Source organism: Rhizobium sp. BE258, assembly GCF_031457345.1.
Classification (GTDB): domain Bacteria; phylum Pseudomonadota; class Alphaproteobacteria; order Rhizobiales; family Rhizobiaceae; genus Rhizobium.
Window position 1 is genome coordinate 1 of record NZ_JAVDWL010000006.1, and the last position, 56,882, is coordinate 56,882.

Here is a 56,882-nt window from a genome sequence, read left to right on the forward strand (position 1 = left end):
TTGCGTTCAACTCTATTCCCTAGAAGAACGCCTGGATGCCGGTCTGCGCCCGGCCCAGGATCAAAGCGTGGACGTCGTGCGTGCCCTCGTAGGTGTTGACCGTTTCCAGGTTCTGCGAATGGCGCATGACGTGGAATTCGATCTGGATGCCGTTGCCGCCGTGCATGTCGCGGGCCTGGCGGGCAATATCCAGCGCCTTGCCGCAATTGTTGCGCTTGACGATAGAGATCATCTCCGGCGCCATCTTGTGCTGATCCATGAGCTGGCCGACGCGCAGAGATCCCTGCAGACCAAGGGCGATCTCGGTCTGCATGTCGGCGAGCTTCTTCTGGTAGAGCTGCATGCCGGCGAGCGGCTTGCCGAACTGCTTGCGGTCGAGGCCGTATTGGCGGGCGCGGAACCAGCAGTCTTCGGCCGCACCCATCACACCCCAGGAAATGCCGTAGCGGGCGCGGTTGAGGCAGCCGAAGGGGCCTTTGAGACCCGAGACGCCGGGCAGGATCGCGTCTTCGCCAACTTCGACGCTGTCCAGCACGATCTCGCCGGTGACCGAGGCGCGCAGCGACAGCTTGCCGCCGATTTTTGGCGCTGAGAGGCCCTTCATGCCCTTTTCAAGCACGAAGCCGCGGATCTCATTGTTGTGGGCTTCGGATTTCGCCCAGACGACGAAGACATCGGCGATCGGCGCGTTTGAGATCCACATCTTGGAGCCGCGCAGGCGATAACCGCCCTCGATCTTCTCGGCACGGGTCTTCATGCCGCCCGGATCGGAGCCTGCATCCGGCTCGGTGAGGCCGAAACAGCCGATCAGCTCGCCCGAAACGAGGCCTGGCAGATATTTCTTCCTCTGCTCGTCGGAGCCGTAGGCATAGATCGGGTAAATGACCAGCGAGGACTGGACGCTCATCATCGAGCGGTAGCCGCTATCGATGCGCTCGATCTCCCGGGCGACGAGGCCGTAGGCGACGTAGGAGGCGTTGGCAGCGCCATATTCTTCCGGCAGCGTGACGCCGAGCAGGCCGGTCTGGCCCATCAGCTTGAAGAGGCCCTTGTCGGTTTGCTCGTCGAGATAGGCTTCCTGGACGCGGGGCAGCAGCTCGGCCTTGGCGAAAGCGGCTGCCGAGTCGCGAATCATCCGCTCATCTTCGCTCAGTTGCTCGTCCAGCAGGAAAGGGTCATCCCAAGCGAATGCGCTCGACGATGGTTTGGAAACTGTGTTGGTAGAGTTTGACAAGCGATCCTCACGGCAAAGACATGGGTTTCATCGGGAATTATGCGTCTATCGATTGCCTGATGTCTATGGAAACTGTATTTGCGAATGAGTTGATGCATGCGATGCATAGGTTGACCATGCGCCAGAGACGATTTCTTCCCCATATCAGCCATCTCTCGGCCTTCGAGGCGGTGCTGCGCAGTGGATCCACGGCGGCGGCTGCGCGCGAGCTCAATCTGACGCAAAGCACGGTCAGCCGGCTGATCCAGACGCTGGAACAGCAGCTCGGGCGCCCGCTTTTCGACAGGTACAGGCAGCGGCTGGTGCCGACCGAGGCGGCGCAGGCCTATGGCCGCGACATCAGCCGGGCACTCGATCTGATCCAGCGCAGCAGCATGGAGTTTTCCGCCAATCCCGGCGGCGGCACGCTGACGCTCGCCATCCTGCCGGCCTTTGGCACACGATGGCTTGCGCCGCGGCTCGGAGATTTCCTCAAGGACCATCCCGGGATCAATGTCAGCCTGGCGACCCGCCTGAAGCGCTTCAATTTCGCCGCCGAGGGGTTCGACGCGGCAATCCATTTTGGCGCCGCCGATTGGCGCGACGCCGATCATCTCGAGCTCTTCGAGGAGCGCCTGACGGCTTGCATCTCACCGGCGCTGCTGAGAGACAAGCCTGTCAACGATGCGGGCGACGTGCTGGACCTGCCGCTGCTGCAGCTCGAAACGCGAACGAAGGCCTGGGCAATCTGGTTCGAAGCCCAGGGGATCAAACCGAAAAACGTCACAGGCATGCTTTTCGATCAGTTCGCGACCATGACCCAGGCTGCGATCGCCGGACTGGGCGTGGCGCTGCTGCCCGACTATCTGGCTAGGGACGAAATCCAGCAGGGGCGGCTTCTTTCGCTGCTGAAACCGTCGGTAACCGGCAGCGGAACCTATTGGCTCGCCTGGCCGCAATCGCGCGCAAACTATCCGCCACTGGTCTCCTTTCGCAACTGGCTGGAAAAGCTGGTGGCGGTGAGCCCATGGAGTATGGAGGCAGGCAGCGATCGATAGGCCGCTGCTGTTCAGCCGCCAAGCGATTCGATTGCTGCCGTGACGCCGTCGCGGCCGGGTTTTACGGGCCGGTACTCCATTCCCACGACACCGTCGTAGCCCTCCGCGTAGAGCCAATCGAGGCGATGCTTGAGGTCGATCGTTCCTGTCCCGGGATCATTGCGGCCAGGGTGGTCGGCAATGTGGAGGTGGACGACGCGGGAGACGCGCCCGCCGATGACGTCTTCAGTTTTCTCGTCCATCACTGCGGAATGGTAGATATCGTAGACGATGCCAATTTCCGGCCGGTCGACGTCATCGACGATATCGAGTGCTTCCTTCGTCGAGCCGAGGAAATAGCCGATATGGTCGATGCGCGTGTTGAGCGGCTCGACGCCGAGGCGGACGCCGGTGCCTTTCAGGATATCGGCGGCGGCGCGCAGCGTGTCTGTCAGCGCGGCACGCTGCTCCTCGCGCGATGGGCCCGGCAGGTCGTCTCCGGCTTGCGCGATCAGCACCGGGGCGCCGAGCCGCTTTGCGACCTCGACGGATTGCTTCAGGCCTTCGAGCCAGGCTTCGCGATTAGCGATGTCTGTCAGCGGAATCATCGGTTCGGCTACGAGGCTCGAAACCTTGAGGCCGGTGCTCTTCAGCGTGCGCTCGATGGCGTCGAGATCCTTGTCGGTCCAGCGCCAGAATTCGATGAAATGCAGACCGGCCTCTGCGGCGCTATCGATGCGGCTTGAGAATTCGTCGCCCGGTTCGGCAAACAGCCATTCAATGCAGGCTGAGTAGTTTCGCATACGGCATCCTCCCTGATTTATCCAAGGCATGCGGGAAATGCATCGGCTCGGCAAGGGCCCGATCGCCACGGCACGGCGGCAAGGCCCTGTAGAGCCATAATTTTTGTTCGGTGTACGGGAACTGTGGCGGCGTTTCGCACGTTGAGGCACGCATCGAAAAAGCGTGGGGCACCGGCACAGGATGATGGATTTTCAAGCAGCCGGCGATAGCCGCAAGACGGCAAATGCAATCGATCTGATTGCCGGAGCGGCCCGGCGCACGATGAAGGCTGCGGTAACAGCAGTGCCTGGTGGCATCATTCGCACGGGCCGCAATGCCTGGCGTGCCGGCAAGGCCGAGAGAGTCGCGTTCCTGGTGGATGGATCTGCCTATTTTTCCGCCCTGGATCAGGCGCTCAGGAAAGCGCGGCAGACGATCTGGATCGTCGGCTGGGATTTCAATCCCGATATCCGTCTCCGCCCAAAGCAGAGTTCCGAAACGCTCGGGGAATTGCTGCTGTCGCTTGCCGATGAGCATCCGGGCTTGCAAATCCGGATTCTTGTTTGGGGCATGGGGCCGATCTATTCGGGCAAGTCGCTGCGGCTCTTCCGCGAGAGCGGGTTCTCGTCTCATCCGCAGATCTCCATGCGTTTCGATCTGCGCCATCCGCTGCGCGGTTGCCATCACCAGAAACTGGTTTCGATCGACGACAGCCTGGGTTTCCTGGGCGGCATCGACCTCACGGCCCGGCGCTGGGACGAGCCGGATCACCGGATCGGTAATCCGCTGCGCAGGGCGCCTGACGGCACGCCCTATGAACCAGTTCATGACATGCAGTCGATGGTGTCAGGTGAGGCCGCGGGTCTGATCGGCGATGTCGCGCGCCGCAGGTGGCGGAAGGCGACCGGCGAGCGGATCGAACCTGCCGCTGCAAGTGGTGCCGAATGGCCATTGGCTGTCCCGGCAGAAATGACCAATGCGACGGCGGCGATTGCGTTGACAGAACCCGGATTGATCGGCAAGCGCGGCCATTACGAAGCTTTCCGGCTGACGCGGGATGCGATCCGGGCGGCGCGCAGGCACATCTATATCGAAACCCAATATCTGGCCTCCTTCGGTGTGGCGCGCGAGATCGCCAAGCGGCTGAAGGAGATCGAAGGTCCTGAAATCGCGGTTCTCGTTACCCGCAGCTCGCACGGCTTCATCGAGAAACTGACGATGGGCAACAATCGCGATCGGCTGATCCGCCGGCTAAAGCGTATCGACCGTTATGACCGGCTGCGTGTCATGTATGCCGTGGTGCCTGACGAGAAGGGCGGCGAGCAGGAAATCGTCATCCACTCCAAGCTGATGATCGTCGATGATGCATTTATCCGCATCGGCTCGTCGAACCTGAACAACCGCTCCGAGGGCTTGGATACGGAATGCGATCTGGCGATCGAGGCGGAGACCGATGGTCACCGCCAGGCGATCACCTCGCTTCGCCACCGGCTGATGGCCGAGCATCTCGATGCGCAGCCCGAAGAGGTGCGGCGGATGGAGAGTGAAAAGCGATCGGTGCTAGATACTATAAAGGCGCTGAACCGTGGCCCACGCGGGTTGCGCGAATTCGCCGTTGATATTGCCCATGGTGGGATCAGTCCGTTGCCGGGGACCGGGATCGTCGATCCGCGCAGGCCGTACTGGCCGTTACAGCGGTTGCGCCTGCGCGTCGGCCGTCTGGTCAGCGTGTTTTTCTGAGCTTGCCGTTTTCCGCTTGCGGATGACGATTTCGCTGATGGCGAAGACCGGCAGGCCGATCAGCAGGGGCAGAATGAAATAGATCACCCTGAAGGCCACAAGTGCGCCGATCGATGCGGCGCCCGGAAGAACGTGGCTGACGGTTGCCTCCAGCACGCCCAGCCCGCCCGGAACATGGGTGAGGAGGATGGCGATATTGGCGAGCACGAAGGCGGTTGCCGTCTGCACGAAGCTGGCTTCGCCCTGCGCCGCCAGCATCTGATGCAGACAGGCGGAAACGCAGATGAAGTTCAGCGTTCCGATCACCACCTGCCCGGCGGCCAGCTTAACCTCCGGCATCTGGAACTGCCATTTCCACAGTTTCAGCGGCGCGCGAACGGTGGCAGCCAGAAGAACGTAGACCGCGGGAATGCCCAAGCACGCGAGGCCGAGAAAGAACAGGCCGGACGAGCTGAGGTGCAACAGATTGGCTGCATCGCCGGGATTGACGAGAAGCGCGATACCGGCGAGGGCCGAGAGGCCGATGCCGACGGTGACGCCGCAGAAGAGGATCACCTTGGCGACTTCCTCGGTGTTTAGTCCCCAGCGGGCGTAGTAGCGGTAACGGACGGCGCCGCTGCTCAGGGCGGCGATGCCGAGGTTGTGACCGATCGAAAGGCCGGTAAAGGAGGCGATCGCCGCCTTCAGGTAGCTCAGCGGTTTGCCGGCATAGCGCAGGCCCATCCAGTCGAAGCCGGTGAGGCAGAGATAGGAGAGTGCCGCAAAGCCCGTCCCGGCGGCGAGCCTGGACACCGGGATCGCCGCGATCGACTGCATCACCTCCTCCAGCGAGTAGCGGCTGAAGACCCTGTGGAGAAGGTAGGCGGCCAGCAGCAGGCCGAGAATGAGGGTGGCATTGATGATGAGGCGTTTGCCCGGCATGAGTTTTCCGTCTTGCGTTGCAGTTTCCAGTTTATGGAACGAAACAAGCGGAATGCGGGTTCCCCCAGCATGAGCACATTCTCCGGTATTTCACCTCTGCAGGGCGGCCGATCGATCAGAATCCTGACCTACAACGTGCATAGCTGCGTCGGTACCGACCGGCGGATCGATCCGCACCGGGTCGCCGATGTCATCGCCCAGTCGGGTGCCGATATCATTGCGCTGCAGGAGCTGGACGTTGGCCGCAAGCGAACGGGAGGCGTCGATCAGGCGCATCTCATCGCGGGCCTTCTGAAGATGGAGTCGCATTTCCATCCGGCCTTGCATGTCGAGGAGGAGAAGTATGGTGACGCCATCCTGACCGCGCTACCGACCAGGCTGATGCGGGCAGGGCCGCTGCCTTCTGTCGGCGAGACCCGCGGGGCGATCTGGGTGCAGGTCGATGTCAACGGCCTGACGCTCAACGTTCTCAACACGCATCTTGGCCTGCGGGGTGTAGACAGGGCACGGCAGGTAGCGGCGTTGCTCGGCAAGGACTGGATCGGGTCGTCGGCATTTCAGGCTGCGCCGTCGATCATCTGCGGTGATCTCAACGCCATTCCGCTATCGCCCGCATACCGGACGCTTGCCCGGCAGTTTCGAGACGCCCAGCTTCTGGCCGGTGGTAAGCCGCGGCCGACCTATCCGTCGCGACTTCCGGTGCTGCGGATCGACCACGTCTTCGTCTCGGAAGGGCTTGGTGTCAGGCGGGTGACGGCGATCGCCGATCCGCTGGCGCGGCGCGCGTCCGATCATCTGCCGCTGCTTGCGGAAATCGAGCCGTCGGCAGCGCTCACAAGGGCGGAAACACGATCTGTGGCGTCTGGATGAGCTGGCGGTTGTCCGCTGTTTCCGGGTCGTTGATGCGCTCGATCAGCATCCGGCCGAGCAATTCGCCGGCGGCAACAAGGTCTTCGTAGATCGTCTCGACCTTTGGCTGCAGCTGGGTCAACAGGCGCGAATGCTCCTTGGCGACGATATCGTAGTCCTCGGCCAGTTGAAGCCCGGCGTCGCTCATGCCGGTGATGGTCGCAAGCGCTGACACCTCGCCCGGACAGATAAAGCCATCCGGGGCATCGGGGGCGGCAGCGCGCGTGCGGACATAGTCGCGGATGGCGCTTGCCGGGGAATCGAGCGTGATCTCCTCGGAGATCTCATAGCTGGCGCCCGCCTCGCGGACGGCGGTCATGAAGCCGTGCAGCAGGTGCTGGTAAAATGTCAGCCGCCGTGGTGGCAGCAGAAGGGTGACCTTCTTGCGTCCCTTGGTGATCAAGCGGCGCGTCGCCTCATAGGCAAAGGCATAATTGTCGTAATCGACATAGGGATGCTGTGTCGAAAATTCGGTGCGGCCGTGGCTGACGAATGGAAAGCCGGTCTCGATCAGCATCCGGACGCGGGCATCGAAGGGTTCGGTGCGGGTAAAGATGACGCCATCGGCGAAGCTGTTGCGGACGATGTATTCGGCAGCCTCGAGCTCGGTGGTCGAGAGGAAGTTCGGCGCCACGACCAGATGGTAAGAGGTCTCTTTCAGAGCCTTGGCAATGCCGTACATGATCGAGGTGCCAAAGCCGACGACTTCCTGGTGCGAGTCGAGCAGGATGCTGATGACATTGGTGCGGCCGGTCTTCAGGCGCTGCGCCGCGCGATCCGGGAGATAGCCGATTTCGCGGGCGATCTTGTGCACCCGCTCGCGGGTTTCCAGCGAGATTTGCGGTGCGTCGCTGAGCGCGCGCGATACCGTCGTCACCGCCAAACCGGTCAGGTTGGCGATCGTGCGCAGCGTCGGCTTGCCACGTCTCAGAAGATTGTCTTGGTTTTCGCCGCGGGGCGGCTTCATCGGATCGGTCAACTTGGCCTTCCTGGGCTGCGGCAATCAACATAACGGGCAGATGCATTGCAAGCAATAAAGTTATGAAAACGTTTTAAATTTTTGCGATTTCAGCGCAATGATACGCATTATATAGCAATTTCAGTAGTTTGAGTCATTAATAATCTTTTTTCTCGGAAGTCGAGAAAGACTTGACGCCGCGTAATTTATATCGTTTTAAATTGTCAACCGCAGCCGGAAGGCGGCGGCATGTTTGCTCACTCGGCGAGTGGGAAGCATCAGGGTGGCGGAAAAGGCTTTCGCTGCCGACTTGCAAACGGGAGGAAGACTATGCGCAAGTTTTTGGGCTCGGTGGCTGCTGCTGCCGTGATGATGGCTGCGTTCGGCGCCCATGCGGCCGACGTCAAGGAAGTGCAGATGCTGCACTGGTGGACTTCGGGCGGTGAAGCTGCGGCTCTCAACGTCTTGAAGGGCGACCTTTCCAAAGAAGGTTACGCCTGGAAGGATGTGCCGGTTGCTGGTGGTGGTGGTGATGCTGCAATGACCGCGCTGAAGGCGATGGTTGCTGCCGGTACCTACCCGACCGCATCGCAGATGCTGGGCTACACCGTTCTCGACTATGCTCAGGCAGGCGTCATGGGCGACCTGACCGAGACCGCGAAGAAGGAAGGCTGGGACAAGTCGGTTCCGGCGGCTCTGCAGAAGTTCTCCGTCTATGACGGCAAGTGGGTCGCTGCCCCTGTTAACGTTCACTCGGTCAACTGGCTGTGGATCAACAAGGCCGTCATGGACAAGATCGGCGGCACCGAGCCGAAGACCTTCGATGACCTGATCGCGCTTCTCGACAAGGCCAAGGCGGCTGGCGTCGTTCCGCTCGCTCTCGGCGGTCAGAACTGGCAGGAAGCCACGATGTTCGACTCGATCGTCCTGTCGACCGGTGGTCCTGAATTCTACAAGAAGGCCTTCAACGATCTCGACGAAGACTCTCTGAAGTCCGACACGATGAAGAAGTCCTTCGATAACCTCGCCAAGATCATCAAGTATGTCGACCCGAACTTCTCGGGCCGCGACTGGAACCTGGCAACCGCCATGGTCATCAAGGGTGATGCTCTGGTTCAGGTCATGGGCGACTGGGCGAAGGGCGAATTCGTCGCTGCCAAGAAGACCCCGGATAAGGACTTCCTGTGCTACCGCTTCCCGGGCACCGATGGCAGCGTGATCTACAACTCCGACATGTTCGGCATGTTCAACGTTCCTGAAGACCGCAAGGCCGCTCAGGTGGCGCTCGCAACGGCAACGCTGTCGAAGAGCTTCCAGTCGGCATTCAACGTCGTCAAGGGTTCGGTTCCGGCCCGTACCGACGTTCCGGATACGGCTTTCGACGCGTGCGGCAAGAAGGGCATCGCCGACCTGAAGAAGGCAAACGACGGCGGCACGCTGTTCGGTTCGCTCGCTCAGGGTTACGGCGCGCCTCCGGCAATCGCCAACGCCTATAAGGACGTCGTCTCGAAGTTCGTACATGGTCAGATCAAGACCTCCGACGAAGCTGTGACCCAGCTCGTCCAGGCGATCGACGACGCTCGCTAATACCTGTTCGACATCCGGCCTCCCCGCACAGTGCGGGGAGGCCTTTGCGCCCTGCAGGTATGCTGCGGGGAGGAGATTGATTTCATGAGCACTGTTGCGACCACCGATCCGGTCCTGACCTCCAGTCCTTCGACCCGCGCGTCCATTCGCGGCCGGTTGCAGGATGCCCTGCCGAAGATCGTGCTGGCGCCGAGCTTCCTGATCACGATCGTTTTCGTCTATGGCTTCATCGTCTGGACGGCGTATCTTTCCTTCACCAATTCCAAGACCTTTCCGTCTTACGACTTGACCGGCCCGCGCGCCTATCAGCGCCTGTGGCGCTGGACGTTCGAGAGCGATCCGCCGTCGTCCTGGTACACGTCGATCACCAATATGGGGATCTTCGGGTTCCTCTATATCGGCATCTGCCTGGGACTCGGTCTGCTCTTGGCGATCTTGCTCGACCAGAAGATCCGCGGCGAGGGCGTGCTGCGCCCGATTTTCCTCTATCCGATGGCGCTGTCCTTCATCGTCACCGGCGTCGCCTGGAAGTGGTTCCTCGATCCGGGCCTCGGCCTGGAGCAGACGCTGCACCAGTTCGGCTGGACGAGCTTCCATTTCGACTGGATCAAGAACAAGGATTTCGTGATCTATACCGTCGTCATCGCTGGCGTCTGGCAGGCGTCCGGCTTCGTCATGGCCATGTTCCTGGCGGGTCTGCGCGGGATCGACGGCGAGATCATCAAGGCGGCGCAGATCGATGGCGCTTCAACGCTGCAGCTCTACCGCCGCATCATCATTCCGATGCTGCGCCCGGTGTTCCTGTCTGCCTTTATCGTGCTCGCCCACATGGCGATCAAGTCCTACGACCTGGTGGTCGCGCTGACGTCGGGCGGTCCCGGCGGTTCGGCCTGGCTGCCGTCGAACTTCATGTATGAATATACGTTCAAGCGGAACGAGATGGCGGTCGGCTCGGCCAGCGCGATCATCATGCTGATGACGATCTCGGCGATCATCGTTCCCTATCTCTATTCCGAACTGAGGGAGAAATCCCGATGAGCAGCGTCGTCTCTCCCGCCGTTTCCAACGGCAACAACAATCGCTGGATCGGCCGCACGGCGATCTATGGGCTGCTGATCATCTTTGCGGTCCTCTACCTGATGCCGCTCTTCGTGATGCTGGTCACCTCGTTCAAGACGATGGACGAGATCCAGAACGGCAACATGCTGTCGCTGCCGCAGTCGCCGACGCTCGATCCCTGGTTCAAGGCCTGGGGCGAGACCTGCGTCGGTCTGACCTGTGCCGGGATCAAGGGCTACTTCTGGAATTCGATCAAAATGGTCGTACCCGCCGTTGCGATCTCCACCGTGCTCGGTGCGCTGAACGGCTACGTGCTGACGAAGTGGCGCTTCCCGGGTCATACGCTGGTTTTCGGCCTGATGCTGTTTGCCTGCTTTATCCCGTTCCAGTCGGTACTGCTGCCCATGGCGACGATCCTCGGCATGTTCGGCCGGTTCGGCATGACGCTGCAGAATGCGACGGGCATGAACTTCGGTTTCGGCAACCCGACGGTCAACCTGGTTTTCGTCCATGTCGTCTACGGTCTCGGGTTCACGACGCTGTTCTTCCGGAATTTCTATGAAGCCTTCCCGACGGAGCTGGTGCGCGCTGCCCAGGTCGATGGCGCCAGCTTCTTCCAGATCTTCCGCCGCATCATGCTGCCGAACTCGCTGCCGATCATCGTGGTGACTGTTATCTACCAGTTCACCAACATCTGGAACGACTTCCTGTTTGCCTCGGCTTACGCGGGCACCGGTGAATCGATGCCGATGACGGTGGCGCTGAACAACGTCGTCAATACCTCGACCGGCGTGGTCGAATACAATGTCAACATGGCCGCGGCGATGATCGCCGCCGTGCCGACGCTCTTCGTTTACATTCTCGCCGGCCGCTATTTCGTGCGCGGTCTCATGGCGGGCGCCGTCAAAGGATAATCCATGGCTTTCCTTGAAATTTCCGGTCTCAAGAAGCGCTTCGGCGCCGTCGATATCCTCAAGGGGATCGATCTCGAGCTCGAAGAGGGCGGCTTCCTCGTGCTCGTCGGGCCTTCCGGCTGCGGCAAGTCCACGCTGCTCAACACCATTGCCGGTCTTGAGACGATCACCGAAGGCCAAATCCGCGTCAACGGCCGGGCGATCAACGACCTGCATCCGTCGAAGCGCGATATCGCCATGGTGTTCCAGAGCTACGCGCTCTACCCGAACATGACGGTGGCGGGAAACATCGCCTTCGGCATGGAAATCCGCGGCGTGCCGAAGGAAGAGCGCGAGAAGGCGATCAAGCAGGTTTCCGAGATGCTGCAGATCGGCCATCTGCTGGACCGCAAGCCGAGCCAGCTTTCCGGCGGCCAGCGACAGCGCGTTGCCATGGGCCGTGCTCTGGTGCGCAATCCGCAGGTCTTCCTGTTCGACGAGCCGCTGTCCAATCTGGATGCCAAGCTGCGCGTCGACATGCGCACCGAAATCAAGCGCCTGCACCAGCGCATGGGCACGACGATCGTTTACGTGACGCATGACCAAATCGAGGCCATGACGCTGGCAACCAAGATCGCCGTTCTGCGCGATGGCGTGTTGCAGCAGTTCGGCACGCCTGCCGAAATCTACAACAGCCCTGCCAACGTCTTCGTGGCCGATTTCATGGGTTCGCCGGCAATGAACCTGCTGAACGCGACCGTTGAGAACGGCGCCGGCGGTCTGCAGGTTTCGCTCGACCGCCCGAATGCGGAACCGCTGAAGCTGCCGGTGCCCTCGGGCAACAACAGCCTGACGAGCTACAATGGCAAGCCGGTGATCTTCGGAATCCGCCCGGAAGCGCTCACCGATCTCGATGGCGTCGATCGCAAGGCGAAATCGGTGTCGCACGGTGATTGCATGATCGAAGTTGTCGAGCCCGCGGGCGCGGATACATTCGCCGTCACAAAGCTCGGCGGCAAATCCGTCGTCGCGCGCCTCGGCGCCGATGCCGGCATCGAGGCGGGCACGAACACCCGCCTTGCCTTCAATCTCGACAAGGCGGTGTTCTTCGACCCGCAGAGCCAGCTGCGGATCGCCTGATCCGTCACTGCGCGGTTACGGTGAAACTGACGGGCGGGAAGCGGCTTGAGGTCGCTTCCACGGTGATCGTGCCTGTCAGTCCCGTTGCTTCCAGCCAGAAGCCAGCCGTGCCGCCCTGCAGCGGCACGCTGCCCGGGCCGACGATCTTCGCCGGTCCCTCGACGCGCAGCGTGACGCTGTCATCCATGAATGGCAGGCGCTGATCACGCTGGTCGAGTGCGCGGATGATGACGCGGGTGCTATCCCGCTCACGCGCTTTCAGGGCGATCGCGTCGGGTGCGAGTTGCAGCCTTGCAGGCAGCGGGGCAGCCGCCAGCGTCAGATGCGCGACCGGCTCGCCATCGATGAAGCCGGTGAATTCGCCATCGATCCATTCCAGACCCCAGGTGCCGAGCTCATCGGCGGTAAAGTGCCGATGGTCGAGAACGACGGGCGGATGCGGCAGGTGCGGGTAGTTCTCGCGGTCGGGTCCGATGCGCTTGGTCAGCGTCCCGTATTTCAGCTCCACCTCATCGCAATTGGTGAGAATGATCAGCGGCAGTACGCCGCCGATGCTGCGTTCGCCGCGCGCCCAGAAGGTCACCGGCTTCATGATGACTTCATCTGAAGGTTCGCACTGGCTGGCATAGACGTAAGCCGCGAATTTCGGTTCGCGGAACATGTCCATGACGCCGTGGTAGCAAATGCGGTCGCCGGAGCCGAAATCCTTGTGGGTGTTGTAGTCGAACATGCACCAGCCGATCGCGCCTGAGATGTCGGGATCGCCATAGGCGGCGTTCAGCACTTCCAGATGACGGCGCACATGTTCGGCCTGGCGCTGTTCCGGGTCATGCATCTTGGTCGGATGCATGTGGCCGTTATACTCGGTGATCAGGTAGGGTACCTTGTGGGAGAGGCCTGTATTTTCCTGCTGCGGGCGAAGCGCGGTCCGTGGGCGGTTGGCGCCCGGCAGTTCCTCGTTGCCGAGGATGAAGTCGTTCATCGTGTAGACGTCTTCCAGCAGTTCGCTTTCCGTCAGATAACGAACGCCGCCGGTCTGGCGGGTTGGGTCCAGCTCGCGAGCGAGGCGGTTGGTTTCGGCGTAGAAGTCGTGGCTGTCGAGCGACTCGTTGATGCGCACGCCCCAGATGATGATCGAGGGGTGGTTCCAGTCGCGCTCGATCATGCGGCGGACGTTTTCGATCGACTCTTTCTGCCATTCGAGGTCGCCGATATGCTGCCAGCCGGGGATTTCTTCGAAGACCAGCAGGCCGAGCCGGTCGCACTGGTCGAGGAACCATTTGGACTGCGGATAGTGTGAGGTGCGGACGATATTGCACTTCAGCACCGTCTTCATGATCGTCGCGTCGAGTTCCTGGGCGGAACGTCCGGCGGCATAGCCGACATAGGGGTAGGCCTGATGACGGTTGAGGCCGCGTAGCTTCAGCGGCCTGCCGTTCAACAGGAAACCTTCGGGCGTGAACTCGGCGGTGCGGAAGCCGAAATTCGAGGTGAGGCGATCCGAGCCATGGCTGGTCTTGAGATCGACGGTCAGTTCGTAAAGCGCCGGATTAGCGATATCCCAGAGCGCGATGCCGCTCAGATCGCTGAAGCCGAGCGTCACGTCCTCGCCCGTGGTCTCAGCCGTTGCCGTGGCGATGACGATGCCCGAGGCATCGCGGATCGTGCCGGATATCGTGCCGAGGAACGTCGCGTCCTGCGGATTGGCGAGCTTGCAATGAACGGTCGCCGACTTCGTTTCGGCAAGGGCGTTCTGCGTCTCGATCTTGATGTTGCTGAGCGAGACCGCGCCCGTGACCTTCAGCCAGACTTCGCGGTAGATGCCGGCATAGGTGAGGTAATCGATACGGCCACCGAACGGCGGGATGGCAGGGTTCTCGCTGCCGTCGATCTTGACGGTGATCAGGTTGTCGCCCTTGATAAGCTTGCCTGTCAGCCGGGCCTCGAAAGGCGTGTAGCCATCCTTGTGGGCAATGATCTCTTCGCCGTTCAGGTAGACGACGTTGTCGGCCATGGCGCCGTCGAAGACGATAGAGACTTCGCGGCCCTCGAATTCGGGCATCCAGCGCAGCAGCTTTTGATAGGTGAACGGCCGCTGATAGCTCTTCTCGTCGAAATAATTGAACGGCAGTTCGACGGCCGTATGCGGCAGGCTGACGGTCGTGCTGCCGTCGAAAGCGTCGAGCAGGCGCTGGCCGAAGCCCTCGTGGAAGCTCCAGGATTCGTTGAAGGAGACGACGGAACGCATATCAGGCTTCCTTGCTGCAGGCGCGGGCAATGATGCGGCGCGAGGCGCGCGCGCGTGAAATCATGGTCATGGAAATTCCTCCTCGATGCAATGAAAAGCGCTGCCTTACGCGGTGGAGCCCCAGCGGGGCGTGCAGGCAAGCGTGATGTTGTGCGGGCCTTCGATATCCTGCTCGTGGCGTTCGATCACTTCCACCACGGCATCCATGAAAGCGGCATGGTCAAGGCTCAGCGTTGTCAGGTCGTTGCAATCCCAGGCGGCCATGGCGATGCCGTCCTGGCCGACGATGGCGATATCGCCGGGCGTCTGCTTGCCGAGGACGCGCCGGGCCGCGTCGCGCGCACCGATCGCCATCACGTCGTTGCCGCAGATGATCGCATCCACCTTCGAGCGGTGCAGCAGCATGACGGCTTCCTTGAAGCCGGAATCGTAGGAATAGTCGCCAAAGGCCTCTGCCTCAAAAGCCAAGCCGTGCTTGGCAAGACCATCGGCAAACCATTTGCGGCGTAGCTTGTCGATCCAGCTGGATTTCGTTCCGGAAAGATAGGCGAAGCGCATCTTTCCATCCTTGACGATCTTGTCGATGATCTCGGCAGCGCCGACGGCGCCATCGATGCGGATGCTGGAAACATTTTCGTTCTCCAGCGGCTCGAAGGAGACGATGATCGGTTTCGTCGTGTGGAAGATGTCGACGGCATCCTGCATCGACACCATGTCGGAGAAGACGACGACGTGATCCACCTGATAGGTCGAGGCCAGCCGCATCAGCTGAAGCCGGTCGGAATGATCGGCGCAGCAGAGAATGATCGGCAGAAGCTGGCGTGCCTGCAGGCGATGGACGAGCAGCTGCTGTTCTTCCGCTTCGCAAGGGTTGCCGATAGCGTTGACCACCAAGGCAACGAGGCGGGAGCGCTGGTTATTGAGCGAACGGGCGATGGCGTTCGGCTGGTAGCCGTGTTCGCGGGCGACAGCGAGGATGCGGTCGCGCGTGGCGCTGCCGATGCGGGAATCGGGTGAGAAGGCGCGCGAGATCGTTGCCGAGGACACGCCGGCGAGTTTCGCCAGCTCCTTGGATGTGATGCGTTTCCTGCTCATGTTGCTTCCACCCCGTCCAGACCCATTCCGCTCTTCTCCGTATCGCGGAGCGGGTCTACCTCTGTTGTTGCGCAATTCCGGACGCAAAACCGCTGCGCAGTTTTGCTGGAATTGCTTTAGACGGCGATCCTGACGGGCACTCCCTCCGCCGCCGCCGATTCCTTGATTGCGTCCCAGAGCCTAGCGAATCGCAGGCCCATTTCAACGGAGCCGGAGTTTTCCATGCTTCCGGCGCGGATGGCGAGGAAGTTCTTCATCGGATTGCCGAGAATTTCGGCTTCTTCGCGTGGCTCGCTGGTCCGGCCGAAGCTGATCTCGCGCCAGCCGCCCCAGGCGTCGATGCGCACAATCGCCTTGGAATAGAAGAAGGTGATGTAAGAGGCGCAGCCGGGAGGGCCTTCGCCGGCTGCCGTCAGCGTCGCCAGTGCGCCATTCTTCAGCCGAGCGGAAACGGCTGTGGCGATATCCACCTTGCGGCCATGATTGTGCATGTAGGCTGAAACGCTCTCGAAGTCCGAATTGGCGAGCAGGCAGACGGTGTTCATCATGTGAGCGCCGGTATCGAACATGAAGCCGCCGCCGGATATTTCCGGCTGCTGCTTCCAGTGACCTTCATAGTTGGCGGCCCAGCTTTCCCAGATCATGCCCGATATGGCGATCAGGTCACCGAACTCGCCTGACAGCGCCCGCTTGCGGGTGTCGAGCACCAGTGGCGAGAGTCCGCCCTGGAAGGCGGTGACGATGGTGACGCCGGTCTTCTTCTGTGCGGCGATCAGCCGTTCGGCTTCGGGGACGGTTGTGACCATCGGTTTTTCCAGGAAGAGGTCGAGCCCAGCCTCGGCGACGGCGACGGCCTGTTCGCCATGGAATGCATGCGGGGTGGAGATATAGATGATATCCAGCGCGTCGCGGCGCTTCGCCAGCATGTCACGATAGTCTTCAAAGGCTTCCGGTTCGGGTGCGCCGGCTTCCTTGCAGACGTCGATCAGCCGCTGGCGCGAACCCGGGATGGTATCGGCGAGAGCAGCGAATTCGATCTCCGGCATCTTGGCCCAGCTATGGGCATATTCGGCCGCCTTCAGCCCGGCGCCAATCACGCCGAGGCGTAGTTTCTGTACCATGCAAAATCCTCCCGAATGCAATTGTGCAAACGATTACACAAACGATGTATTCGTTGCAAGTTATAAATTATCGTTCAAAAACAACTATTTAAATTTTGCATCGGAAACGATTGCAAAATCATCTTGTCAGGCATGGGAATGCGTGTACATTTTCGAACAGGTGCTGGAGGGCGCCATTGTGAACAAGAGGGAGGACTTCCGTTGAAGAAGACGGTTATCGGTGGCCTTTGCGCCATATTGCTCAGCGCAGTATCGACGCTGGCTCATGCTGAAACGATCCGGATTGCGAACCATGGCCAGTCGGGTATCGACGCCATGAAATCGACGGTCGAGCGCATCGAGAAGAAATACGGTGTCACGGTCGAGGTCGTCGAATACCCGGCGCCGGACAAGGATTATCTGACGAAGCTGCTGACCGAACTCGGCGCAGGCAATGCGCCCGACCTGTTCTCCATTCCGACCGCATCTGCCGTCGCTGATATGGTGGAAGCCGGTTACCTCGCTCCTGTCACCAAGGAATTCAAGGCCTGGGAAGGCTATAACGGCCTCTACGATGTGGCCAAGCAGCTGGCCGTCAGCCCCGATGGCGAGACCTATGTGATGCCCTTCATGCTCGGCATCCAGGAAATCTACTATCGCAAGGATGTGCTCGATAAGGCCGGTATTTCGACCGAGCAGCCAAAGAGCTGGAAAGACCTGCTCGACCGTGCAGCCGAGATCAAGAAGAAGACCGGCGCCTATGGCCTGCTCTTCCCGGCCGGTGTGGCCTGGGGCGGCGGCGCGTTCGACGAGGGCTTCCAGCATCTGATCGTCGGCTCGAAGACGCCGCAGATCGTCGATGCCGATGGCAAGTTCGATCTCAACGGCGAAGGCGTCAAGGATGTCTTCGACGTCTACAAGCAGCTGATCGACAACGACCTGATGCCGGTTCAGCCGCTGCTCGGACCCGAGCCGTGGGTCGTGCCGAAGTATGAAATGTTCCCGCAGGGCAAGCTTGCTGCCACCACTTGCGGCTCCTGGTGCTACATTTTCGACTGGGGCCGCGAGAGCAAGAACCCGATCCCTGACGTGACCAAGATCGTCGGCACCTGGACGGTTCCCGGCCAGAACGGCGGCCAGTACGTACTCGCCAACCTGGCGGCTCCGTGGGCCGTCAATGCCAAGTCGGCTAACGCGGAACTGGCCATCAAGGCGCTGATGGAAATCGGCTCGGTCGAAACGCAGGTCTCCTATGCGGCCCGCATCGGCAATATTCCGGCCAGCAAGGATGCGGCTTCGAATGCCGACTTCCAGAAGCTGACGGAACTGGTGCCGATCCATGCGGCTGCCGGAAACGGCGTGTTCCTGAAGCAGGCTTCCGGCTTTGGCACCGTTTCGGAAGGCGTTGCCCGCGCCACCGAAGCGCTGCTGCGCAAGGAAACCGATGCAGCCGGCGCCCAGAAGATCCTGGTCGACTACGTCAAGGAAACGCTCGGCGACGATGCCGTGAAATAACCTTGGGTACTTTCTCCCGCCCAAGATTGGGAGGCGCGGCAGGTCTGCCGCGTCTTCCGCTTCATTCGATAAGGTTGTGAGCTTCGATGATCAGAAACTCTCATGAACGCCGCGCCGAGCGCCAGCTTCTCATCATTCTGCTGCCGTCGCTGGTGCTGCTGCTTGCCTTCGTCATCTATCCCGCGTTGTACTCGGTCTATCTGAGCTTCACCAACGAGGCGCTGACCGGTGCGGCTGCGCTGCGGCCCCGCTTCGTCGGGCTGCGCAACTACGCGCGGCTGTTCAATGATGCGAAGTTCTGGAATTCGCTGCTCGTTACCTTCTTCTTCGTGGTCGGCTCGGCCGTCATCGGTCAGTTCGTGCTCGGTCTCGTATCCGCCATGGCGCTGCGCCGCGAGATACGTTTCCGGCAGATCTTCTCGTCGATCATCCTACTGCCGAACGCCGCTCCTGAGGTCGTCGCCGGCTTCATGTGGATATCGATGCTGGCGGGCGGCGAGCATGCGACGCTGTCGCGCATCGTCAGCTTCTTCGGCATTGCGCCGGCTGACTGGCTGAACACCTTTCCGCTGGCGATGATCATCATCGTCAACACTTGGCGCGGCATCGCAACGGCGATGATCCTGCTCACCGCGGGTCTCAGCACTATTCCCAACGAAATCTATGAGGCTGCCCGCATGGATGGTGCTACCCCATCGCAGATGTTCCGCCGCATCACGCTGCCGCTGATGATGCCGACGATCCTGCTCTACATGCTGATCTCTGCCGTCTCGACGATCGCCGTGTTCGGTCTCGTCTATGCCTTGACGCGCGGCGGTCCGGGCGGGGCGACGGAGCTCGTCAGCATCTATATCTACAACCAGTCTTTCACGGCGTTCCAGTTGGGCTATGGCGCTGCTGTCGCGGTCGTCGCGTTGATCATCTCGCTGATCCTCGGCATCGGCTATGTCCGGGCCATGAAGGTGGAGATCTGATATGGCGGTGATCTCTCCGAGCGAAAGCGCCAACAAGACGCGCTCAGACCTGATGGCCTATGCGACGCTGTCGGTCATCTCGATCTTCTGCGCCGTGCCGTTCTTCTGGGTGCTGCTTGCCTCCCTCGATGGCAATGCGCAGCTCTTCCTGCGCTGGCCGGAGCAGTGGAGCCTTGGGAATTATGCCCGCGTCTTCGTCAAGGAGGATGGCGGCCGGTGGCTTTTCAACTCGCTGTTCATCGTCGGCGGCGCGACCCTTATCGTCATGGTTCTGGCAGGGCTTGGCGGCTATGCGCTGTCGCGCACCCGTGCCTGGTGGAAGCTGCCGTTCCTTTATACGATCCTCTTGATCCGCGTGCTGCCGCCGACCGCGCTGGTGGTGCCGCTCTACAAGTTCCTGCTGACGCTCAACAATGCCGAGGGCGCGATCCTCCGGCCGATTTTCGGCAGCTATGCACGCGACATCATGCGCTGGACCGGTTTCATCGACGGCTATCTCGGCATCATGCTGGTGCTCGCCACCATGCAGCTGCCGCTGGCGCTCTGGATCATGAAGACCTTCTTCGATGGTCTGCCGCGGGATTATGAAGAGGCGGCCGTCATGGACGGCGCCACCATGGTGCAGCGCATCCGCCGGGTGCTGATCCCGCTGGCGCTGCCGGGTCTCGCGGCTGCCGGGCTCTTCACCTTCATGTCGGCCTGGGGCGATTTCCTGCTGCCGCTGATCTTCCTGTCGTCGCCGGAGCTGCAGACGCTGCCGCTCGGTCTCTTCCGCGCCTTCCTGCGCATCAACGAGATCGATTACGGCCTGCTCGCCGCCCTTGCCTTCATCTACCTCCTGCCTGCCGTCATCGCCTTCGGCTTCGCGCGGCGCTTCCTCGTCCAGACATTTTCTGGCGGCGTGAAGGGCTGAGACAAGAAAGAGAAACCGAATGATCAATCTGAAGAACGTCCGCAAATTCTACGGTGCGCTCGAAGTCATCAAGGGCGTCGACATTACCGTCAATGATGGCGAATTCGCCGTCTTCGTCGGCCCCTCCGGTTGCGGTAAGTCCACATTGCTGCGGATGATCGCCGGTCTCGAGGGCATCGATGATGGCGACCTCGTCCTCAACGGCCAGCGCATCAACGACGTGCCGCCAGACAAGCGCGGCATCGCCATGGTGTTCCAGTCCTATGCACTCTATCCGCATATGACGGTGGCGGAGAATATCGGCTTTTCGCTCAGTCTGAAGAAGGTGCCGGAAGCGGAGATCCGCAAGCAGGTGGAAGGCGTTGCCGAGATCCTGCAGCTGACCGATTACCTCAACCGCCGCCCGGCCGCCCTATCCGGCGGTCAGCGCCAGCGTGTCGCTATCGGCCGGGCGATCATCAAGAAGCCGTCGCTGATCCTGTTCGATGAGCCGCTGTCGAACCTCGATTCCGCACTACGCGTACAGATGCGTGCCGAGCTGCAGCGCCTGCACCGGGAGCTGAAGGCGACTGTCGTTTACGTCACCCACGATCAGGTGGAAGCGATGACGATGGCCGACCGGATCGTCGTGCTGAACAAGGGAACGGTGGCCCAGCAGGGCGCGCCGATGGATCTCTATCACAAACCTGAAAACGAGTTCGTCGCTACCTTCATTGGCTCGCCAAAGATGAACGTCATTCCGATGACCGCGACACGGCAGGGCGGAAATCTGCATCTGGAAAGCACGATCGGCCTGGCGATGGACATGTCCGGTGCGACCGATGTTCCCCAGGGCGAGGTGCGCCTCGGCGTGCGGCCCGAGCATCTGAAAATCGCGGCCGATGGGAAGGGTAACTTCAATGCCGAGGTGGGGATCGTCGAGCGTCTCGGCGTCGAGACCTACATCACCGTTGGCACGACCAGGGATCCGATCGTCGTCCGCTCGGACGGCGATGTCGCGGTGCGGCCCGGTGACCGCGTTTCGCTGACGGCCGATCCGGCTGCCTGCCATCTCTTCGACGCGTCGGGACGGGTCATCCGTCCGGCTCAAGCTTCATAACATTCGAGGATACCATGACGATCAAGGTTACGATCTGGAACGAAGGCCGCCACGAGCAGGTGCACAAGGAAGTACAGGATATCTATCCTGACCGGATCGACGGCGCGATTGCCGCCGGCATCAAGCACGCCGATTTCGAGATCCGCCGCGGCACGCTCGATGATCCGGATGAAGGCCTGCCTGACGCGCTGCTCAATGATACCGACGTGCTGCTCTGGTGGGGCCACATGGCGCATGAAGAGGTAAGCGACGGGTTGATCGACCGCATCCAGCAGCGGGTGCTGAAGGGCATGGGTCTCGTTATCCTGCATTCCGGCCACCACTCGAAGCTGTTCCGCCGCCTGATGGGCACCAATGCCAATCTCTCCTGGCGCGAGTCGCCGGCTGGCGATCTGGAGCGCGTCTGGGTCATCAATCCCTCGCATCCGATCGCCGAGGGACTGCCGCCCTATTTCGAGGTCAACGCCTCGGAAATGTATGGCGAGCCCTTCGACATTCCGCAGCCGGACGAGCTGATCTTCATCTCTTGGTATTCGGGCGGCGAAGTGTTCCGCAGCGGCTGCACCTGGCAGCGCGGCCGCGGGCGCATCTTCTTCTTCAGCCCGGGCCATGAGACCTATCCCATCTATCACGACAAGATCATCCATCAGGTCATCTCGAACGGTATCCGCTGGGCGCAGCAGAAGCACAGGGATGGCCGCATCCTGGAAAACTGGCATCGCGCCGAGGCGCTTCACGGCCGTCCCGACGGAAAAGTCTGAGCTTCCTCCCGTGGGGGTTGGGGCGGATTTGCTCCGGCCTCCGCGGGCGGGTCCTTCAAGGAGAGAGACGATGCAGCTGATATCGCTGAAGGCCGAAAGCGACGTTCACGAGTTTCTCATCAGCAAGACGTTCTGGGCTGTCGTCTATCGAAACGTGCCGGAGCGGCTGGCAGCGCTTGCCCGGCTGGCTGCCGAGCGGCCCGACGTTTTCGCTTTCGAAAGCAGCCAGAAGATCGCCGAGCGCTGCAATGTCTCGCAGACAAGCGTCGTCCGCTTCGCCCAGCATCTTGGCTTTGACGGGTTTGCCGAGATGAAGCAGGTGTTTCAGCGGGGGCTCCGCCAATCCGCCCGTCGCGCCTCGTGATCAGTTACGGGTACTGTGCACCATTGACGGTCGTGTAGATCGAATAGAGCGACTGTGTCGCGGTGATGAAAAGGCGGTTCTTCTTGATGCCGCCGAAGCAAATGTTCGATACCGTCTGCGGTACCAGGATCTTGCCGAGGAGAGTGCCATCGGGCGCAAAGCAGTGGACGCCGTCGGCCGCGCTGCTCCAGAGATTGCCCGAAAGGTCGAAGCGGAAACCGTCGGGCACGCCCTTGTCGATCGAGCAGAAGTAGCGGCTGTTTGCCAGCGTCTTGCCATCGATAACGTCGAAGACGCGGATGTGGCGGGGTACGTCATGGTTCGATGAACCTGAATCGGCGATATAGAGCTGTTTTTCATCGGGCGAGAAGGCAAGGCCGTTCGGCTGGATGAAGTCGGTGACGACGGCATCGATTTTGCCGCTTTGCGGATCGATGCGATAGACGTTGCGGGTTTGCTGCTCGGGTTCGGCCTTGTGGCCTTCATAGTCCGACATGATGCCGTAGCTCGGGTCGGTGAACCAGATCGAGCCATCGGATTTGACGACCACGTCGTTGGGAGAGTTCAGCCGCTTGCCTTCATAGCTTTCGGCAAGAACCGTGATGCGGCCATCCGGTTCGGTGCGCGTCACCCGTCGTCCGCCATGCTCGCAAGAGACAAGCCGTCCCTGGCGGTCGCGGGTATTGCCGTTCACGTAGTTGGATGGCGAGCGGAAGATGGAGACCGTGCCATCAGGAACCCAGCGCATCATCCGCTCGTTTGGAATGTCGCTCCAGAGCAGGCAGTTCCAATCGGAGAACCAGACGGGACCTTCGGCCCAGCGGCAGCCGCTATAGAGCTCTTCAAGCCGGGCACTGCCGGCGGTCAGGCCATTGAAGCGTTCGTCACGGATATCGTAGAGCGGGTTTTCGGACACGGATATGCTCCTCCCAAAGCAATGGATGCGTCTTTCGTAACGACAAACGGTGAGACGTGCCAGAGCCCGGCGCTGAAAATTACCGGGCTCCGGCAGTCACTTAGAGAGCGGCGACCGGATGCGGGGAGCCGTCGTAGGCACCCCAGATCGATTGGTCGAAGCAGATAACCGAGCCAGTCATCAGGCCAGATTCCGCAGACGAGAGATAAGCGCAGGCGCGGGCCACCTCCTCGGGATCGACAAGGCGGCCGAAGGGCTGGCTTGCGGCGGCCTTTGCCAGCCAGTCCTCGGCGGCGCCATGATATTCCCGCTGGATCCGGTCTTCGCCCTCCGACGACATCCAGCCGATGTTCAGACCGTTGACGCGGATGCGGTTGCGCAGCAGGGCATAGGCGGTGTTTTTGGTCAGCGTCTCCAGCGCGCCCTTGGAGGCACAGTAGGCGGCGATGAAGGGCTGACCGGCTTTCGCCGACATCGAGCCGATATTGACGATCGTGCCTTCGATCTTCTCGCGCCGCATCACCTTGACCGCCTCCTGGATCAGGAAGAAAGGCGCCTTGACGTTGACGGCGAACATCTGGTCGAAGAGCTCGGGGCTGGTGTCGAGAATGGTGCCGCGGTCGGTGATCGCGGCGGCGTTCACCAAGGCATCGACGCGGCCGAAGGTCTGGTCGCAAGCGCGCACAACGTTCTGCGCGTCCTCGACCTTGCCGAGATCGGCCTTGACATAGACGACCTTGGCGCCGGTTTCGGCCGAGAGCTCCTCCGCCTTGGCTTTGCCCTTCGCTTCATTGCGGCCGCAGATGACGATGCCCTTGGCGCCGCGTTTGGCAAACAGCCGGGCGATGGTGGCGCCAAGGCCCTGGGTGCCACCGGTGACGATGGCGATCTTGCCGTCGAGGCGGCTCAAGTCTGTGCTCATGTGGTTCCTCCGTTGATTGATATGCAAATAGCCCCTCGCGGGTGCGAGAGGCGGGTTGGTTCGTGCGTGTGGCCCCCTCATCCGGCTGCCGCCACCTTCTCCCCGAGAGGAGAAGGTGCCCAAGGGCGGATGAGGGGGCTCCTGCTCTTACGTCAGCTTCTTTTCCGCCTGATCCGCAAGCGCCTTGGCAAAGGCTTCATCGCTCCAGCCTTCCTTCAGCGCCTCATGCATCAACTGTGCCTGCGTCTTCGGCGCCAGGCCGCCGACCGGCGGGTCGCGGTCGAGGTTGGTCGGGAAGGAATAGCCCTCGGCGCAGGAGGCGACGGCGTTGACGATATCGGTTTCCGAAAGCTGTCCTTTCAGCTTTTTCAGCGCCGGGAACAACTTGGCGCTCATGCGCTCGCGGTTGACCGTTTCCATGGCCCGGCCGAAGGCGGAGGAGACCTGCAGGAGGTTTGCGACGCGCTTGATATCGGCAGAGCGGTTGGTGCCTGCGGCATGGAAAAGGGCCGGGTTGAAGAAGACCAGGTCGCCCTTCTGCAGCGGCAGCTGGATATGGTGCTTGTCGAAGTAATCCTTGAATTCCTGGCGCTTGAGCGCGAGGTAGCCCGGCACATAGGTCTGGCTATGCGGCAGGAAAAGCGTCGGTCCGCTTTCGAGCGGCATGTCGCAATGGGCAACCGCGCCCTGCAGCGTCAGCACCGGCGAGAGCTTGTGGACGTGGGCGGGAAACTGTTCGATTACCTTGGAGGATTGGAAGCCGAGGTGATAATCGCGGTGGGCGGACTGAGCGGCACCGCCCGGATTGACCCGGTTGACCTGCGCCGTCATCTGGTAGCTCGGCCCGAGCCAGGCTTCGCTGGCAATCGCAATGATCGGATTGGCATAGTAGCGGGCGAAATTCTCGGGATCGGCCAGGCAGTGCTTTTCCAGCGAATTCCAGATGCGATCATTGGCGCCCGGCTTGGCAAAGTGGTCGCCGCCGCCGGTCGAGCTGCGGTGCTGTTCCTCGATGATCTCGTCGAAGATCTTGCTGGCACGGTCGATGACAGAGGTATCCTCGTAGGCACGTTTGAAGACGACCACGCCGGGACCGTCGCCGAAGGCCTCGCAGATTTCCGCCAGCACAGCGCGGCGGCCCTCGGGATCGGCGATCGCTGCGACGACCTTACGGCTGTCGTAGATCAGCACGTTTTTCTCGACGCTATCGGCATTTGGGTAGTCTGCGAGCAAGGTCGTCTTCTCGGCCAGATCGCGAAAATCGCCGAGATCGCAGGCGTCTTCGGTCAGCCAGACGCGGTCGGCGCGCAGTTTCTGCAGGTTGTCGGTTTTCATCAGGTGCTCCTCCAATCGCTGATGGAGGGCACTATACGCCGCAGCATTTGCTGATATAGATCAGCGATCCATCAAAAAACCATCAGAACTGCGCCGATGCCGCACCATTTCCTCGTCAAGGATATCGCCTTCCAGGCCGGGCTCAGCACGGCGACCGTCGATCGGGTGCTGAACGAGCGGCCCGGAGTGCGCCGCCAGACCGGGCAGCGCGTGAAAGCGGCGATTGCCGAACTGGAGAAGCAGCAGGCGGGTGCCGAGGCCGCCAGCCGGAAGCTGTCGATCGATATCGTCATGGAGACGCCGGAGCGGTTCAGTAATGCTGTCCGGGCTGCATTCGAGGCGGAGGTCGCGACGCTGCTGCCGACCGTGTTCCGCTGCCGATTCCACTTCGCCGAAGTCATGAGACCGGCCGAGCTGGTGCAGCTGATCGACCGCATCCGGCTTCGCGGAACGCACGGTATCGTGCTGAAAGCGCCCGATGTGCCCGATGTCATTGCCGCCGTACGGCGGGCCGACGAGGCCAAGATTCCTGTCGTTACGCTGGTCACCGATCTGCCGAATTCGCCGCGCGCGGCCTATGCCGGCGCCGACAACCGGGCGGCGGGGGAGACGGCTGCCTATCTGATCGGTTCGCAGATGGGAGAGCGGCCGGGTCATGTGCTGGTGACGCTGTCAAGCGGACGGTTCAGGGGAGAGGAAGAGCGCGAGATCGGCTTTCGCCGCATCATCCGCGAGCGCTATCCGTCGATCGGGATCACCGAAATCAGCGAGGGGCATGGGACGGATGCGGCGACGGGGACGCTTGCGGCCGAGGCGCTTGCGGCGAACCGGGCGATCGATGCCGTCTATTCGATCGGCGGCGGCAACAGGGCGGTGCTTGCCGCCTTCGAGGCGTCGGGGCGGCCGTTGCGGGTGTTCGTGGCGCATGATCTCGATGCCGATAACCGCGGCTTGCTGGCATCGGGCAAGATCAATTTCGTCCTGCATCATGATTTGCGCACCGATGCGCGCTCGGCTTTTCGCGCCATCCTCGACCGCTCTTCGAAGGCGCAGCGAAACGGCCACGGGCCGCTTTCGGCCGTCGAGATCATCACGCCGTTCAACATGCCATCTGGTGACTGACTGCCACTCTCTTGTTTTTCTTTCTCATGGGACGAAATCCGGATAGTTGTTGGCCGAACAGGGAGGTGGATGGCATGGAATACAGCGACATTGGAACCATCGCGACCTGGCTGACGGAACAGGGCCTGAAGGGCGCAACCGAGTCCGAGTTGCTCGACGGCTTCTGCATCGCCTGCCGTGACAAGGGTCTGCAGATCGACCGCGGCATGGCGCTGATGGATACGCTGCATCCGGTGCACGAGGGACGTGCCTTTCGCTTTGACAGCGAACAGGAGATCGAATCCGAATTCGAATATGGACCGACCGGTGAGGGGGAAGCGCTGGAAAGCTGGAAGCGCTCCGCCTTCTATTATCTCTGGGCGGGCACCGAAAACGAGGTTCGCCGCCGTATCGGCTTCGGCGATCCCGCCGATTTCCAGATGCTGGAGAAGATGGCCGAGCTCGGCCATACCGATTACGTCGCGTTGATCCACCGCTTCGAGAAGGAAGGCACCATCGGCGAGATGGACTGTTTTTTCTCACATTTCTCGACGCGTCACCCGGAAGGCTTTTCGGACCATGATCTCGTGATCCTGCGCAAGCTGGTGCCGGTGCTGGCGCTGGCGATCAAATGTATCGCACTCGGCCGCATCGCGCGAACCATCGCCGAGGTCTATCTGGGCGAAGATGCGGCGCGTCAGGTCATGGAAGGCAAGATCAGCCGCGGCAAGTCAGAACGGATCTCGGCGGCTCTCTGGTTCTCGGATCTGCTGAACTATACGAGGATCTCCGACAACGCCTCGCCGGAAGAGATCCTGCCATTCCTGAACGAGTATAGCGAAGTGGTGATTTCGGCGATCCACGAGTCCGGCGGCAATGTTCTGAAGCTGATCGGAGATGGCGTGCTGGCGATCTTCAAGGGCGAGGATCCTTCGGAGGCCTGTTGCGCGGCGCTGAAGGCCGAGCGGCTGCTTCGCGAAAAGCTCGCCAAGCTCAATGCGGCGCGCACGATCGATAGCCGGCCAACGACCGATGTCTATCTTGGCCTGCATATTGGCGATGTCTTCTACGGCAATATCGGCAGCCAGGAGCGGCTCGACTTCACCGTCATCGGCCCTGCCGTCAACGAGGTCAGCCGCATCGCCTCGATGTGCAGGTCGGTGGATTTCAACGTGCTCATTTCGTCGGAATTTGCCGATACGATCCCGAGCGAGGATCGCGCCGAACTCGCCTGTATCGGGCGTTATGCGCTGCGCGGCGTCAAGCGCCCGCAGGCTCTTTATACGCTGGAGACAGCGTGGCTGGGCGCAGGTAACTAACGGCACAGTTTGGTGCCGTTGTCTGGTCCTGCCGCCGCTCCGGAAAGCAGAAGGGCCGCTTTCGCGGCCCTCGTTATCTTACCATTCCGCGAAGCTGCCATCTTCGTGGCGCCAGATCGGGTTGCGCCAGCGGTGACCTTCCTTGGCGCGCTCGATGACATAGGCTTCGTCCACCTCGATGCCGAGACCCGGTCCCTGCGGGATGGAAACGAAACCATCGGCATACTGGAACACCTCCTTGTTGGAGATGTAATCGAGGATGTCGTTGCCCTTGTTGTAGTGGATGCCGAGGCTCTGTTCCTGGATGAAGGCGTTGTAGCTGATCGCATCGACCTGCAGGCAGGCGGCAAGTGCGATCGGGCCGAGCGGGCAATGCGGGGCGAGCGCCACGTCATAGGCTTCGGCCATCGAGGCGATCTTGCGGCATTCGGTGATGCCGCCGGCATGGGAGAGATCCGGCTGGATGATATCGACATAGCCGTCTGTCAGAACCGACTTGAAGTCCCAGCGCGAATAGAGCCGCTCGCCGAGCGCGATCGGCGTCGAGCAATGGTTGGCGATTTCCTTCAGCGTTTCGCGGTGTTCCGAGAGCACCGGTTCCTCGATGAACATCAGCTTGTAGGGCTCGAGTTCCTTGGCGAGCACCTTGGCCATCGGCTTGTGGACGCGGCCGTGGAAATCGACGCCGATGCCGATATGCGGGCCTATCGCTTCGCGGATAGTGGCGATGGTCTCGACGGCGCGATCGATCTTTTCGTTGGAATCGACGATCTGCATTTCCTCGCAGCCGTTGAGCTTGATCGCTTTGAAGCCACGGGCGACGACGTCCTTGGCGTTGCGGGCAACGTCGGAGGGGCGGTCGCCGCCGATCCAGGAATAGACCTTGATGCGGTCGCGCACCTGGCCGCCGAGGAGCGAGTGGATGGGCTGGCCGAGCGCCTTGCCCTTGATGTCCCACAGCGCCTGGTCGATGCCCGAAATCGCGCTCATGTGGACGGCGCCGCCGCGGTAGAAGCCGCCGCGATACATGACCGTCCAGTGATCTTCGATCAAAAAAGGATCCTTGCCGACGAGATAATCGGCCAGCTCGTGGACGGCGGCCTCGACCGTCAGCGCGCGTCCTTCGACCACCGGTTCGCCCCAGCCGACGACACCCTCATCCGTCTCGATCTTCAGAAACAGCCAGCGCGGCGGAACGATGTAGGTCGTGAGCTTGGTGATCTTCATGGAGTCGGGCTTTCATTCTTCTCGTGTTGCGTCTGCGGCGGTGCCGCCTGTCTGTTTACTTGGTCCGGCCGATCGCCTTTTCGGCGGCAGCCAGATCGCGCACGGCCAGATCCAGCATGCGATTGGCGCATTCACGTGCCTTGGCGCGGTTGCGCAGCCTCAGCGCCTCGACAAGCTCGCCATGCACGGCAACGGCGTCCTCGCGGCTTTCGACGGCAATGTTCGAGGCATGCAGCGCATATTTCAGCGCAGCATGGATGGCGCTGAGCAGGCGCCGGAAGACCTGGTTATGGCTCGCCTTGAGAAGCACGGCATGGAAGGTCACGTCGGCATCGGTGAAGGCTTCGGGATCGCCGGCGGAATCCCGCATCTGGCGCCAGGCGCTGTCGAGATCGGCGATTTCCTGGGTCGTCGCCCGTTCGGCGGCATATTCCGCGGCTGCCGGTTCGATCGTGCGGCGTGCTTCCAGAATGCAGCCGAGCAGATCGAAGTCCTTGATATAAGGTCCCATCCATTCGAGCACTTCGGCGTCGATGATATTCCAGTCGTCGCGGTCGCAAACCGAGGTGCCGATCCGCGGCTTGCCGCGCACCAGCCCCTTGGACTCCAGCACCTTGAGGGATTCGCGAATCACGGTGCGGCTGACGCCATAGAGCTCGCAGAGATCGTTTTCGCGCGGCAAAGGCGATCCGGCCGGATAGCGCTCGGAGAAGATGTCCTCGGCCATGGCAGCTGTCACATTCTTGCGCACGCGCGGACGGCTTCCGATGCGCGGATTTGCATCCCCACTCTGCTGCTCGATGGAATCCAAATGACCTCTCCGCTTTCCTTGCCCGCGAAGCAAACCGAACCGTCTTAGCCGAATTCGATTTCCTTTGCGACGGCTCCTCCCGGCACGCTTGATATTATCTTATTATTCCAATCATCATACAAAGGCAATTGACTGGTATGATGATTTAACTTAATTCTATCGTACTGCCTGGGAGGCAGATGCTCATTTTTGAGAGTTAGGGAGAGAGACATGCGCTTGTTCAAAGCAGCCATCCTGGCTGGCACATTTGCCATTCTGGCCGCCGGCTCCGCCTTCGCCGAAGACGTCAAGATCGGCTTCATCGTCAAGCAGCCGGAAGAGCCTTGGTTCCAGGACGAATGGAAGTTCGCCGACCAGGCCGCCAAGGAAAAGGGCTTCACGGTCGTCAAGATCGGCGCCGAAGACGGCGAGAAGGTTCAGTCGGCGATTGACAATCTCGGCGCCCAAGGCGCTCAGGGCTTCATCGTCTGCACACCTGACGTCAAGCTCGGCCCCGGCATCGTCGCCAAGGCTGCCGCCAACCAGCTGAAGGTCATGACCGTTGACGACCGCCTGGTCGATGCCGATGGCAAGCCGCTGGAAGACGTTCCACATATGGGTATTTCCGCCACCAAGATCGGCGAGACCGTCGGCCAGGCGCTTGTTGACGAGATCAAGAAGCGCGGCTGGGACATGAAGAATGTCGGCGCGATCCGCGTCTCCTACGACCAGCTTCCGACTGCGGTCGATCGCGTCGAGGGTGCGATCTCGGTTCTGAAGACCGCCGGTTTCCCGGCTGAAAACATCTTCGATGCGCCGCAGGCCAAGACCGATACGGAAGCTGCTCTGAACGCGGCGACGACCGTTCTCAACAAGCATGCCGATGTCAAGTACTGGGTTGCTTTCGGTCTCAATGACGAAGCCGTTCTCGGCGCGGTCCGTGCATCGGAATCGGTCGGTATTGCTGCTGACCACGTGATCGGCGTCGGCATCGGTGGCGCCGACTCGGCGATCAACGAGTTCAAAAAGCCTGCCGCAACCGGCTTCTTCGGCACCGTCATCATCTCGCCGAAGCGTCATGGCTACGAAACCGCCATGAACATGTACGACTGGATCGCCAACGGCAAGGAACCGGCCAAGCTGACGCTGACCTCCGGTTCGCTGGCCCTGCGCGGCGATTACGAAAAGGTTCGCAAGGATCTCGGCATCGAATAATCATCCTCCCAAGGTGATTTTAATCCCGGCGGCGCATATCTGCCGCCGGGCTCTTTCTCGATGGAGCGATGATGGCTTTCCTCGAATTCAAGACCATTTCCAAAGGCTATCCGGGCGTGCAGGCGCTCTCCAATGTCTCGTTCGGTGTCGAAAAGGGCGCCGTCCATGGACTGATGGGTGAGAACGGCGCCGGCAAATCGACGTTGATCCGGATCCTCTCGGGCGATCAGTCGGCCGATGAGGGCACGATCGTCATCGATGGTGAGGAGCAGAAATACAGCTCCGTCCGCGATGCCTTTAACGCTGGCATTATCGTCATTCACCAGGAACTTCAGCTCGTTCCCGAGCTGACCGTTGCCGAAAACCTCTGGCTCGGCCGCTTCCCGGGCAAGGCCGGGGTCATCGATAGCAAGACGCTGATCGAGACGGTACGCGCCAAGCTCGATGATATCGGCATCGATGTCGATCCTTCGGCAAAGGTTGCGACGCTGTCGATCGGTGCCCGCCAGATGGTGGAGATTGCCAAGGCTGTGATGCTGGATGCGCGGGTGATCGCGCTCGATGAGCCGACATCTTCGCTGTCCTCACGCGAAAGCGAGATTCTCTTCTCGCTGATCGAGAAGCTGAAGTCCAAAGGCACCGTCATTCTCTATGTCTCGCACCGGCTGGACGAAATCTTCCGTCTCTGCGACAGCCTGACCGTTTTGCGTGACGGCAAGCTTGCGGCCCATCATCCAAAAGTCGCCGATACTACGCGTGATCAGATCATCGCCGAGATGGTCGGGCGCGAGATCAGTAATATCTGGGGCTGGCGCGAGCGGCCGCTTGGCGGCGTCAGGCTGGAGGTGAAGAACCTCTCCGGCTCGAAGCTGCGCAACCCGATCAGCTTCTCTGTCCGTCAGGGCGAAATCCTCGGCTTTTTCGGCCTCATTGGGGCAGGGCGCAGTGAAATGGCGCGGCTGCTCTATGGCGCCGATCACCGGCACCAGGGCGCGGTGGCGATCGACGGCGTTGCCGTCTCGCCCAATAATCCGAAAGCGGCAATCAATGCGGGAATGGTTCTCTGCCCTGAGGATCGCAAGTTCGACGGCATCATTCAGGGACGGTCGATTCAGGAAAACATCGCGATTTCCTCGCGCCGCCACTTCTCGCCCTTCGGTGTGCTGAACCCGAAGAAGGAAGCTTCGGTCGCCGACCAGTTCATCGCCAAGCTTCGGGTGCGGACGCCATCGCGCAAGCAGGACATCATCAATCTGTCGGGTGGCAACCAGCAGAAGGTCATCCTTGGCCGCTGGCTTTCGGAGCAGGGTGTGAAGGTCTTCGTCATCGACGAGCCGACACGCGGCATCGATGTCGGCGCCAAGTCCGAGATTTACGAAATCCTCTATGAGCTTGCGGCCGGTGGCATGGCGATCGTCGTCATCTCCAGCGAGTTGCCGGAGGTGATGGGCATTTCGGATCGCATCATGGTCATGTGCCAGGGCCGGGTTGCCGCCAATGTGGCACGCGCCGATTTCGACGAACGCAGCATTCTGACCGCGGCACTGCCCGACAAGAATGCCGCCGGCACAATCTAATTCAGGAACAGCACGATGAACTCGTTGAAAAAAATCCTTCTCGGCGAACAGGGCCTCGTGGTGATCTTCGCCATTGCCTTCGTCATCGTCTCGATCTTTGTTCCTAGCTTCCTGACGGAACGCAACATGCTCGGCCTGCTGCAGTCGGTGGTCACCATCGGCATCGTTGCCTGCACGATGATGTTCTGCCTGGCGTCGCGCGACTTCGACCTGTCCGTCGGCTCAACGGTCGCCTTCTCCGGCATGATCGCCGTCATGGTGTCGAATTCGACCGGCTCGATCCCGCTCGGCCTGCTGGCGGCGCTGATCTGCGGCAGCATCGTCGGCGTCATCAACGGTGTGGTTATCGCCAAGTTCCGCATCAATGCGCTGATCACCACGCTGGCAACGATGCAGATCGTTCGCGGCTTCGCGCTGATTGCGTCGGATGGCCGTGCTGTTGGGATCAACGATCCTTCTTTCTACCAGCTGGCGCTGTCGCGTTTCCTGACGGTGCCGACGCCGATCTGGTTCATGATCGCGCTGTTTATCGTCTTCGGCTTCGTGCTGAACCGCACGGTCTTCGGCAAGAACACGCTCGCCATCGGCGGCAATCCGGAAGCCTCACGCCTTGCCGGCGTCAACGTCGTCAACATGCGCATCTGGATCTTTGCGCTGCAGGGTCTGGTCTGCGCCATCGCCGGTATTCTGCTTGCCTCACGCATCACCTCCGGTCAGCCGAACGCGGCGACCGGGCTTGAGCTCTCGGTCATTTCCGCCTGCGTCCTCGGCGGCGTGTCGCTGGCCGGCGGGCGTGCGGCGATGACCGGTGTCATTGTCGGCGTACTGATCATGGGGATTGCCGAAAACGTCATGAACCTGCTGAACATTCAGGCCTTCTACCAGTATGTCGTGCGCGGCCTGATCCTGCTGATTGCCGTTCTGCTCGACAATCTGAGATCGTCGGCGGCCGGACGGCGCGGGTGAGCGGGTCTGCGGACATGGAGGAGATCCGGATCGCCGATGGCGATCTTCAAATCTCCCTGTCCCGTCTTGGCGGCGCGATCCACAGCGCCAGTTTTCGCGGCCGTGCCTTCATGGTGGCCGCTGGCGGTGCCGATGGCGGCTCCGCCAGTTTCCCTCTGGTGCCTTTCGGCAACCGGGTCGGCGACAATGTGATGACCGTTGGCGGCCGCGATTATTGCTTCCGCCCCAACACGGCCGATCCGCTCTATCTGCATGGGGATGGCTGGCTCGGGCTATGGGATATCGTCTCCCTCAGCCGCCAACAGGTGGACATGACCTTCCGCCACGCTGCCGATGATCTTTCTCCGTATAGCTATCAGGCGTCGCAGAGTTTTTCGATTTCCGGCAATTGCCTGGTGAACACGCTCAGCGTGACGAACAGCGGCGATGCGCCGCTGCCGTTCGGTCTCGGCTTTCATCCCTATTTCCTGCTGACGGCGCAGATGTCGTTGACCGCTCCAGCGCGGCATTTCTGGGCCGAGCGGGACGGCCATCTGCCGGATAGGCGGGGGCAAGTGCCCGAACTGCTCGATTTCTCGCGGCCTCGAACTGTTCCGCCGCAGTGGATCAACAATGCCTTCGAAGGCTGGGATGGTCGTGCCCGCCTCGTCTGGCCGGAGCTGAAGCTTATGGCTGAGATCGAGGCGGATCCGGTCTTCGGCAACTACATGATCTATACACCCGGCGGCGAGGCGGATTTCTTCTGCTTCGAGCCGATGACCCACTTGCCGAATGGCCATCACATGCCCGAGTTTGGCGGCCTTGTCGTGCTGCAGCCCGGCGAGAGCCTTGCGGGGCAAATGGCGATCAGCCTTTCGGCCTTGGAAATCTGACGGAGGAAATTTTGGTGGAGCGTCTCAAGGGAAAGCGCGTGCTGATCACAGGTGCGGCGCAGGGCATCGGCCTGGCGATTGCCGAGGCCTTCGTACGCGAGGACGCTGCCGTCTTCCTCATCGATACCGACGAGGCGCGTCTTGCCGCAGCCGCGGCCGGGCTTCGCGCAAAGGGCGGCCGCGTTGGGTATATGCGCGCCGATATTACCGATGTTCCGGCGATCGCGGCTGCCGTTTCACAGGCTGCCTCGGAAATCGGGCCGATCAACGCGCTGGTCAATAATGCCGGCGTCAATGTCTTTGCCGAGCCGCTTGAAACAAGCGATGCGGAATGGGACCGCTGCTTCGACATCAATCTCAAGGGCGCCTGGAACTGCGCGAAATCCGTGCTGCCTGGATTGATCGAGCAGGGCGGCGGCGTGATCCTCAATATCGCCTCTACGCATGCCTTCACCATCATCCAGCATACATTTCCCTATCCGCTTGCAAAGCATGCGTTGCTCGGCATGACCAAGTCGCTGGGGCTCGAATATGCGGCGAAGAATATCCGCGTGAACGCGCTGGCGCCGGGCTATGTCGCGACCCAGAAGGTCATCGATTACTGGAACGGTTTTCCCGATCCGGAGGCCGCCAAGGCCGAAACGATGAAGCTTCATCCCGGCGGGCGGATCGCCACGCCGGAGGAGATCGCCATGGCCGCCGTCTTCATGATCTCTGACGAATGCCCGTTCATGAATGCCACCTGTCTGACTGTTGATGGCGGTTTGAGCGTGCAGCAGCATCCGGCCTGAATGATTTTCGCGTGGTGGTCGCCAATGCGAGATCGAGCCTTATATTGCGCCAAGGAAGGTGATGCCTTCCGCGGTGGCGGCATTGGCCACTTCAGGTTTCAATCGCAACGGAGGACGGCATGCAGATCAATCGCACAGCATCGGCCCAATGGTCCGGCGGGCTCAAGGATGGCAAGGGCAAGATTTCGACCCAGAGCGGCGCTCTCAAGGAGCAGCCCTATGGCTTTGCAACGCGTTTCGAAGGCGTTCCCGGTACCAATCCGGAAGAGCTGATCGGCGCGGCGCATGCCGGTTGCTTCACGATGGCGCTTTCACTGATCCTCGGTGAAGCCGGGCTGACGGCCGAGAGCATGGAGACGACGGCGAAGGTGACGTTGGAAAGCGTCGAAGGCGGCTTTGCGATCACCGCCATCCATCTTTCGCTGTCCGGCAAGGTACCGGGCGCCGATCAGGCGAAGTTCACCGAGCTTGCCAACAAGGCCAAGGCCGGGTGCCCGGTTTCCAAGGCGCTGTCGGCCGTGCCGATCACGCTCGACGTCACGCTTTCCTGATCCATTTGAAAACATTCATACAATGCCGCGCGCCCGTTGGCCGCGGCATTTTTACGTTTGATTCACTGATTGACATGTGATGGCTGATATCTTACGACTGACGAAATTCAAAATTCGTCAGTCGTAAGTGAGGCCACCCGAAGCATGGGCGAAATTGCAGAAGCCACGATCGAAAGCAGCCGTCAGGAGAATGTGACGCGCATTCTGGATTCGGCGGAAAAGCTTTTCCGTCATTACGGATATGCCAAGACGACCGTTGCCGACGTCGCCCGTGATCTGGGCATGTCGCCGGCCAACATCTACCGGTTCTTTGCATCCAAGGTGGAAATCCACCAGGCGATCTGCGGACGCATGCTGGCCGCAGGCTACAAGCAGGCCTATGACGCCTGCCATTTGCCGCTCAGCGCTTCGGAGCGGCTGCGGCTTTTCGTGCATGGCCAGTATCAGATGACGGTCGACACCATGCTCGATCGCGAAAAGGTTCACGAAATGGTGGTCGTCGCGATCGAGCGCGATTGGCACGTGATCGACAAGCATATCGACAGCATTCATGCATTGCTTGCCGACGTGATCCGCGAGGGGATTGCGGCCGGTGAGTTTGCCGAACAGGACGCGGATGCGGCTTCGCGTTGTTTCGGTGCGGCGACGGTCACCCTGTGCCATCCGCAAATCGTTGCTCAGTGTCTTGCCAAGACCAATCGGGCGACGATTGACGAGCTCGTCGAATTCTCTCTGAAAGCATTGAAATAACAGGCGGTTCGGCCGCCCTATAACCTTTGAAAGATCGGGAGCGCGAAGATGATTTCGCTCAATAGCCGCCTCATGCCGTCCATTTTCAGTCTTGCGCTCGCCGGCGCTCTCAGTCTCGGCCTTTCCGGCTGCAGCGACGAGAAGAAGGCGGAAGCCCCGCAAGTGTTGCGGCCCGTGAAGGTCGTCGAGATCGCCAAGGCCGGCGACACGCGGGCGCTTGATTATTCCGGCGCCGTCAAGGCGCGCACCGAGATGAATCTCGGCTTCCGCGTTGCCGGCAAGATCACCGAACGCGCCGTCAATATCGGCGACCGCGTCAAGCCAGGTGACCTCTTGGCACGCGTCGATGCGACCGACTACGAGCTTGCCGTGAAGAGTGCTGAAGCCAATCTAGCTGCGGCTGAAAAGGGCGTACAAACCGCCGATCTGGCCAACAAGCGTGCCATCCAGCTCTTCGACAAGAGCGTCGCCTCGAAATCACAGCTTGAGCAAGCGTCGCTGACCTACGATCAGGCGGTATCGACGCGCGATGCCGCTCTGTCGTCGCTCGATCAGGCGAAAAACCAGGTGAGCTATGCTGCGCTGCAGGCCGATCAGAACGGCATCGTGACCGCGATCAATGCCGATACGGGGCAGGTCGTGGCTTCGGGTACGCCCGTCGTAGCAGTGGCTGTCGATGGCGAGAAGGAAGTGCAGATCGCGGTGCCGGAGAACGATATTGCCGAGTTCAAGCCTGGCAAACCCGTCAAGGCGAACTTCTGGTCCGATGACAAGCTGGTTCTGCAGGGCAAGGTTCGCGAAGTCTCGGGTGCGGCCGATCCGCAGTCGCGGACCTTTTCCGTCCGCGTCAGCCTGCCGAATGATCCGCGCGTGCTTCTTGGCATGACCGCGACCGTCGAGGCCAATGTCACCAACACCAATCCTGACGTTGCCGTGCCGCTGACGGCATTGGCGGAAAAGGATGGCAAGAAGATCGTCTGGATCGTCGACCGCAATGCTGCGACCGTCCATGCCCGCGAGATCAAGATTGCCGATTTCACTGGCGACGGCGTCAGCGTCACCGAAGGCCTGCAGAGCGGCGATATCGTCGTTGCTGCCGGCACGCAGTTCATGACCGAGAACCTCAAGGTCAAGCTGCCCGATCAGCAGGCCGCTTCCACCGAAGCGACCAGCGCCGTCGAGTAAGGCGTAGCGAGAGGGACACAGGTCATGGACAGCAACGACACCACCGAGAAGCGCCCGTTCAATCTGTCGCGCTGGGCAATCGGCCATCCGAGCATCGCCCGCTTCCTCTTCGGCCTCATCCTGATCACTGGGGTGCTCGGGCTGATGCGCATGGGCCAAAAAGAAGACCCGGATTTTACCTTCCGCGTCATGGTCGTGCAGGCCGTCTGGCCGGGCTCCTCTATTCAGGAGATGGAAGACCAGGTCACCAACAAGATCGAGCGCAAGCTGCAGGAAACTCCGCATCTCGATTGGGTGAAATCCTATACCCGTGCCGGCAGCTCCATCATCACCGTTCAGGTGAAGGGCGACACCAGTTCGGCCGACGTCGCCGACGCTTTCTACCAGGTTCGCAAGAAGGTCGGCGATATCGCCAGCGAGCTGCCGCAGGGCCTGCTCGGCCCCTATTTCAACGACGAGTTCGGCGATACGTTCATCACGCTGCATTCGATCAGTGGCGACGGCTATTCCTATCCGGAGCTGAAGAAATTCGCGATCCAGGCGCGTGACATGCTGCTGACGACGCCTGGTGTCGAGAAGGCCGTCATCATCGGCGATCAGCCGGAAAAGATCTATATCGACGTCTCCTCCAAGGCGCTGGCCGAACGCGGCCTGACCGTCATCGATCTGCAGAACGCGATCAAGGGCCAGAACAATGTCGATCCGGCAGGTTCGGTCGATACCGGCCTGCGGTCCGTGCGCATCTCGGTCGAAGGCGATGTCCGCAAGGTCGAGGATATCAGGGAACTGCGGTTGCGCTCCGGCAATCAGGTGACCCGCCTTGGCGATATCGCCACCGTCTATTCCGGTCTCGAGGATCCCTATCAGCGCAAGTACCGCTTCAACGGTCATGAGAGTGTCCAGGTCGGCGTCGTCATGGCCAAGGGCTTCAAGGTCACCGATGTCGGCAAGGATGTCGAAGCGACCTACGAGCGCTTCGAGAAGGCGCTGCCCTATGGCGTGGCTGTCGATCAGATTTCCAACCAGCCCGATGTCGTGACCGATGCGATCAGCGAGTTCATGCATGCGCTGGGCGAAGCGCTGGTGATCGTGCTTATCGTCTCGTTCCTGTCGATCGGCTGGCGCTCCGGTCTGGTGATCGCCATTGCGATCCCCTTGGTGCTCGCGGCCACATTCGCCATCATGTACGAGCTCGGCATCGACCTGCAGCGCATCTCGCTCGGTGCATTGATCATCGCGCTCGGCCTTCTCGTCGATGATGCGATGATCGTCGTCGAGATGATGGAGCGAAAACTCGAAGAGGGACTGGTGAAGGTCGAGGCGGCAAGTTTCGCCTATTCATCGACAGCCTTCCCGATGTTGACCGGCACGTTGATCACCATAGCCGGGTTCATTCCCGTCGGCTTTGCGGCATCGACCGCCGGTGAATATGTCCGTTCGCTGTTTTATGTCGTCGGTATCGCGCTTATCGTTTCATGGTTCGTGGCGGTCTATTTCACGCCATGGCTCGGCTACATGATCCTGAAGCAGCGGCATCATACCGGCGAGCATCACGATGTCTTCGATACGCGCTTTTATCGCGGCCTGCGCAACAGCGTCGGCTGGGCTGTGCGCCATCGCGCCATCGTGCTCCTTATCACCGTCGGTGCCTTTGTCACCAGTCTCTGGAGTTTCCAGTTCATTCCGCAGAACTTCTTCCCGCAGTCCTCGCGTCCCGAAATCCTTCTCGATCTCTGGCTGCCCGAGGGCACCAGCATCAAGGACGTCGAGACCAAGGCGAAGGCTCTCGAAGCCAAGATGATGGCGGATCCGGACAAGAAGTTCATCGCCACCTATATCGGCGAAGGTGCGCCGCGGTTCTTCCTGCCGCTCGATCAGCAGCTTGCCAATCCGAACTTTGCCCAGCTCCTGATCATGGCGAATGATGAACCGGCGCGTGAGCGGCTGATCGTCAAGCTCAGGACGATCCTGGCCGAAGACTTCCCCGATATCCGCGGCAAGGTCGATCGCCTGTTCCTGGGACCGCCGACCGGCTGGCCCGTGCAGATGCGCGTCATGGGGCCCGACCGCCAGGAAGTGCGCCGGATTGCCGACGAGGTGAAGGCCAAGTTTGCCGAGAACCCCGAACTCGGTGCCATCCACGACGACTGGCTAGAACCGGTGCCGGCGATGAAGCTCATCATCGACCAGGATCGCGCCCGTTCGCTGGGTGTCACCTCGCAGCGCGTCCGGCAGATGCTGCAGACAGCGATGTCCGGTGCACCGCTCGACGACTTCCGCGACGGCGAAGAGACGGTGTCGATCGTCGCCCGGGAGTCGGAGACGAGCCGTTCGCTGCTCTCGGCCGTCAACTCGGTCTATGTGCCGACCGATTTCGGCGGCTTCGTGCCGGTGTCGCAGATTGCCAAGGTGGTTCCAGTGATGGAGCAGGGCATCGAATGGCGCCGCAACCGCCTGCCGACGATCAGCGTGCGTGCCACGTTGCCTGACGGCGTGCAGCCGAACGACGTTGCCATGAAGATGTATGCCGACATGAAGGGGCTGCGCGACAGCTTGCCCGCCGGCTATCAGGTGCAGATTCAGGGCGGTGCTGAAGATGCTGCCGAGAGCCAGGATTCGATTGCCGCCAAGGCGCCGATCATGCTCGTCGTCATCATGATCCTGCTGATGGCGCAGCTGCAGCATTTCGGCAAGGCGATGCTGGTCTTTGCGACCGGTCCGCTCGGCATCATCGGCGCGGCTAGCGCCTTGCTGATCAGCGGTGCGCCGTTCGGCTTCGTGGCGATCCTTGGCGTCATCGCGCTGCTTGGGATCATCATCCGCAACTCGATCATCCTCGTCGACCAGATCGACCAGGATATCAAGGCGGGGATGCACCGGCAGGAGGCGATCGTTGGTGCCGCCGTCCGCCGCTTCAGGCCAATCATGCTGACGGCGCTGACCGCTGTCCTGGCGCTGATCCCGATCTCACGCGGCGTTTTCTGGGGTCCGCTTGCCTATGCCATGATGGGCGGCATTCTGGTTGCCACCCTGCTGACGATCTTCGTTCTGCCCGCCGGCTATGCGCTGTTCTTTGGCCGCGAGCCGAAGGATGCGACGGGCGGGCAGGCCAACGCCGACCAGGAAGACGCGGATGAGCATCATCCGCCGGCGATGGCCGCAGAGTGAAGATGGCGCGGCTTCGGCCGCGCCGTTTTCGCTTTCAGATCAGGTGCGTTCAGGCTGCCTCGGCCTTGAGGCCGAGAATGGCGGCGCCGATCAGGCCGGGCTCGACACGGCATTCGCTGCGAACGACCAGCGGCCGGTCGAACTTGCGCAGGATCCGCTGACGGACCGCCCTGTCGAGTTCGGCGAGCAGCTGCTCGACATTCGACAAGCCGCCACCGACCGGGACGATCGTTGCGCCTGTGATGTTGACAGTCAGGGCCAGCGGCGATGCCACGAGATCGGTATAGACGTCGATGGTGCGCGTCGCCTTCTCATCACCCTGCTGCCATTGCGCAATGATCTCCTCGCTGGAGAAATCGAGATCATGCAGCGTCTTGTGCAGGCGCTCGAGGCCGCGGGCGCCGCCGACGGTGTCGACGCAGCCCTTCTGGCCGCAGCCGCAGGGATAGGCCGGGATTCTGGCGGGCGGGTTTCCTGCTTCCGAGGCGATGATCGGGCCGTGGCCCCATTCACCGGCAAAGCCGCCCGAGGCGTTGATCAATCGCCCGTCGGAGACAAGGCCGCCACCGACGCCGGTGCCGAGAATGGCACCAAGTACGATGCGGTGGCCACGTCCTGCTCCGAGTTCGGCCTCTGCCATGGCGAAACAATCGGCATCATTGGCGATCAGCACCGGCAGGCCGAGTTCCGCCTCCAGCTCGGCTGCGAGATCGCGGCCGTGAATGCAGGGAATGTTGGCGCAGGTGAGCCGCTGAGTATCCGGATCGACGACACCGGCAATTGAAAGCGCAACGCGCGAGGGCTGTTCGCCGCTTTCCGTGATGAAACTGCGGATAGTCTCGACGAAGGCAGCGAAGTCGTCCTTGGGGGTCGGCTTGCGGCCCATGGGGGTGATGTCCGCTTCGGAGCGGGCAATGCCGCCCTTGATGGCCGAGCCGCCGATGTCGAAGGAAATGATCATGTCTTGCCGCCTCGCGATTACTGGCGTCTGCTCGCATCGTTTGCGTGGATTTGCAAGCCCTATGCAGGGAGCGTGACCCGCGCTTCGAAGCCGGATTGCCTGCCGCTTGCCGGTGACAGCAGTTCCAGCGTCCCGCCCATCTGGGTGGTGATGCGGTCGGCGATCGCGAGGCCGAGACCAGATCCCGGCGCGTTGGTCGCCCCCCGGCGGAAGCGCCGCTTGAGATTGCCGAGGTCTGCCGCAGAAATCACCGGACTGTCGTTGACCACGCGAATGGTGCCTTCCCCATCCAGTGAGACCGAAACCTCCTGCCCGGGGTCTCCATGAGAGAGGGCGTTTTCGACCAGATTGCGGATAACGATGCCGAAGGCATCGACGTCGGCGTTGCGCACAAGCGTTGCGCCGTTTCGGGCCTCATAGGCGATGAGGCCATCAGTGCGGCTGTCGCGGGCATAGTCGGTCATCAGCATGTCGAGCACCGGCTTCAGGTCGGAGGCTACGTCGCTCTTGCCGATGCCGGCTTCGGCGCGGGAGAGCTGCAGCAATTTTTCCGCGAGGCGGCCGAGATTGACCAATGAGGTCTCCACCTGCTTGGCCCGCTGCCGCACTGGGCCGGGCGGAAGCTCTTCGGCGAGCCGCTGCGTTTGCGCCAGGGCGCCCGCGATCGGGGTTCTGAGTTCGTGGGCGCTGTTGGCGGTGAATTCGCGCTCGGCTTCCAGCGCCGACCTCAGCCTAGCCAGCAGCAGATTGACGGAACGGCCGATCGGCTTGATCTCGCGCGGCAGGCGGCCGCTCTCGATCGGCGCCATGTTGCCACCGTCCTTGGTGGCAATGTCCTGGCGCAACGTTTCGATCGGTTTCAGCGCGCGGCCGACCACGAACCAGACGGCGAAAATACTTGCCGGGATCAGCACGATGAGGGGCCAGAGAAGGGTGGCAGCACTTTCCCGCACGGCCTCGCGGCGATTGCCAAAGCGGTCCGCGACCTGCATGAACAGAGCGCCATCGGCTGTCGCCTCGGTATAGATCCGGTGGGTTTGTGTGTCGTGAAATCCGTGGGTGAGCGGTGAGCTAAACGGCTCGGCCGGCGCATCATTGGAACGCAGCACGACCTTGCCGGTCTTGTCGCGCAGCTGATAGGTCAGATATTCGCGGCTGGCGGCCGTATTCAGCATCGCGACGCTGCGCGGATCGGTGACGGTGCGCTGGTCGAGGTCGTCGACGATCAGTGCCAGCAGCCGCTGCGTCGTTTCTTCCTGGGCGCTGTCGAAGATCTCCGAGAACTCGTGCTGCATGACGCGAATGCTGAGGCCGATGGCAATCAGCCAGAAGAGCACGACGATACTGGTCAGCGCCAGGATCAGCGGCCGGGTAATGCTCGGTTCGCGTCTCATGCTTCGCCCAATGTGTAGCCGATGCCGCGGGCGGTGCGGATGCGGTCCTTGCCGATCTTCTTGCGCAGCCGGCTGACATAGACTTCGACGGTGTTGCTCTCGATTTCCGATCCGAAAGCGTAGAGCGCCTCTTCGATCCGATCCTTGGGCACGATCGCGCCGGGCCGGGCAACCAGCAGATCGAGCACGGCCCATTCACGGCTGGTCAGAACGATCGACTCACCAGCGACCGCAAGCTTGTGCTGGGGGCGATCGATCTCGATATCGGCGATCTTGATGATCGGGTGCGGATTGGCGCCGTAGCGGCGGGCGACCGCCATGATGCGGGCTTCGAGTTCGCCGAGATTGAACGGCTTGACGAGATAATCGTCGGCACCGGCATTCAAACCCTCTATGCGGTCGGATATCTGGTCGCGCGCCGTCAGGATGATGACGGGCACGGTCTTGCCGCGTCCCCTCAGCGCCTTTAGGAACTCGATGCCTGTACCATCCGGCAGCTGCAGGTCGAGCAGGATCAGCCCGTAATCGACCGATTTTTCCGCCGCCTGCGCGTCGCCGATCGTGCGCATCCAGTCGATGGCGTGGCCAGCGGCGGCCACATGGTCGCGCACCGCCTCGCCAATCATTCCATCGTCTTCAACCAACAGAATTCGCACGCAATTTCTCCCTGGAGAATGAGTAGCGCCTGGCGCTGGCGGGGGTCAAGCATGGCGTGACGGCGAAAAATGGCCTTGCAATGGCCGCGATCGAGAAGCGCCGCCGTCATGATGGCGGCACATTCAGCAGAGAAGGTTCATATTTGGATGGTATCAAGCACACGAAATCGAATTTCCGGGGTTTTATGACGATCGAAAGCATGGATATGGCGCGGGGGCGCCTGCCGCGTAATCCACGGCCGAGGGCGCGCCGCCTGTCGGCAATTCTCAGGCAGATGGCCAGTGACCGCTCGCGCGAGCGCATCTCCATCCGGGATATTTTCGAAACGATGGGCGACCGGGCGATCGGCGCTCTGATGCTGGTTTTCGCGCTGCCGAACCTCGTGCCGACGCCGCCCGGGACCTCGGCGATCCTCGGAGCGCCGCTGCTCTTTCTCGCGGCACAGCTGACCTTCGGTCTCAAACCGTGGCTGCCGAAGGTGATCGCTGACCGGTCGATGCGCCGCGAGGATTTCGAAGCGATCATTTCGCGTATTCATCGGAAGCTGGCTTTCGCCGAGCGGATGCTGAAGCCGCGGCTTTCGGTGCTTGTCGAGCCGCCGGCGGAATATCTTTCCGGCTTCCTCTGTCTGGTGATGGCGATCATCCTGACGCTGCCGATCCCGCTTGGGAATATGCTGCCGGCGCTGGCGATCTGCCTGTTCTCCTTCGGTATTCTCGGCCGCGACGGCTTGTTCGTCATCCTCGGCGTGATCGCTGCCGGACTATCGGCGACCGTCGTCGGCGGTATGGTCTACGGGATCATCAAGGCGGCAGCTTTCGTTATCGCCAACTGGTTTGCCTGACAGGTCGCCAAGACGAAATCTGTCACGCATTTCTTCAACACACTCGACATTTGCCCATTTTTGTTTTGATCTGGCGCATTAGAGATTCATGGTCATATTCACCCGGTAAAACGCCGGCTTATTTTGCGCGGTAGAAGCTAGATGGCAAAGAGAACCGATACTCCGGGACGGCTGGATGACGCGGCGCGAGCAGGGTGGCTCTATTATGTCGCGGGCCGGACGCAGGATGAGATTGCTTCGACGATGGGCATCTCGCGCCAGTCGGCGCAGCGTCTCGTTTCGCTTGCCGTTGCCGAGAAACTGATCAAGGTGCGGCTCGATCATCCGATCGCCGCCTGTCTCGAACTCGGCAATCAGCTGCGCAAGAAATTCGATCTGCGTTATGTGGAAATCGTGCCCAGCGATCCAGGCTCTTCTTCAACGACGATCGGCATTGCCGAGGCGGCGGCTGCGGAAATCGAGCGTTGGCTGAAGCGGCCCGAGCCGATCGTGCTTGCCGTCGGTACCGGCCGTACGTTGAAAGCGGCCGTCGATCAGCTGCCGCAGCTCGAATGTCCCGAACACCGCATCGTCTCCCTGACCGGCAACATCACGCCCGATGGGTCGGCGGCCTATTACAACGTGATTTTCAGCATGGCCGATGCCGTGAAGGCGCGGCATTTCCCGATGCCGCTGCCGGTTCTCGTTACGTCGGCGGAAGAGCGTGAAATGCTGCACAGCCAGCAGCTGGTGCGCTCGACGCTGGAGATCAGCTCGCAATCGGATGTCACCTTCGTCGGTATCGGGGAGCTCGGCATCGATGGTCCGCTCTGCGTCGATGGTTTTCTCGAGAAGGACGAGATGATGGAGCTGATGCGCAATGGCGCCGTCGGCGAGATCTGTGGCTGGATTTTCGACGGTGACGGGAAGCTTCTCGACAACCCGATCAACGAGCGCGTTGCCTCGGCGCCGATCCCGCCGCGCGACTCATCCACCGTCATCGGAATCGCCAAGGGAAAGCGCAAATTCAAGGCGATACGAGCCGCCATCGTCGGCCGCCAGATCAACGCTTTGATCACCGATGAGGCAACTGCCGAGTTTTTGCTCACAGCCTGAGCAAAAATTATTTTGTTTTAAATCAACGCCATAAGTGTCCCTTTCGCTACCGCAGCAACGAATGCGGATTGACATTCTGTAACCTCCTGTGAGTAATTGCCCATGAGCAAAGCGAATGCTCACACTCATCTTCTGGGAGGAAGATATGACATTGAGAACTCTTCTGCTGGGCGCCTGCTCGGCACTGGCGTTTGCGGGCATGGCTTCGGCTGAAACGCTCACAATCGCGACCGTGAACAACGGCGACATGATCCGTATGCAGAAGCTGACGGATGACTTCAAAAAATCCAATCCCGACATCGACCTGGAATGGGTCACGCTCGAAGAGAACGTGCTCCGCCAGAAGGTCACCACTGACATCGCCACCAAGGGCGGTCAGTATGACGTTCTGACGATCGGCACTTACGAAGTTCCGATCTGGGCAAAGCAGGGCTGGCTTCTGCCGCTCGACAATCTCGGCGCCGACTACGATGCCGACGACCTGCTGCCGGCAATCCGCAGCGGTCTGACTGCAGACGGCAAGCTCTATGCAGCGCCGTTCTACGGCGAAAGCTCGATGGTCATGTACCGCAAGGACCTGTTCGAAGCTGCCGGTCTCAAGATGCCCGACGCTCCGACCTGGGATTTCATCGCAGACGCTGCGAAGAAGATCACCAACAAGGACAAGGAAGTCTACGGCATTTGCCTTCGCGGCAAGGCCGGCTGGGGCGAAAACATGGCGTTCCTGACGGCCATGTCGAATTCCTTCGGCGCACGCTGGTTCGATGAGCAGTGGAAGCCGCAGTTCGACCAGCCCGAGTGGAAGGACACGCTGAACTTCTACGTCAACCTGATGAAGGAAGCCGGCCCTCCGGGTGCTTCTTCCAACGGCTTCAACGAAAACCTGGCGCTCTTCCAGACCGGCAAGTGCGGCATGTGGATCGATGCCACCGTGGCAGCATCCTTCGTCAGCAACCCGAAGGAATCGCAGGTTGCCGACAAGGTCGGTTTCGCTCTGGCTCCGGACAAGGGCCTCGGCAAGCGCGGCAACTGGCTCTGGGCCTGGAACCTCGCCATCCCGGCAGGCTCGCAGAAGGTCGAAGCGGCTGAAAAGTTCGTCGCCTGGGCTACCAGCAAGCACTACACCGAGCTGGTCGCTGCAAAGGAAGGCTGGCTGAATGCACCTCCCGGTACCCGTTCTTCGCTCTATGCGAATGCCGATTACCAGAAGGCAGCACCTTTCGCGAAGATGACGCTTGATAGCATCAACTCGGCTGACCCGACCAAGCCGACCGTCAAGCCGGTCCCCTATGTCGGCGTCCAGTTCGTGGCGATCCCGGAATTCCAGGGCATCGGTACGGCCGTTGGACAGCAGTTCTCCGCAGCGCTTGCCGGCCAGCTTTCGGTCGACCAGGCTCTCCAGAGCGCACAGCAGCTGACCACGCGTGAAATGACCAAGGCTGGTTACATCAAGTAATAACCTCCTGAGAACGGGTTGGAATGCTTGACATTCCACTCAACTGGGCCGCCGAATTGCCCGAACTGCATCGGCGGCCCCTTTTTTTCTTTGCTGCCCTGCAGCCGTTCGCCACTCCAGACATGATCGGTAATTGCCATGGCAACGTTACACACCCGCTCAGCCGCGCGCATGATGATGGCACCTTCGGTCATTCTCCTGCTGCTGTGGTCGCTCATCCCGCTGGCGATGACGATCTACTTCTCGCTGCTGAACTACAATCTGCTCAGCCCGGGCATGGAAAGCTTTGTCGGCTTCCTGAACTATCAGTACTTCCTGACGGATCCGGCCTTCTTCTCCGCTCTGGCAAATACGCTGCTGCTGGTGCTCGGCGTCCTGTTGATCACGGTCGTCGGCGGTATCGCCTTCGCGATCCTGCTGAACCAGGATATCTACGGGCAGGGCATCGTTCGCATCCTGGTCATCGCGCCCTTCTTCGTCATGCCGACGGTGGCAGCGCTTGTCTGGAAGAACATGTTCATGAACCCGGTCAACGGGCTCTTCGCGCATCTCGCCAAGGCGCTCGGATTGCAGCCTTACGACTGGCTGGCCAATGCGCCGCTTTTCTCGATCATCCTGATCGTCGCCTGGCAGTGGCTGCCGTTTGCCACGCTGATCATGCTGACGGCACTGCAGTCACTCGATGAGGAACAGCAGGAAGCCGCCGAAATGGATGGTGCGGGTGTCGTTTCGAAATTCATCTATATCGTCCTGCCGCATATGGCGCGCGCCATCACCGTGGTCATCCTGATCCAGACGATCTTCCTGCTTTCGGTCTTCGCCGAAATCCTCGTCACCACCAATGGCGGCCCCGGCACGCAGAGCACCAACCTGACCTATCTGGTCTATGTCCAGGCGCTCCTGCAGTTCGATATCGGCGGTGCTTCGGCAGGCGGTATCGTCGCTGTCATCCTCGCCAATATCGTCGCGATCTTCCTTGTCCGCCTCGTCGGCAAGAACCTGGAGGCGTAAGATGGCCCGCAAAGTCACCACACAGCGCAAGGTCATCATGACCGCGATCGCCTGGACGCTGGGGATCCTGATCTTCTTCCCGATCCTCTGGACGTTCCTGACGAGCTTCAAGTCGGAAGCCGATGCGATCGCCTCGCCGCCGCAGTTCCTGTTCTTCCACTGGACGACGGAGAACTATGCGGAAGTGCAGAGCCGGTCGAACTATCTCGGCCACTTCATGAACTCGGTGATCATCTCCTTCGGCTCGACGCTGCTCGGCCTGATCATCGCCATTCCGGCCGCCTGGGCCATGGCGTTTTCGCCGACCAAGCGGACCAAGGACGTTCTGATGTGGATGCTGTCGACGAAGATGATGCCGCCGGTCGGCGCGCTCATCCCGATCTATCTGATGTTCCGCAACACCGGACTGCTGGACAGCCGCATGGGCCTGGTGATCGTGCTGACGCTCATCAACCTGCCGATCATCGTCTGGATGCTCTATACCTACTTCAAGGAAATCCCCGGCGAGATCCTCGAGGCGGCCCGCATGGACGGTGCCTCGCTCGCCAAGGAAATCATCTATGTGCTGACGCCGATGGCCATTCCCGGCATTGCCTCGACGCTGCTGCTCAACATCATCCTGGCCTGGAACGAAGCCTTCTGGACCCTCAACCTGTCTGCCTCCAAGGCAGCGCCGCTGACGGCCTTCATCGCTTCCTATTCCAGCCCCGAGGGCCTGTTTTACGCCAAGCTCTCGGCAGCATCGACCATGGCGATCGCCCCGATCCTGATCCTCGGCTGGTTCTCGCAGAAACAACTCGTCCGCGGCCTGACCTTCGGCGCGGTGAAATAAGACGACAGGGAGAGAAACATGGGCAGCATTACCCTTCAGAAAGTCTCGAAGGTCTTCGGCGAAGCCAAGGTCATCCCTTCGATCGACCTCGAGATCAAGGACGGCGAGTTCGTCGTCTTCGTCGGACCATCGGGCTGCGGCAAGTCCACGCTGCTGCGGCTGATCGCCGGGCTCGAGGATGTCAGCGGCGGCAAGATCGTCATCGACGGCAAGGACGCGACCGAGCAGGCGCCGTCCGAACGCCGGCTGGCGATGGTGTTCCAGTCCTATGCGCTTTATCCGCATATGAGCGTGCGCAACAACATCGCCTTCCCGCTGAAGATGGCGGGCATGGACAAGGCCGAGATCGACCGCAAGGTGGCGGACGCGGCACGCGTGCTGAACCTGACCGACTATCTGGAGCGCAAGCCGCGTCAGCTTTCGGGCGGCCAGCGCCAGCGTGTCGCCATCGGCCGCGCCATCGTTCGCCAGCCGTCGGCCTTCCTGTTCGACGAACCGCTGTCGAACCTCGATGCGGCGCTGCGCGTCAACATGCGCCTCGAGATCAGCGAGTTGCACCAGCAGCTGAAGACGACGATGATCTATGTCACCCACGACCAGGTGGAAGCCATGACCATGGCCGACAAGATCGTCGTTCTCAACCGCGGCAATATCGAGCAGGTCGGCTCGCCGCTGGAGCTCTACAAAAGCCCGCGCAACCTCTTCGTCGCCGGCTTCATCGGTTCGCCGAAGATGAACTTCATCACCGGGCAGAACGCAGCACAGCTCGGCGCCCATACGATCGGCGTCCGTCCCGAGCATGTGGCGCTGTCGATGGAAAGCGGTCAGTGGAAGGGCAGGGTCACGGTTGCTGAACATCTCGGCTCCGACACCTTCCTGCATATCGATGTCGACGGTATCGGCCCGATGACGGCGCGCGGTGGTGGAGACTTTGCAGCCAAGGCTGGCGACACCGTCTACGTCACGCCCGACAAGGCGCGGCTCCACAAATTCAACGAGGGCGGTATCGCTATATAGGGCGAGACCGGGCCGGGGTGGCCATGCGGAGCGGGCGCGGTGCTCGGTCCGCCGAGACCTGGAGTGGGAGGCCGCTCCGGAAGACCTCAAGAGGACTGTATCATGACGTGCAAACTATCGCTGGCAACGCTTACCGAGGCGGCCAAGACGGCCACGGTTCCGGCCTATGACCGGGCGTCGCTCTCAGCCGGCATCGTGCACTTCGGCGTCGGCAATTTTCATCGCGCCCATCAGGCGATCTATCTCGACGACCTCTTCAACGAGGGGCAGGATCACGACTGGGCGCTTGTCGGCGCCGGCATGCTGCCGTCGGATGCGTCAATGCGCGAAAAGCTCGCGGCGCAGGATTTCCTGACGACGGTGGTCGAGCAGGACAACAACAAGACGGCGGCCCGGGTCACCGGACCAATGATCGACATCCTGCCGGTCGGCGATTCCAAGGCGATCATCGCCAAGCTTGCGGATCCCTCCATCCGCATCGTCTCGATGACGATTACCGAGGGCGGCTATTTCATCGACGCGTCCGGCAAATTCAATCCGGAGCATCCAGCAATCGCCGCCGACGGCAAGAATCCGTCCGAGCCGAAGACCGTGTTCGGCCTGATCGTCGCCGGTCTGAAGGCGCGCAAGGACAAGGGCATCGTTCCGTTTACGGTGATGTCCTGTGACAACATTCCGCATAATGGCGTGGTCACGACCAATGCCGTCGTCGGTACGGCGAAGCTGTCCGATCCTGCCTTTGCCGATTGGATCAAGGCCAATGTCGCCTTCCCGAATGCCATGGTCGACCGCATCACGCCGGCAACCGGTCAGCGTGAAATCGACCTGCTGAAGGATCAGTTCGGCATCGAGGACAACTGGCCCGTCTACTGCGAGGAATTCAAGCAGTGGGTGCTGGAAGACAAGTTCACCGCGGGCCGCCCCGCGCTAGAGAAGGTCGGCGTCACCTTCGTGCCCGATGTCACGCCTTACGAGCATATGAAGATCCGCATCCTGAACGGCGGCCATGCGGCGATTGCCTATCCGGCAGCGCTGATGGACATCCACTTCGTTCACGATTCCATGGAAGATCCGCTGATCCGCGCCTTCCTGGCGAAGCTCGAGAGGGACGAGATCATCCCGATCGTGCCGCCGGTACCTAATACCTCGCTGCAGGACTATTTCGAGCTGATCGAGCGCCGCCTGCTGAACCCGAAGATCGCCGACACCATCCCGCGTCTGGCGCAGGACGGTTCCAACCGGCAGCCGAAATTCATCCTGCCCTCGACGCTCGACAATCTTAGCCAGGGCCGGGACGTGGTCGGTCTCTCGCTGGTCTCGGCGCTCTGGTGCCGCTACTTCGCCGGCAAGACAGACAGCGGCAAGGACATCGTCTTCAACGATGCCAGCGCCGACCGCCTGCATGCGGCGGCGATCAAGGCCAAGGACGATCCGGCGGCCTTCCTCGCCTTTGACGATATCTTCGGCGAAGTCGCGAAATCGGAGCTCTTCCGCAAGCGCTTCGCCCATGCCCTGAAAACGCTGTGGGAAAAGGGCACTCGCGAGACGCTGCAGCTCTATCTCGACGGCAAGCTTGCAGTGTAAGCAGATATGACGGCGGCACATGCCGCCGTTGCCGCCTGGCGGGATGCAGGACGGTCATGCGTCCTAGAACGATGGTTGGTCTTCCATGACTGATGCTGAGACACGGCTGGTCATATTCGATTGCGACGGCGTGCTCGTCGATAGCGAGCCGATTTCCGTCAACGTTCTCGTCAAGGCGATGAACGATCTCGGCGTGCCGATCACTGAAGACGAGGTCTATGGCCGCTTCCTCGGCAAGAGCCTCGCGACTGTCATCGAAACGATGAAGAGCGACTATCACGTCCATGCCGGCGAGGAGTTTCTCGAGCGGATGCGGGTCGATCTTTATGGCCGGTTCCGCAAGGAGCTGAAGCCGATCGAAGGCATCGGTGAGACCATCGACGCGCTCGATATTCCCTGCTGTGTCGCCTCGTCGAGCCAAGTCGAGCGTATCAAGCTTTCACTTTCCGTCACCGGGCTGATCGGCAAGCTGCCGAATATCTTTAGCGCCAGCATGGTGAAAAACGGCAAGCCGGCACCGGACCTTTTTCTGCATGCAGCGCGTGAAATGCAGGTCGAGCCGAAGAATTGCGTGGTGATCGAAGACAGCCCGGCGGGCATTGAGGCGGCAAAGGCCGCCGGTATGCGCGTCTTTGCCTTTACAGGCGGTTCCCACGCCAATTTCGAGGGCTATCGTGCTGAACTTGACCGGCTTTCGCCCGAAGCCGTGTTTGACGTAATGCCTGAATTGCTCCACCTTATCCAGAAACAAAAGCTGGATGGGATGCACCCCTGATGCATGATCACGTGGTTGCGGTGGATGTTGGCACCGGCAGTGCGCGCGCCGGCGTCTTCGATGCCGGCGGCCGGTTGCTGGGCAAGGCCGAGCATCCAATCATCATGAACAGGCCGCGCGAAAACCACGCCGAGCACGATTCCGAAAATATCTGGTCCGCCGTCTGCATCTCGGTCCGCAAGGCCGTTGAGCAGTCCGGCGTGGCGCCTGCTTCGATCGGTGCGATCGGCTTTGACGGGACGTGTTCGCTTGTCGTGCGCGATGTCGAGGGGCGGCAGATTTCTGTTTCGACCGGCGGCGAAAGGCGGTTCGATACCATCGTCTGGCTGGATCACCGGGCGCTGCAGGAAGCGGATTTCTGCACGGCGACGCAGCATGCCGTTCTCGAACATTCCGGGCATTTCATGTCTCCCGAGATGGAGATGCCGAAGCTGATGTGGCTGAAGACGAAGCTGCCGGGCACCTGGATGAATGCCGGCTACTTCTTCGATCTTGCCGACTTCATGACCTGGAAGGCGACCGGATCGCTGGCGCGCTCACGCTGCACGCTGACGGCAAAGTGGAATTATCTGTCGCATGAGAAAGACGGCTGGCGGAAGGACTTCCTGGCGCAGATCGGTCTCGACGATCTGCTCGAGCGTGGGCACTTGCCCGATGAAACGGTGCCGGTCGGTTCCAGCGTCGGGACGTTGACGCAGGAGGCTGCCTCGGCGCTGGGGCTGACGACCGCCTGCCATGTTGCGGCCGGGATGGTCGATGCCTATGCCGGTGCGCTTGGCACACTCGGCGGCTATGCGGCCGACCCGCGCGAACTTGAACGCCAGCTGGCGCTGATTGCAGGCACATCAAGCTGCATCGTTTCGTTTTCGCGCGAACGGCGGCCGAGCCACGGCATGTGGGGCCCATATTACGAAGCGGTGTTTCCGCAGTCCTGGCTTGTCGAAGGCGGCCAGTCGGCGACCGGCGCCCTGCTTGATCATATCGTGCGCATGCATGCGGCCGGCGGCGAGCCGACGGCGGCGTTGCATCAGAAGATCGCAGCCCGTGTCGCTCAGCTCCGTGCTGAAGAAGGCGACGATGCGCTTGGCGCCAGGATCTTCGTACTGCCTGACTTTCATGGCAACCGCTCGCCGCTTGCAGATCCCCACGCCGTCGGCGTTGTCAGCGGGCTGACGCTCGATACCTCCTTCGACGGTCTTTGCGCGCTCTATTGGCGGACTGCCGTCGGGATTGCACTTGGTATCCGCCATATCCTCGAGACGATGAAAGAATACGGCTACGTTCCGGATACGCTGCATGTGGCCGGCGGCCACGTGAAGAACCCGGTGCTGATGGAGCTTTATTCCGACGCGACGGGATGTAAGGTCGTGGTGCCAAAGATGAACGAAGCCGTCCTGCTCGGTACGGCGATAGCGGCTTCCGCCGCCTGCGGATTACACAAGGATCTAGCAGCGGCCGGTACGGCGATGTATCCCGGCGGCGACGAACGCAGCCCGAACGCGGCCAAGCGGGCGATGTACGACCGCGAGTACCGGCGGCTGTTGGCCATGTACCGGCATCGCGCCGAACTGGAGGCGATGGATTAGCCTCCGCCGCGGCCTTCGCCGAGGATGGCGCCGAATTCCGCCATGCGGCGTTCGCGCTGGAAGGCCTCGTCGCCGGCCGCAGCAATCACCGTTTCCGAAAGGCAATCGAGCAGTGCCATCAGCGGCGGCAGGTTGTCTTCGTCCGGCACGCGTGACGGCGGCAGTGTCAGCATGATGTTCGACTGTTCCGGCATCCAGTCATTGTTTTCCGCAGTGATCAGCACCACCCGGTAGCCGTAGCGCCTTGCTGTTCTGGCAAGTAGCCTGGCGCGGGCAAAGCGCCGGCAATCGATAATGACGAGCAGGGCGCCTTCGCCGGTCTGTCGGGCGAATAGTTCGGCAAAGCGGCTCCCCGATCCATCGAGCGCACGAACGCCATCGCGGGCGTGGGTAAGGCGCTGGGCAAAATGCGAAGCGAAACCGGTCAAGCGTACATGGGTGGCGATGAAGACTTCACGGGCGCTTGAAATCATCGACGCCGCCTCAGCCCATTGGGGCTGCGCGGTCAGGTGGTAGATATGGTGCATCGCCTGGATCTGTTCGGTGACCAGCAGCGCCAACGGCTTGCCGCTCGATGCATCGGTTTGCAGCTCGTTGAGCGAGGTCTGCAACTGAACCGGCGATGTGACCGCCGTTTCGCGGATATGGATCTTGACGCTGTCGAGGCCCTGATAGCCGAGCGCCCGCAGGAAGCGCCCGACCGTCATTGGACTGAGATCCAGCCGGTCGGCCACGGAGGCCGCGGTTTCGAAGGGCAGGTCGTTCAGATGCTCGGTGAAATACTTCGCGATCCGGCGCTCCGCTGGCGTGCCGGACTTCACGTAATGCCTGAGCTTCTGGACGAAGTCTTCCACGCAACGGGCCCTCACTGGCGAAAACGCGTCTTGCGGATGCGCGCGGGCGAGACTTGCCGTTTGCAACTATTTCCGGAAGCTGCGTCTCAGGCTCAAGTTTAGATCGAATATTTTCCAGTATATATTAGTGTTCAATTGCAGACAAGTTTTCCATTGCTGCATGTACTTTTATTTCGGCTTGCCGTTCTGCGCGGGGATTCCTACATCCTGGGTCAAACCACGGAGACGCCACGCATGATCCTTGACGCCGCCCGCCTGTCCTTCCGCAACCTGCTTGCTCCCGAAACACGCTCGGTGTTCTGGAAGGTGCTGGGTTTGACGCTTCTGGTGCTGGTCGGGCTGTGGTTCGTGCTGCGCAGCCTGTTTGCGACGCTGCTCTTTCCCTGGATTGCTGGTTTCTTTCCACAGATGCCGGAATGGGCGGGATGGCTGAGCTTCGTCTTAGCCATTCTCGCCGGTCTTGGGCTGGCGCTCGGCCTTGCCCTTCTTCTGTCTCCGGTGACGGCGCTGATTGCCGGTCTGTTTCTGGATGACGTTGCCGAGGTTGTGGAGAAGCGCGATTATCCGAACGACCGGCCGGGCACGGCAATGCCGCTTGGGCCGGCATTGACGAGTTCGATCAAGTTCCTCGGCGTGGTGATCCTCGGTAATATCATCGCGTTGTTTCTGCTCTTCATCCCCGGCGTCAATCTGATCGCCTTCTTCGTGGTGAACGGCTACCTGCTCGGGCGGGAATTCTTCGAGTTTGCGGCGATGCGCTTCCGGCCGCCCGAGGAGGCCCGCGCCTTCCGGGCAAAGCACGGATCGACGGTCTTCCTGGGCGGCCTTGTCATCGCGGCCTTCCTTGCCGTGCCGTTTCTCAATCTTCTGACACCGCTCTTTGCCGCGGGCATGATGGTGCACCTGCATAAGCTGGTGTCGCAGAAGGATCCGGCCTTCAGAGGTTAGGTTAGGCGGGCAGGGCCGAGGCGTCGTACATGGCGGCGAATTCAGCGCTCGGCGGGATCGGCTTGATGATGTCGATCAGCACGCCGTTGGGGTCGGCGGTGATGAAGTGCCGCTGGCCGAAATCCTCGTTACGCAAATCGCGCATGATCGGCAACCCGGCCGCCTTGCAGGCCGCGTAGACGGTATCGACATCCTCGACCTCGAAATTCAGAAGCAGGCCGGAGACCCTGCCGCGCGCCTGCTCGGGGATGGTCTCGTGGCTGCCGTCCAGGATCGCGAGGTTGATCCGCTCGTCTTCGGCGGATTGCAGGTGGACATACCAGTCGCTTTCGAAAAGCGCCCGAAAGTGGAAATGCGTCATGTAGAAAGCCGCCGTTGCCGCCACGTCGCCGGTCATGATGACCGGATAATAGCTCGTCGATTTCATTTCATTGCTCCTTTTCAATTTACGTACAGATTGTATGTTTTTTCATTTAACATACATGCAGTGTGTATGTAAATAGGTGATATGACTAGGACCAATCGCGAACGAACCGAACAGACGCAGCAGGCACTGATCGCGGCTGCGCGCCGCCTCTTTGTCGACAAAGGCTATGCCGAGACCGCGACGCCGGACATCGTCTCGGCGGCGGGCGTGACGCGGGGGGCTCTCTATCACCATTTCGAAGACAAGCGGGCGCTGTTCCGGGCGGTCATCGAGCTGGAGGCAGAAAAAGTGGCGGAGGAGATCGAGAGCCGCTCGGCGGATGCGGGATCTCCAAGGGATGCACTGCTCACGGGTGCATCGGCCTATTTCGATGCCATGGCGGCGGAGGGACGTACACGGCTGCTGCTGCTGGAGGCGCCAGCGGTTCTCGGCGCCGAGGCTTCGGCG

General features: G+C 61.2%; 53 protein-coding genes (1 of these 53 running past the window's edge). 35 read left to right on the plus strand and 18 right to left on the minus strand.

Translation table 11 applies throughout. The features are described 5' to 3' along the window. Positions 1-19 precede the first annotated feature (19 nt). Entirely contained in the window at positions 20-1,234 is a 1,215-nt protein-coding gene (locus J2X43_RS20610) for an acyl-CoA dehydrogenase (RefSeq protein ID WP_310296731.1), read from the minus strand. 116 nt (positions 1,235-1,350) lie between these two features. Here J2X43_RS20610 and J2X43_RS20615 point away from each other — a divergent pair, with 116 nt between their 5' ends. Continuing rightward, positions 1,351-2,271, plus strand: a complete 921-nt coding sequence (locus J2X43_RS20615; RefSeq protein WP_310297521.1) for a LysR family transcriptional regulator — start codon at positions 1,351-1,353, stop codon at positions 2,269-2,271. 11 nt (positions 2,272-2,282) lie between these two features. On the opposite strand, the gene J2X43_RS20620 is transcribed toward J2X43_RS20615, so the two are convergent. Continuing rightward, positions 2,283-3,053 carry a TIM barrel protein gene (locus J2X43_RS20620; RefSeq protein ID WP_310296733.1) on the minus strand — a complete coding sequence of 257 codons (771 nt, stop codon included), beginning with the start codon at positions 3,051-3,053 and terminating at the stop codon, positions 2,283-2,285. A 184-nt stretch (positions 3,054-3,237) separates the two neighbouring features. Here J2X43_RS20620 and J2X43_RS20625 point away from each other — a divergent pair, with 184 nt between their 5' ends. Beyond that, positions 3,238-4,773 carry a phospholipase D-like domain-containing protein gene (locus J2X43_RS20625; RefSeq protein ID WP_310296735.1) on the plus strand — a complete coding sequence of 512 codons (1,536 nt, stop codon included), beginning with the start codon at positions 3,238-3,240 and terminating at the stop codon, positions 4,771-4,773. Here J2X43_RS20625 and J2X43_RS20630 read toward each other — a convergent pair. Continuing rightward, on the minus strand, positions 4,723-5,694 hold the full coding sequence (locus tag J2X43_RS20630) for a lysylphosphatidylglycerol synthase domain-containing protein (RefSeq protein WP_310296737.1): 972 nt from the start codon (positions 5,692-5,694) through the stop codon (positions 4,723-4,725). The genes J2X43_RS20625 and J2X43_RS20630 overlap by 51 nt on opposite strands. 69 nt (positions 5,695-5,763) lie before the next feature. On the opposite strand from J2X43_RS20630, the gene J2X43_RS20635 reads away from it, so the two are divergent. Further along, positions 5,764-6,564, plus strand: coding sequence for an endonuclease/exonuclease/phosphatase family protein (locus J2X43_RS20635; protein WP_310296738.1), 801 nt, complete (start codon positions 5,764-5,766; stop codon positions 6,562-6,564). On the opposite strand, the gene J2X43_RS20640 is transcribed toward J2X43_RS20635, so the two are convergent. Continuing rightward, positions 6,527-7,582: a LacI family transcriptional regulator gene (locus J2X43_RS20640; RefSeq protein ID WP_310296740.1), complete on the minus strand. Its 1,056-nt coding sequence runs from the start codon at positions 7,580-7,582 to the stop codon at positions 6,527-6,529. The two genes, J2X43_RS20635 and J2X43_RS20640, sit on opposite strands and share 38 nt — an antisense overlap. A 309-nt stretch (positions 7,583-7,891) precedes the next feature. On the opposite strand from J2X43_RS20640, the gene J2X43_RS20645 reads away from it, so the two are divergent. The 4 genes from J2X43_RS20645 (at position 7,892) to J2X43_RS20660 (ending at position 12,240) form a co-directional block, all read left to right on the plus strand. Beyond that, positions 7,892-9,148 (plus strand): ABC transporter substrate-binding protein, encoded by a 1,257-nt coding sequence (locus J2X43_RS20645; protein WP_112385690.1) that lies wholly within the window; start codon positions 7,892-7,894, stop codon positions 9,146-9,148. An 84-nt stretch (positions 9,149-9,232) separates the two neighbouring features. Then, positions 9,233-10,186, plus strand: a complete 954-nt coding sequence (locus J2X43_RS20650; protein WP_112385689.1) for a carbohydrate ABC transporter permease — start codon at positions 9,233-9,235, stop codon at positions 10,184-10,186. Next, positions 10,183-11,121, plus strand: coding sequence for a carbohydrate ABC transporter permease (locus tag J2X43_RS20655; protein ID WP_310296742.1), 939 nt, complete (start codon positions 10,183-10,185; stop codon positions 11,119-11,121). The genes J2X43_RS20650 and J2X43_RS20655 overlap by 4 nt, the downstream gene beginning before the upstream one ends. A gap of 3 nt (positions 11,122-11,124) precedes the next feature. Further along, on the plus strand, positions 11,125-12,240 hold the full coding sequence (locus tag J2X43_RS20660; RefSeq protein ID WP_112537112.1) for an ABC transporter ATP-binding protein: 1,116 nt from the start codon (positions 11,125-11,127) through the stop codon (positions 12,238-12,240). 4 nt (positions 12,241-12,244) lie between these two features. On the opposite strand, the gene J2X43_RS20665 is transcribed toward J2X43_RS20660, so the two are convergent. From J2X43_RS20665 to J2X43_RS20675, 3 genes are all read right to left on the minus strand, one after another. Further along, positions 12,245-14,488, minus strand: a complete 2,244-nt coding sequence (locus J2X43_RS20665) for a glycoside hydrolase family 2 TIM barrel-domain containing protein (RefSeq protein ID WP_310296744.1) — start codon at positions 14,486-14,488, stop codon at positions 12,245-12,247. A gap of 105 nt (positions 14,489-14,593) precedes the next feature. Beyond that, on the minus strand, positions 14,594-15,583 hold the full coding sequence (locus tag J2X43_RS20670) for a LacI family DNA-binding transcriptional regulator (RefSeq protein WP_310296745.1): 990 nt from the start codon (positions 15,581-15,583) through the stop codon (positions 14,594-14,596). 116 nt (positions 15,584-15,699) lie between these two features. Then, positions 15,700-16,704, minus strand: coding sequence for a Gfo/Idh/MocA family oxidoreductase (locus J2X43_RS20675; protein WP_310296747.1), 1,005 nt, complete (start codon positions 16,702-16,704; stop codon positions 15,700-15,702). A 201-nt stretch (positions 16,705-16,905) separates the two neighbouring features. Between J2X43_RS20675 and J2X43_RS20680 the strand changes: the two genes are divergently transcribed. From J2X43_RS20680 to J2X43_RS20705, 6 genes are all read left to right on the plus strand, one after another. After that, positions 16,906-18,198: an extracellular solute-binding protein gene (locus J2X43_RS20680; protein WP_310296749.1), complete on the plus strand. Its 1,293-nt coding sequence runs from the start codon at positions 16,906-16,908 to the stop codon at positions 18,196-18,198. A gap of 86 nt (positions 18,199-18,284) precedes the next feature. Beyond that, the gene (locus tag J2X43_RS20685) at positions 18,285-19,172 is read left to right on the plus strand and encodes a carbohydrate ABC transporter permease (protein ID WP_112516886.1); all 888 of its coding nucleotides are present in this window, start codon (positions 18,285-18,287) and stop codon (positions 19,170-19,172) included. A gap of 1 nt (position 19,173) precedes the next feature. Continuing rightward, on the plus strand, positions 19,174-20,085 hold the full coding sequence (locus J2X43_RS20690; RefSeq protein ID WP_310296752.1) for a carbohydrate ABC transporter permease: 912 nt from the start codon (positions 19,174-19,176) through the stop codon (positions 20,083-20,085). A gap of 19 nt (positions 20,086-20,104) precedes the next feature. Further along, positions 20,105-21,184, plus strand: coding sequence for an ABC transporter ATP-binding protein (locus J2X43_RS20695; protein ID WP_310296754.1), 1,080 nt, complete (start codon positions 20,105-20,107; stop codon positions 21,182-21,184). Positions 21,185-21,198: 14 nt separating this feature from the next. Then, a complete protein-coding gene (locus tag J2X43_RS20700) occupies positions 21,199-21,945 on the plus strand; it encodes a ThuA domain-containing protein (protein ID WP_310296756.1) in 747 nt (248 codons plus the stop codon). 70 nt (positions 21,946-22,015) lie between these two features. After that, the gene (locus J2X43_RS20705; protein WP_310296758.1) at positions 22,016-22,309 is read left to right on the plus strand and encodes a hypothetical protein; all 294 of its coding nucleotides are present in this window, start codon (positions 22,016-22,018) and stop codon (positions 22,307-22,309) included. Positions 22,310-22,313: 4 nt separating this feature from the next. On the opposite strand, the gene J2X43_RS20710 is transcribed toward J2X43_RS20705, so the two are convergent. The 3 genes from J2X43_RS20710 to J2X43_RS20720 form a co-directional block, all read right to left on the minus strand. Further along, positions 22,314-23,225 (minus strand): SMP-30/gluconolactonase/LRE family protein, encoded by a 912-nt coding sequence (locus J2X43_RS20710; RefSeq protein ID WP_310296760.1) that lies wholly within the window; start codon positions 23,223-23,225, stop codon positions 22,314-22,316. A 100-nt stretch (positions 23,226-23,325) separates the two neighbouring features. Further along, positions 23,326-24,147, minus strand: a complete 822-nt coding sequence (locus tag J2X43_RS20715; protein ID WP_310296762.1) for an SDR family oxidoreductase — start codon at positions 24,145-24,147, stop codon at positions 23,326-23,328. Between the two features lie 147 nt (positions 24,148-24,294). Further along, positions 24,295-25,482, minus strand: coding sequence for a phytanoyl-CoA dioxygenase family protein (locus J2X43_RS20720; RefSeq protein ID WP_310296765.1), 1,188 nt, complete (start codon positions 25,480-25,482; stop codon positions 24,295-24,297). 96 nt (positions 25,483-25,578) lie between these two features. On the opposite strand from J2X43_RS20720, the gene J2X43_RS20725 reads away from it, so the two are divergent. Both J2X43_RS20725 and J2X43_RS20730 read left to right on the plus strand, forming a co-directional pair. Continuing rightward, positions 25,579-26,604 (plus strand): LacI family DNA-binding transcriptional regulator, encoded by a 1,026-nt coding sequence (locus J2X43_RS20725; protein ID WP_310296767.1) that lies wholly within the window; start codon positions 25,579-25,581, stop codon positions 26,602-26,604. A gap of 74 nt (positions 26,605-26,678) precedes the next feature. Then, positions 26,679-27,902: an adenylate/guanylate cyclase domain-containing protein gene (locus J2X43_RS20730; RefSeq protein WP_310296769.1), complete on the plus strand. Its 1,224-nt coding sequence runs from the start codon at positions 26,679-26,681 to the stop codon at positions 27,900-27,902. Positions 27,903-27,980: 78 nt separating this feature from the next. On the opposite strand, the gene dgoD is transcribed toward J2X43_RS20730, so the two are convergent. Together dgoD and J2X43_RS20740 are read right to left on the minus strand one after the other, a co-directional pair. After that, positions 27,981-29,129, minus strand: coding sequence for a galactonate dehydratase (gene dgoD / locus J2X43_RS20735; protein WP_112537097.1), 1,149 nt, complete (start codon positions 29,127-29,129; stop codon positions 27,981-27,983). Positions 29,130-29,184: 55 nt separating this feature from the next. Beyond that, on the minus strand, positions 29,185-29,940 hold the full coding sequence (locus tag J2X43_RS20740) for a FadR/GntR family transcriptional regulator (protein ID WP_112385671.1): 756 nt from the start codon (positions 29,938-29,940) through the stop codon (positions 29,185-29,187). Positions 29,941-30,150: 210 nt separating this feature from the next. Here J2X43_RS20740 and J2X43_RS20745 point away from each other — a divergent pair, with 210 nt between their 5' ends. From J2X43_RS20745 to J2X43_RS20785, 9 genes are all read left to right on the plus strand, one after another. After that, a complete protein-coding gene (locus J2X43_RS20745; RefSeq protein WP_112385670.1) occupies positions 30,151-31,134 on the plus strand; it encodes an arabinose ABC transporter substrate-binding protein in 984 nt (327 codons plus the stop codon). A gap of 71 nt (positions 31,135-31,205) precedes the next feature. Beyond that, positions 31,206-32,711 (plus strand): L-arabinose ABC transporter ATP-binding protein AraG, encoded by a 1,506-nt coding sequence (araG, locus tag J2X43_RS20750; protein ID WP_310296773.1) that lies wholly within the window; start codon positions 31,206-31,208, stop codon positions 32,709-32,711. A 15-nt stretch (positions 32,712-32,726) separates the two neighbouring features. Further along, positions 32,727-33,677: an L-arabinose ABC transporter permease AraH gene (gene araH, locus J2X43_RS20755; RefSeq protein WP_310296775.1), complete on the plus strand. Its 951-nt coding sequence runs from the start codon at positions 32,727-32,729 to the stop codon at positions 33,675-33,677. Next, positions 33,674-34,549 (plus strand): aldose 1-epimerase, encoded by an 876-nt coding sequence (locus J2X43_RS20760; RefSeq protein ID WP_310296777.1) that lies wholly within the window; start codon positions 33,674-33,676, stop codon positions 34,547-34,549. The genes araH and J2X43_RS20760 overlap by 4 nt, the downstream gene beginning before the upstream one ends. An 11-nt stretch (positions 34,550-34,560) precedes the next feature. Continuing rightward, entirely contained in the window at positions 34,561-35,340 is a 780-nt protein-coding gene (locus tag J2X43_RS20765) for an SDR family oxidoreductase (RefSeq protein WP_310296779.1), read from the plus strand. 119 nt (positions 35,341-35,459) lie between these two features. Beyond that, a complete protein-coding gene (locus J2X43_RS20770) occupies positions 35,460-35,891 on the plus strand; it encodes an OsmC family protein (RefSeq protein WP_112516875.1) in 432 nt (143 codons plus the stop codon). 144 nt (positions 35,892-36,035) lie between these two features. Beyond that, on the plus strand, positions 36,036-36,641 hold the full coding sequence (locus tag J2X43_RS20775; RefSeq protein ID WP_112385665.1) for a TetR family transcriptional regulator: 606 nt from the start codon (positions 36,036-36,038) through the stop codon (positions 36,639-36,641). Positions 36,642-36,689: 48 nt separating this feature from the next. Continuing rightward, positions 36,690-37,826: an efflux RND transporter periplasmic adaptor subunit gene (locus J2X43_RS20780; RefSeq protein WP_310296782.1), complete on the plus strand. Its 1,137-nt coding sequence runs from the start codon at positions 36,690-36,692 to the stop codon at positions 37,824-37,826. A 24-nt stretch (positions 37,827-37,850) separates the two neighbouring features. Beyond that, positions 37,851-40,994, plus strand: coding sequence for an efflux RND transporter permease subunit (locus J2X43_RS20785; RefSeq protein ID WP_310296784.1), 3,144 nt, complete (start codon positions 37,851-37,853; stop codon positions 40,992-40,994). Between the two features lie 49 nt (positions 40,995-41,043). On the opposite strand, the gene J2X43_RS20790 is transcribed toward J2X43_RS20785, so the two are convergent. Genes J2X43_RS20790 through J2X43_RS20800 form a run of 3 tightly spaced genes read right to left on the minus strand, consistent with a single transcriptional unit; the run spans position 41,044 to position 44,005 of the window. Further along, positions 41,044-41,955: an ROK family protein gene (locus J2X43_RS20790; RefSeq protein ID WP_310296786.1), complete on the minus strand. Its 912-nt coding sequence runs from the start codon at positions 41,953-41,955 to the stop codon at positions 41,044-41,046. Positions 41,956-42,014: 59 nt separating this feature from the next. After that, positions 42,015-43,349, minus strand: coding sequence for an ATP-binding protein (locus tag J2X43_RS20795; protein ID WP_310296788.1), 1,335 nt, complete (start codon positions 43,347-43,349; stop codon positions 42,015-42,017). Further along, entirely contained in the window at positions 43,346-44,005 is a 660-nt protein-coding gene (locus J2X43_RS20800) for a response regulator transcription factor (RefSeq protein ID WP_112385660.1), read from the minus strand. The genes J2X43_RS20795 and J2X43_RS20800 overlap by 4 nt, the downstream gene beginning before the upstream one ends. Before the next feature lie 185 nt (positions 44,006-44,190). Between J2X43_RS20800 and J2X43_RS20805 the strand changes: the two genes are divergently transcribed. The 3 genes from J2X43_RS20805 (at position 44,191) to J2X43_RS20815 (ending at position 47,401) form a co-directional block, all read left to right on the plus strand. Beyond that, a complete protein-coding gene (locus tag J2X43_RS20805) occupies positions 44,191-44,850 on the plus strand; it encodes an exopolysaccharide biosynthesis protein (protein ID WP_310296790.1) in 660 nt (219 codons plus the stop codon). Between the two features lie 141 nt (positions 44,851-44,991). Then, positions 44,992-45,945 carry a sugar-binding transcriptional regulator gene (locus J2X43_RS20810; protein ID WP_310296791.1) on the plus strand — a complete coding sequence of 318 codons (954 nt, stop codon included), beginning with the start codon at positions 44,992-44,994 and terminating at the stop codon, positions 45,943-45,945. A gap of 145 nt (positions 45,946-46,090) precedes the next feature. Continuing rightward, on the plus strand, positions 46,091-47,401 hold the full coding sequence (locus tag J2X43_RS20815) for a sugar ABC transporter substrate-binding protein (protein WP_112385730.1): 1,311 nt from the start codon (positions 46,091-46,093) through the stop codon (positions 47,399-47,401). On the opposite strand, the gene J2X43_RS20820 is transcribed toward J2X43_RS20815, so the two are convergent. After that, on the minus strand, positions 47,389-47,595 hold the full coding sequence (locus J2X43_RS20820) for a hypothetical protein (protein WP_310297611.1): 207 nt from the start codon (positions 47,593-47,595) through the stop codon (positions 47,389-47,391). The two genes, J2X43_RS20815 and J2X43_RS20820, sit on opposite strands and share 13 nt — an antisense overlap. Here J2X43_RS20820 and J2X43_RS20825 point away from each other — a divergent pair. The 6 genes from J2X43_RS20825 to J2X43_RS20850 all read left to right on the plus strand — a co-directional run bounded on the left by J2X43_RS20825 (position 47,540) and on the right by J2X43_RS20850 (position 54,206). Next, positions 47,540-48,412, plus strand: a complete 873-nt coding sequence (locus J2X43_RS20825) for a carbohydrate ABC transporter permease (RefSeq protein WP_112385658.1) — start codon at positions 47,540-47,542, stop codon at positions 48,410-48,412. The two genes, J2X43_RS20820 and J2X43_RS20825, sit on opposite strands and share 56 nt — an antisense overlap. A 1-nt stretch (position 48,413) precedes the next feature. Further along, positions 48,414-49,244 (plus strand): carbohydrate ABC transporter permease, encoded by an 831-nt coding sequence (locus tag J2X43_RS20830; RefSeq protein WP_112385657.1) that lies wholly within the window; start codon positions 48,414-48,416, stop codon positions 49,242-49,244. Between the two features lie 18 nt (positions 49,245-49,262). Then, a complete protein-coding gene (locus J2X43_RS20835; protein ID WP_310296793.1) occupies positions 49,263-50,261 on the plus strand; it encodes an ABC transporter ATP-binding protein in 999 nt (332 codons plus the stop codon). Positions 50,262-50,363: 102 nt separating this feature from the next. Beyond that, entirely contained in the window at positions 50,364-51,845 is a 1,482-nt protein-coding gene (locus J2X43_RS20840; protein WP_310296796.1) for a mannitol dehydrogenase family protein, read from the plus strand. An 85-nt stretch (positions 51,846-51,930) separates the two neighbouring features. Then, positions 51,931-52,620 (plus strand): HAD family hydrolase, encoded by a 690-nt coding sequence (locus tag J2X43_RS20845; protein WP_310296797.1) that lies wholly within the window; start codon positions 51,931-51,933, stop codon positions 52,618-52,620. Further along, on the plus strand, positions 52,620-54,206 hold the full coding sequence (locus J2X43_RS20850; RefSeq protein WP_310296798.1) for an FGGY-family carbohydrate kinase: 1,587 nt from the start codon (positions 52,620-52,622) through the stop codon (positions 54,204-54,206). Before J2X43_RS20845 ends, J2X43_RS20850 begins: the two co-directional genes overlap by 1 nt. Here the strand turns inward: J2X43_RS20850 and J2X43_RS20855 are convergent. Next, positions 54,203-55,060, minus strand: a complete 858-nt coding sequence (locus tag J2X43_RS20855) for a MurR/RpiR family transcriptional regulator (protein ID WP_112385652.1) — start codon at positions 55,058-55,060, stop codon at positions 54,203-54,205. The genes J2X43_RS20850 and J2X43_RS20855 overlap by 4 nt on opposite strands. A gap of 234 nt (positions 55,061-55,294) precedes the next feature. Here J2X43_RS20855 and J2X43_RS20860 point away from each other — a divergent pair, with 234 nt between their 5' ends. After that, on the plus strand, positions 55,295-56,008 hold the full coding sequence (locus tag J2X43_RS20860) for a sulfate transporter family protein (RefSeq protein WP_310296801.1): 714 nt from the start codon (positions 55,295-55,297) through the stop codon (positions 56,006-56,008). Between the two features lies 1 nt (position 56,009). On the opposite strand, the gene J2X43_RS20865 is transcribed toward J2X43_RS20860, so the two are convergent. Beyond that, positions 56,010-56,435, minus strand: a complete 426-nt coding sequence (locus J2X43_RS20865) for a VOC family protein (RefSeq protein ID WP_310296803.1) — start codon at positions 56,433-56,435, stop codon at positions 56,010-56,012. An 81-nt stretch (positions 56,436-56,516) separates the two neighbouring features. On the opposite strand from J2X43_RS20865, the gene J2X43_RS20870 reads away from it, so the two are divergent. Continuing rightward, a protein-coding gene (locus tag J2X43_RS20870; protein WP_310296805.1) for a TetR family transcriptional regulator crosses the window boundary here: on the plus strand, positions 56,517-56,882 show its 5' portion. The gene runs 210 nt beyond the window's last position; only the first 366 of its 576 coding nucleotides appear in the window; it begins with the start codon at positions 56,517-56,519; its stop codon lies off the right edge, out of view.

Bases quoted from the DNA above. Each gene is read 5' to 3' on its own strand.
- J2X43_RS20630 (WP_310296737.1), bottom strand. From the start codon at position 5,694: ATGCCGGGCAAACGCCTCATCATCAATGCCACCCTCATTCTCGGCCTG.
- J2X43_RS20700 (WP_310296756.1), top strand. From the start codon at position 21,199: ATGACGATCAAGGTTACGATCTGGAACGAAGGCCGCCACGAGCAGGTG.
- J2X43_RS20705 (WP_310296758.1), top strand. From the start codon at position 22,016: ATGCAGCTGATATCGCTGAAGGCCGAAAGCGACGTTCACGAGTTTCTC.
- J2X43_RS20820 (WP_310297611.1), bottom strand. From the start codon at position 47,595: ATGACCGAAGGTGCCATCATCATGCGCGCGGCTGAGCGGGTGTGTAAC.
- dgoD (WP_112537097.1), bottom strand. From the start codon at position 29,129: ATGAAGATCACCAAGCTCACGACCTACATCGTTCCGCCGCGCTGGCTG.
- J2X43_RS20830 (WP_112385657.1), top strand. From the start codon at position 48,414: ATGGCCCGCAAAGTCACCACACAGCGCAAGGTCATCATGACCGCGATC.
- J2X43_RS20670 (WP_310296745.1), bottom strand. From the start codon at position 15,583: ATGAGCAGGAAACGCATCACATCCAAGGAGCTGGCGAAACTCGCCGGC.
- J2X43_RS20625 (WP_310296735.1), top strand. From the start codon at position 3,238: ATGGATTTTCAAGCAGCCGGCGATAGCCGCAAGACGGCAAATGCAATC.
- J2X43_RS20620 (WP_310296733.1), bottom strand. From the start codon at position 3,053: ATGCGAAACTACTCAGCCTGCATTGAATGGCTGTTTGCCGAACCGGGC.
- araH (WP_310296775.1), top strand. From the start codon at position 32,727: ATGAACTCGTTGAAAAAAATCCTTCTCGGCGAACAGGGCCTCGTGGTG.
- J2X43_RS20645 (WP_112385690.1), top strand. From the start codon at position 7,892: ATGCGCAAGTTTTTGGGCTCGGTGGCTGCTGCTGCCGTGATGATGGCT.
- J2X43_RS20695 (WP_310296754.1), top strand. From the start codon at position 20,105: ATGATCAATCTGAAGAACGTCCGCAAATTCTACGGTGCGCTCGAAGTC.
- J2X43_RS20785 (WP_310296784.1), top strand. From the start codon at position 37,851: ATGGACAGCAACGACACCACCGAGAAGCGCCCGTTCAATCTGTCGCGC.
- J2X43_RS20835 (WP_310296793.1), top strand. From the start codon at position 49,263: ATGGGCAGCATTACCCTTCAGAAAGTCTCGAAGGTCTTCGGCGAAGCC.
- J2X43_RS20650 (WP_112385689.1), top strand. From the start codon at position 9,233: ATGAGCACTGTTGCGACCACCGATCCGGTCCTGACCTCCAGTCCTTCG.
- araG (WP_310296773.1), top strand. From the start codon at position 31,206: ATGGCTTTCCTCGAATTCAAGACCATTTCCAAAGGCTATCCGGGCGTG.
- J2X43_RS20675 (WP_310296747.1), bottom strand. From the start codon at position 16,704: ATGGTACAGAAACTACGCCTCGGCGTGATTGGCGCCGGGCTGAAGGCG.
- J2X43_RS20690 (WP_310296752.1), top strand. From the start codon at position 19,174: ATGGCGGTGATCTCTCCGAGCGAAAGCGCCAACAAGACGCGCTCAGAC.
- J2X43_RS20805 (WP_310296790.1), top strand. From the start codon at position 44,191: ATGACGATCGAAAGCATGGATATGGCGCGGGGGCGCCTGCCGCGTAAT.
- J2X43_RS20615 (WP_310297521.1), top strand. From the start codon at position 1,351: ATGCGCCAGAGACGATTTCTTCCCCATATCAGCCATCTCTCGGCCTTC.
- J2X43_RS20795 (WP_310296788.1), bottom strand. From the start codon at position 43,349: ATGAGACGCGAACCGAGCATTACCCGGCCGCTGATCCTGGCGCTGACC.
- J2X43_RS20850 (WP_310296798.1), top strand. From the start codon at position 52,620: ATGCATGATCACGTGGTTGCGGTGGATGTTGGCACCGGCAGTGCGCGC.
- J2X43_RS20715 (WP_310296762.1), bottom strand. From the start codon at position 24,147: ATGAGCACAGACTTGAGCCGCCTCGACGGCAAGATCGCCATCGTCACC.
- J2X43_RS20825 (WP_112385658.1), top strand. From the start codon at position 47,540: ATGGCAACGTTACACACCCGCTCAGCCGCGCGCATGATGATGGCACCT.
- J2X43_RS20660 (WP_112537112.1), top strand. From the start codon at position 11,125: ATGGCTTTCCTTGAAATTTCCGGTCTCAAGAAGCGCTTCGGCGCCGTC.
- J2X43_RS20725 (WP_310296767.1), top strand. From the start codon at position 25,579: ATGCCGCACCATTTCCTCGTCAAGGATATCGCCTTCCAGGCCGGGCTC.
- J2X43_RS20745 (WP_112385670.1), top strand. From the start codon at position 30,151: ATGCGCTTGTTCAAAGCAGCCATCCTGGCTGGCACATTTGCCATTCTG.
- J2X43_RS20775 (WP_112385665.1), top strand. From the start codon at position 36,036: ATGGGCGAAATTGCAGAAGCCACGATCGAAAGCAGCCGTCAGGAGAAT.
- J2X43_RS20685 (WP_112516886.1), top strand. From the start codon at position 18,285: ATGATCAGAAACTCTCATGAACGCCGCGCCGAGCGCCAGCTTCTCATC.
- J2X43_RS20655 (WP_310296742.1), top strand. From the start codon at position 10,183: ATGAGCAGCGTCGTCTCTCCCGCCGTTTCCAACGGCAACAACAATCGC.
- J2X43_RS20845 (WP_310296797.1), top strand. From the start codon at position 51,931: ATGACTGATGCTGAGACACGGCTGGTCATATTCGATTGCGACGGCGTG.
- J2X43_RS20730 (WP_310296769.1), top strand. From the start codon at position 26,679: ATGGAATACAGCGACATTGGAACCATCGCGACCTGGCTGACGGAACAG.
- J2X43_RS20780 (WP_310296782.1), top strand. From the start codon at position 36,690: ATGATTTCGCTCAATAGCCGCCTCATGCCGTCCATTTTCAGTCTTGCG.
- J2X43_RS20815 (WP_112385730.1), top strand. From the start codon at position 46,091: ATGACATTGAGAACTCTTCTGCTGGGCGCCTGCTCGGCACTGGCGTTT.
- J2X43_RS20810 (WP_310296791.1), top strand. From the start codon at position 44,992: ATGGCAAAGAGAACCGATACTCCGGGACGGCTGGATGACGCGGCGCGA.
- J2X43_RS20665 (WP_310296744.1), bottom strand. From the start codon at position 14,488: ATGCGTTCCGTCGTCTCCTTCAACGAATCCTGGAGCTTCCACGAGGGC.
- J2X43_RS20790 (WP_310296786.1), bottom strand. From the start codon at position 41,955: ATGATCATTTCCTTCGACATCGGCGGCTCGGCCATCAAGGGCGGCATT.
- J2X43_RS20860 (WP_310296801.1), top strand. From the start codon at position 55,295: ATGATCCTTGACGCCGCCCGCCTGTCCTTCCGCAACCTGCTTGCTCCC.
- J2X43_RS20770 (WP_112516875.1), top strand. From the start codon at position 35,460: ATGCAGATCAATCGCACAGCATCGGCCCAATGGTCCGGCGGGCTCAAG.
- J2X43_RS20840 (WP_310296796.1), top strand. From the start codon at position 50,364: ATGACGTGCAAACTATCGCTGGCAACGCTTACCGAGGCGGCCAAGACG.
- J2X43_RS20635 (WP_310296738.1), top strand. From the start codon at position 5,764: ATGAGCACATTCTCCGGTATTTCACCTCTGCAGGGCGGCCGATCGATC.
- J2X43_RS20720 (WP_310296765.1), bottom strand. From the start codon at position 25,482: ATGAAAACCGACAACCTGCAGAAACTGCGCGCCGACCGCGTCTGGCTG.
- J2X43_RS20865 (WP_310296803.1), bottom strand. From the start codon at position 56,435: ATGAAATCGACGAGCTATTATCCGGTCATCATGACCGGCGACGTGGCG.